This is a genomic window from Microbacterium sp. NPDC055312 (assembly GCF_053645675.1).
Map to the genome: position 1 here is coordinate 1 of NZ_JBSHMU010000002.1, position 56,742 is coordinate 56,742.

Sequence of the window (56,742 nt, forward strand, 5' to 3'; positions counted from 1 at the left end):
GCGGGCGGGGGGGGTGGCCCGGGGGGGGGCGGGGGGGGGGGGGGGGGGGCGAACCCACCCGGCCGCGCCGGTGTTCAGGGCCGGGTCAGATCAGACCCTTGTCCTTCAGCCATGCCTTGGCGATGTCGGCCGACGACTTCTGGTCCACGGTGCTCTGCACGTTCATCGCGACGAGGTCCTCGGCACTCAGCTCGGCGCTGATCGCGTCGACGACCTTGCTGACCTCGTCGGCGATGTCGCTCGAGACGAGCGGCACGACGTTCGACGCGAGGATCATGTTCTCGGGATCCTTCAGCGCCACGATGTCCTCGGTCTGGAACGCGGGATCGGCGGAGTAGATGTCGGCCACCTGCACCGTGCCGGCCAGCAGCGCGTCGAGGGTGCCCTGGCCCGTGGCCGAGAACTTCAGGTCGATGCCGTACGCATCCTTCGCACCCGCGGGGCCGTACGGGCGCTGCTCGAACTCGGGTGCGGCGCCGATGGTCGCCGGTTCGCTGAGCTTCGACAGGTCGGCGATCGAGGTGAGCCCGTTCTCGTCGGCGAAAGACTTCAGCACGGTGTACGTGTCCTGGTCGCTCGCGTCGGCGTACTGCAGCGCGGTGAGCCCGTCGGGGAGCGCCTCCTTCAGGGCTGCGTACACGTCGTCGGGGCTGGTGGCGGTCGCCTTCTTGTCGAGGTACTCGAGCAGGTTGCCGGTGTACTCGGGGAACAGGTCGATGTTGCCCGACTCGACCTCGGGCATGTACGCGTCGCGCTGGCCGATGTTGAACTTGCGCTCGACGGTGAAGCCGGCGTCTTCCAGACCCTGCGCGTAGATCTCGGCGATGATCTCGTTCGAGTAGTACGCCTGCGAGCCGATGACGATCGTGTCGCCGCCGGTGTCGCCGCTGTCGGCGCTGGGCTTGTCGAGCGGATTCGCGTTCGATCCGCAGCCGGCCAGGGAGAGGGCGGCGACGAGGGCGATACCGGCGGTGAGCGCGGTGCGGGTTCTGCGATGGATGGACATGGCGGGCCTTTCGGTGTCGGTCAGGCAGGGGCGGATGCCACGCGGCGAGCGCGCGACGTCGAAGCGGGTGTTCCGGATGCCGCGGCGCGCAGCCCCGCGGGGACGGCGGCGCGCTGGGCGAGCGCCATCAGCAGGTCGACGATGAGGGCGAGAGCGGCGACGAGGATCGCGCCGCCGAGCACCTGGTCGAAGCGGCTGAGCGGGATGCCCTGGATGATGGGCCATCCGAGCCCGCCGAGGTTCACGTAGGCGGCGATCGTGACGGTGGCGATCACCTGCAGCAGCGCGGAGCGCAGACCGCCGACGAGCAGCGGCAGGCCGAGTCGCAGCTCGACCCGGGTGAAGATCTGCCACTCGGTCATGCCCATCGCGCGCGCCGCGTCGATGACCCGGCGGTCGATGGCCTCGAGTCCGGTGTAGGCGCCGGCCAGCAGCGAGGGGATCGCGAGGAGCACAAAGGTGATGACGGCCGCGAGCGGCGTCTGCAGGATGCCGAGCACGAGCACCAGCAGCACGAGCAGCCCGAATGAGGGGATGGCCCGCGCGGCGCCCGAGATGGCGACCGCGATCTCGCGCCCGCGCCCGGTGTGGCCGATCAGCCAGCCCGCCGGCAGCGCGATCGCCGCGGCGACGGCGACCGAGATGATCGTGTAGATCAGGTGCTGCGCGAGCAGGGTGGGCAGGGCGTACGTGCCCACCAGGCGGTCGGGCGAGAACAGCCAGGCGAACGCCTCGGCGAACAGGTTCATGCGCTGACCGCCTTCGCCTGCTCACTGGGCCCCTGCGTTTTGGGTCCCTGAGCCTGCCCTCTGGGCCCCTGCGCCTGCGATCCCTGCGCCTTGGGCCCCTGGGCCTTGGGTCCCTGAGCCTGCCCCCTGGGCCCCTGAGCCTGTCGAAGGGTCGCCGTCCGCGTCCACGGCATGAGCATCCGCCCCGCGAGGATCAGCAGCACGTCGACCACCAGGGCGATGATCACCACCGCCACGACGCCGGCGAGCACCTCCGCGATGAGCCGGCGCTGCTGCCCGTTCGTGAACAGGTAGCCCAGGTTGGTGACCCCGATCAGGATGCCGACCGTCGCGAGCGAGATGGTCGAGACCGCGGTCACCCTCAGGCCCGCCAGGATGACAGGCCCGGCGAGCGGCAGCTCGACCGTGAAGAAGCGCCGCGGTGCCGCGTAGCCCATGGCGGTCGATGCCTGCAGCACACCGGCATCCACCGAGTCGAGCCCGTCGGCGACGGCACGGACGAGGATCGCGACGGCATAGATGGTCAGCGCGGCGATCAGGTTCTCCTCGCTGATCACCGAGTACCCGAAGGCTGCGGGCATGAGGATCAGCAGCGCCAGCGAGGGGATCGTGTAGAGCAGACCGGTGAGCACGATGACGGGACCGCGCACCAGCCGATATCGCCAGGCGACCCAGCCGAGCGGCAGCGACAGCACGAAGCCCAGCGCGATCGGGATGAGACTCTGACGCAGGTGGTCCACCGTGAGCTCGACGATGAGCCCGAGGTTGTCCACCACCCAGTTCATGCGGTCGACTCCCCCGTGCCGACGAGGCGGCCCTGCGTGCGCCCCTCCGAGTCGACGACCACCTGGCCGTTCGGCGTCTGCTTCACGGTCAGCGCGCGGCGGCCCCGCTCGGCGCCGATGAACGCCTCGACGAAGGCATCCGCCGGGTTCTCGATGATCTCGCTGGGGCTGCCGACCTGCACGATCCGCGCTCCGCGATCGAGGATCACGACCTGGTCGCCGAGCAGGAAGGCCTCGTCGATGTCGTGCGTGACGAACACGACGGTCTTGTCGAGCTCGCTCTGCAGGCGGACGAGCTCCTGCTGCAGATCGGCGCGCACGATCGGGTCGACCGCGCCGAACGGCTCATCCATGAGCAGGATGTTCGGATCGGCGGCGAGCCCGCGCGCGACGCCCACGCGCTGCTGCTGACCACCCGAGAGCTGGCTCGGATAGCGCTCGGCGAGCGACTGGTCGAGACCGACGGTGGTGAGCATCTCGCGTGCCCGCACGTGCGCATCGCGACGTGAGACGCCCGTGAGGCGCAGCACCGTCGCCACGTTGTCGAGCACGGTGAAGTGCGGCATGAGACCGGAGTTCTGCATGACGTAGCCGATGCTGCGCCGCAGCGCGACCGGGTCACCGCCCAGCACGCTCTTGCCGTCGATCTCGACCTCGCCCGACGTGGGCTCGACCATGCGGTTGATCATGCGCAGCAGCGTCGTCTTGCCGCAGCCGGACGACCCGACGAACACGGTCGTCTTGCGTGAGGGGATGACCAGGCTGAAGTCATCGACGGCGCGCGTGCCATCGGGGAACGTCTTGGTGACCGACCGGAACTCGATCATCGGCTCACGGCTCCTGCGGGGACCGCTCTCATGCACGTACCTCCTGGCATCCCTTCGAGGGTAGGGGACATCACCGACATCGCGGCGAAATCTCTCCCTGCCCGCAATCCGGGTTCGGAGCCGTCGCCCCGGCGGATTGCCGGCCGGCCGCTCGCACCCCGCCCCGCGGTCATGCGGACTCCCTGCCGTACTCCTCGAGGAGCCGCAGCCAGACCTCGCTCATCGTCGGATAGGCCGCGACCGCGTGCCAGAGCCGGCTGATCGGCACCTCGCCGACCACCGCGATCGTCGCCGCCTGCAGCATCTCGGCGACGTCGGGCCCCACGAACGTCATCCCGAGGATCACCTCGCGCTCGACGTCGATCACCATGCGCGCCCGCCCGCGGTAGCCGTCGGCGTGCAGCCCCGCACCCGCCACCGAGCCCAGGTCGACGTCGACGGTCTCGGTCTCACGGCCGGCCTCGCGCGCGGCATCCGCGGTCATCCCCACCGAGGCGACCTCCGGCTCGCTGAACACGACCTGCGGCACCGCGGCGTGGTCGGCCGTCGCGACATGACGGCCCCACGTGTGGTCGGCGACCACCTCGCCGCGCGAGCGGGCGGCGATCACGTCGCCGGCGGCGCGCGCCTGATACTTGCCCTGATGCGTCAGCAGCGCCCGGCCGTTGACGTCGCCCACGGCGTACAGCCAGTCGCTGCCCGGCACGCGCATCGTGTCGTCGACCTCGATCGAGAGCCCCGGCCGCAGCCCCGCGGTCTCGAGCCCGATGTCGGCGCTGCGCGGCGTGCGGCCCGTCGCCACCAGTACCTCCGCCGCGGTCACCTCGTGACCGTCGTCGAGGGTCAGCGAGACGGTGTGCGCGTCGCGGCGCACGGCGGTGGTCTGCGTGTTCAGCCGCACGTCCACCCCCAGTGCGCGCAGCCCCTCGACGACCTGTTCGCCGGCGAACGGCTCCATCCGCTCGAGCAGGCCGTGCCGGGCGATGAGGGTGACCGACGCGCCGAGCCCGGCGTAGGCGGTCGCCATCTCGACCGCCACGACCCCGCCGCCGATCACAGCGAGCGAGTCGGGCACGTGCTCGGCGCCGGTCGCCTCGCGGCTGGTCCACGGACTCGCTTCGGCAAGGCCCGGGATGCCCGGGATCACCGCATCCGACCCGGTCGCGATCGCGACCGCATGCCGGGCGCGCAGCACCCGCTCGGCGCCGTCGTCTGCCGTCACGGTGACCTCGCGCTCCGCGGTGAGCCGGCCGTGCCCGCGCACCAGGTCGATGCCGGCGCCGTGCAGCCATTCCACCTGACCGTCGTCCGACCAGTGGGCCACGAAGTCGTCGCGCCGGGCCAGCACCTCGGCGGTCGTGATGCCGCCCCCGTCGACCCCGCGCACGTGCTGGGCCGCGCGCAGCGCCTGCAGAGGCCGCAGCAGCGCCTTCGACGGGGTGCACGCCCAGTACGAGCACTCGCCGCCGACGAGTTCGCTCTCGATGATGACGGCGGTGAGCCCGCCCTGCACGACTCGGTCGGCCACGTTCTCGCCGACGGGACCCGCGCCCAGCACGATGACGTCGTATTCGTCGCTCATCCGGCCAGTCTTGCGGACGGCGCGGCTTCGCCGTCGGGGGTTGACACGAATGCGGCCTTCCGTGACGTCGCATGCCCTTCTGCTCGACCCGGCCACGGTGCGACGATGGGACATGACGTCAGAATCCGAGGCCGGCGCTTCGGACCCCGAGCTCGCTCGTCGACTGCAGATCCTCTCGACCGAGCACTGGGGCCTGCTCGCTGCGCGCAGCACGGCGCAGAGCGAGGTGCTCAGCCGGATCTCCATCCACCTCACCCTCGTCTCGGCGGGCCTGGTCACGATCGGCCTGCTCGGGCAGGCATCCGGGTTCGCGTCGTGGTTCCCCGTGGCGGCGCTCAGCATCCTCGGATTCATCGCCGCGGTCGGTCTGCTCACGCTCATGCGGGTGCTCGTGGTCGCGGAGGAGGACCTGATGTACGTGCTGGCGATGAACCGCATCCGCGCCGGCTACCAGCGTCTCGACCCCACCGCGGCCGAGCTCTTCCTCGCCTCGGTGCACGATGATGAGCTCGGCATGACGGTGACCTACTCATTCCTGCGTCGTCGCGGATCGCTCGAGCAGGTGCTCGGCTCGTCGGCGATGCTCAGCACGCTCGTGAACGGCACCGTCACCGGCATGTTCTTCGGCGGGCTGAGCGCGTTCCTCGGCGCACCTCAGCCCGGCTCGGTGGCCATCGGGCTCTCATCCGGACTCGCCGTCGTCGCGGCCGCCCTCGCGTACGGCGGCTACCGGTTCGTGTCGGTGTGGCGGACGTACCGACCGCTCAACCCGAGCGACGGTCCGCCCGCGCAGTGGCGGATGCCGGGCTGAGCCCCGCTCAGCGGGCGGGAAGGATCACCGTCGGCGTCGGCGCCTCGGTGACGTGGCGCACATCGCGCGGGGCGCCGGTGCGCTCGTCGAGGTCGACCACGCTGACCGTTCCGGAGCGCTGCCCCGACACCAGCAGCGTGCTGTCGTAGACGAGGTGGTGGCGCGGCCAGTCGACGCCGGAGTCGGCGAGCGCGAGGGGTTCGAGGATGTCGCCGCCCCCGCGCACCCGCAACGCCGCGAGCGTGTTGCTGCCCCGCAGCGCCGTGTACAGGGTGTCGCCGTCGCGCGAGACGGCGAGCTCGGCGGGGAAGTCGAAGCCCACCCGGGCGATCGGCGATGCCGTGGTCGCGGCGACGAGGCCCCAGCGTCCGTCGCGGGCGGATGCCAGGGTGAACACCTCGCACGAGTACTCGGTGACCACGTGCAGGTGCCCGCTGGGGTGCACCACCATGTGCCGGGGGCCCGTGCCGCGCGGCAGCACGACCTCGTGGTCGAGCACCAGGCCCGCCCCCACCTGGGTCCGTGAGCCTGTCCCCACCTGGGTCCCTGAGCCTGTCCCCACCTGGGTCCCTGAGCCTGCCGAAGGGCGCCAGATGCGCACCAGGTCGAACCCGAGGTCGGTGGTCGCGATGCGCCCGTCGGCCAGGAACACCGCGGCGTGCGCGTGCGACGCCCGCGGCTCCTCCCCCGCCGGCGTCGGATACGGGTCCTGTGCGCGATACGAATCGGGGGCCGACACTCCAGATGTCGGACCGATCTCGGCATCCGGTCCGACATCTGGAGTGTCGGCCCCCGGAATGTACATCCCCGGACTGTGCAGCGCAGACACGGCACCACCCTCGCCGAACAGCGCGGCCCGGAGGGCTGCGGCCTTGTCGACGCCCGCAGGCACGAGGCCGCCGTCGTCGGCGATGCCGAAGCGCACGACCCGCCCGTCGCCGTAGCAGCTGGCGATCAGCATCCGTCCGCCGGGCGAGACCGCGAGATGGCAGACGCCGTCGCCGGCGCGCACCGGTTCGCCGAGCGGACGCAGCGCCGCCTCGCCGGCGCGCGCGAACGCCTGCACCGCGCCGTCGCCCTCGAGCGCCGCGTAGACGACGTCGAGCGTCGGATGCGCGGCCAGCCACGACGGGGATGCCACCGGCGCGGCCGTGTCACGATGCCGCAGCGTCGACGGCCCGCCACCGTCATCGACCGACAGGAGGCCGATGCCCTCGGCATCCCCGTCCATGTCGGCGCCGTATCCGCCCACCCAGAACCGGGTCATGCTGCCTCCGCCCCCTCGCCTTTCTCGCACGGATGTCGGCGGTCTGCACGGATGTCGGCTGAGACCTGGCGGATCGACCGACATCCGTTCAGCCAGCCGACAACTGTGCGCACGGTTCGCCCCGGAGCTCAGTCGATCAGGTCGTGGCGCACGATGACCTGGTCACGGGCGGGCCCCACGCCGATCACCGAGATGCGGGTGTTGCTCATCCGCTCGAGGGTGAGCACATAGTCCTTCGCAGTCTGCGGCAGGTCGTCGAAGGTGCGCGCGGTCGAGATGTCCTCGCTCCAGCCGGGGAAGTTCTCGTAGATCGGCTTCGCGTGGTGGAAGTCGGTCTGATTGACGGGCACCTCGTCGAAGCGCACTCCGTCGACGTCATAAGCCACGCAGACGGGGATCTGCTCGAGCCCGGTGAGCACGTCGAGCTTGGTGAGCACGATATCGGTGATGCCGTTCACGCGCGTCGCGTAACGGGTGATCGGGGCGTCGTACCAGCCGGTGCGGCGGTCGCGACCGGTGGTGGTGCCGTACTCGAACCCGGTCTTGCGCAGCCACTCGCCCATCTCGTCGTCCAGCTCGGTGGGGAACGGTCCCGAGCCGACCCGGGTCGTGTACGCCTTCACGATGCCGACGATGCGGTCGAGTCGGTTGGGTCCGACGCCGGATCCGGATGCCGCTCCCGCGGCCGTCGCAGTCGACGAGGTCACGAACGGGTAGGTGCCGTGGTCGACGTCGAGCATGGTGGCCTGTCCCGCCTCGAACACGACGACCTCGCCGCGGTTCAGGGCCTCGTCGACGAGATGACCGGTGTCGGCGACGAGCGGACGCAGCCGCTCGGTGTACGACAGCAGGTCGTCGACGATCTCATCGACCGTGATCGCGCGCCGGTTGAACATCTTCACGAGCAGGTGGTTCTTCTGATCGAGGGCTCCCTCGACCTTCTGCCGCAGGATGTTCTCGTCGAACAGGTCCTGTGCCCGGATGCCGACGCGGTTGATCTTGTCGGCGTATGCCGGCCCGATGCCCCGGCCGGTGGTGCCGATGCGGCGCTTGCCGAGGAAGCGTTCGGTGACCTTGTCGAGGGTGCGGTGGTAGGCGGTGATGATGTGCGCATTGGCGCTGACCTTCAGGCGCGAGATGTCGACGCCGCGGGCCTGGAGCGCATCGAGCTCCTGGAACAGCACGGCGAGGTCGACGACGACGCCGTTGCCGATCACCGCGTTGACGCCGGGGCTGAGGATGCCGGAGGGCAGCAGGTGCAGGGCGTACTTCTCGTCGCCGATGACGACGGTGTGCCCGGCGTTGTTGCCGCCGTTGAACTTGACCACCCAGTCGGTGCGCTCGCCGAGCAGGTCGGTGGCCTTGCCCTTGCCCTCATCGCCCCACTGGACGCCGACGATCACGATTCCTGGCATGCGTGTACCCCCTGGTGCTGCACGCTTTCGCCGGGTTTGCACCGGCAGATGAGCTGGCCCAGATCGGGCTGTCCCATCCTATCGGAGAGGTCTCAGCCGCTTCCCGGGCGGGCGTCATGCGGCGACGCTCCCTCTCTGTCGCCGGCACCTGCGACGATCGGAGGATGCCCGCGCCACCCGAACCCGCCACCGGTCGTCCGCCCGGTGCCACGCCGCCGTCGAGCGGAACGCTCGTGCTGCTCGCCGCACTCGTGACGGTGGCGCTCTGGGCATCCGCCTTCATCGGCATCCGCGGCGCCGGGCCGCACTACGCCCCGGGCGCTCTCGCGCTGCTGCGCATGGCCGTCGGCACCGTCGCGCTGACCCTGATCGCGCTGCGCGCCGGGATCCGGATGCCCGCCCGCCGCCGCCTGCCGCTCGTCGCCGTCTGGGGCGTCGCGTGGTTCTGCGTCTACAACCTGGCGCTGAACGCAGCCGAGCTCACCCTCGACGCGGGCACCGCGGCGATGGTCGTGAACCTCGCACCGCTCATGGTCGTGGTGTTCAGCGGACTCTTCCTGCGGGAGGGCTTCCCCGCGCCGCTGCTGATCGGCGCGCCGATCGCCTTCTTCGGCGTCGTGCTGATCGGGATGACCTCGCAGACCGACGGTGGCGGCGCCGACGTCACCGGGCTGCTGCTGGCGCTGCTCGCTGCGGTGATGTACGCCGGGTGCACCCTGCTGCAGAAGCATCTGCTCAGCGGGGGCGTCGACTCGACCACGCTCACCTGGCTCGGCGCGACGGCGGGAACGATCGCGCTGCTGCCCTGGACCGGCGATCTCGTCGGCGCACTGCAGACCGCCCCGCTCGATGCGACGCTGTGGGTGATCTACCTCGGCGTCTTCCCCACTGCCATCGCGTTCACGACCTGGGCGTACGTGCTGCAGCGCAGCACGGCCGGTCAGACGTCGGCGACCACCTACGTCGTGCCGGCGATCGCGATCCTGCTGTCGTGGATCATCCTGGGTGAGGTGCCGACGCCGCTCATGCTGCTGGGCGGTGCGCTGTGCCTGATCGGAGTGCTGGTGACCCGCAGCAGGTGGCGTCGACGGGGCGGTTACCCTGTACCGGGGGTTCTCGGTCGTCGACGAGCGCCCGACGCGCACGAGGAGTGAGAGATGTCTGAGTTCCCGATTGCCGGATCGCCCTCGCAGGCTCCCCCCTCGAGCACCGACGATCTGGCGCGCGCGCAGCGCATCCTGCAGGTCATCTCGAACTCCTACGCGACGAAGATGGTCGGGCAGGACAGCCTGCGCGTCAGCCTGCTCGTCGCGCTCATCGCCGGCGGGCACATCCTGCTCGAGTCGGTTCCGGGACTTGCGAAGACGACCGCGGCGAGCACCCTCGCCGATACCGTGAAGGCCAGCTTCAAGCGCATCCAGTGCACCCCCGACCTGCTGCCCAGCGACATCACAGGCAGCCAGATCTACGACGCGGCGACCGGCAGCTTCCGCACCATCCTGGGTCCTGTGCACGCGCACTTCGTGCTGCTCGACGAGATCAACCGCTCGAGCGCGAAGACCCAGTCGGCGATGCTCGAGGCGATGCAGGAGCGGCAGACCACGATCGGCGGCGAGGTGCATCCGCTGCCGCGCCCGTTCCTCGTCATCGCCACGCAGAACCCGATCGAGCAGGAGGGCACCTACGAGCTGCCCGAGGCGCAGATGGACCGCTTCCTGCTCAAGGCGATCGTCGAGTACCCGAGCCCCGCCGAGGAGTTCGAGATCCTCAACCGCATCGACTCGGGTGCGCTCGACCCCGACCGTCACGTCGCGGGCGCGATCAGCCTCGACGACGTGCACGACCTGCAGGACATCGCCTCGCGGGTGTACATCGACCCCGCCATACGCAACTACATCGTGCAGATCGCCTACGTCACCCGCAACCCCGCGCCGTACATCGGCGAAGAGCGCGCCCGGTTCATCAAGTACGGCGCGAGCCCGCGCGCGAGCATCGCCTTCCTGCAGGCGTCGCGCGCCCTGGCGCTGCTGAACGGCCGCACCCACGTGCTGCCGGAGGACGTGCGCAACCTGCGCCACCTCGTGCTGCGGCATCGGGTGCTGCTGACCTTCGAGGCGGATGCCGAGGGCGTGCGCAGCGAAGACATCATCGACCAGATCTTCGCGTCGGTGCCGACGCCGTAGCCCGTCGACGAGCTCAGGGACCCCGTTGTGGCAAGTCTGATCACCCAGGTGAGAGCGAAGCTCTTCATCCGCTCGTCGCAGAAGTCGATGCACGCGCTGGACGGCGCGTACGCCTCGCTGCTGCGCGGGCGCAGCCTGGACTTCGAGGATCTGCGCCCCTACGAGTTCGGCGATCAGGTGCGCGACATCGACTGGCGGGCCACCGCCCGGCACGGCGAACCGCTCATCAAGCGCACGAAGGCCACCCGCAAGCACACGGTGCTGTTCCTGGTCGACACCGGTCGCGGCATGCGCGCCCTCGCCGAGGACGAGGGCGGCAAGCGCGATCTCGCCGTGCTGCTCACCGGCGCGCTGGGCTTTCTCACCGTGCGCCACGGCGACGATTTCTCGGTCATCTACGGCGACAGCGCGCGGGTGCGCCGGCTGGCGACGGGCAGCAGCGAGGGTGCGCTCGAGCACGCGCTGCGCTCGATCAGCGCGGCCATCGACGCGAGCACCGCGGCGTCGGATCGGGATGCCCTGCTGCGCTACACCGCGCGCAACATCGCGCGGCGCATGATCGTCGTGCTCGTGACCGACGAGACGCCGATCACGCCGGACACCGAGGGCCTGCTGCGCCGGCTCACGGTGCAGCACGATCTGCTGTGGCTGACGGTGCGCGACGCCGATCCGGTCATCCGGCCGGACGGCCGGGGCACGCACCGTCGTGATGTCGACAGCGGCTGGGCCATCCCCGACTTCGTGCACGGCGACGCCGAGGTGATGGCCGAGCTCGCCGCCGACGAGGCGGTGCACACCGGTGTGCGCGATGCGACGCTGCGACGGCTGGAGATCACGCACGCAGAGTTCGGCGCGCAGAGCACCGCGGTGCCGACGCTGCTCGCAATGCTCAACAGGAGGTCGCATGCCCGCTCCTGACGAGCTGTACCCGCCCACGCAGTACGGCTGGGGCTGGATCGTCCTGGCGATCGGCATCCTGCTGCTGCTCGCCGGCGCCGCGTGGCTGCTGATCGCCCTGACCCGACCGAAGCAGAGCATCACGCTGCCGGGAGAGTCCGCACTCGCACCGCCGACAGCGGCGGTCCTCGATCAGCTGCGCGGGGAGTACCTGGCCGACGTCCAGCGCATCGAAGACGCATACCGTTCTGGGAATATGCCTCCCCGGCAGGCGAATCTCGAGCTGAGTCGCAGTGTGCGCGCCTTCGTCAACGAGTACTCCGGCCTCGAGGCCCCGGTGCTCTCCCTCGACGACCTCGTGGCCCGCGGCGTCGATCCCGCCCTCATCGATGCGATCCGCCGGCACTACTACCCGAGCATCTTCCAGCGCGGGCCGGCGATCGATCCCGTCTACGGTGCCGAAGCGGCACGTGCCGTCGTCACGAGCTGGCACTGAGGTGACGACGTGACCCTGAACATCTGGTGGATGCCGCTCGTCGCCGTCGGCGTGCTGATCGCCGCCGTCGTGATCGGCGCGGTCATCGGCATCCGGCCGGGCCGACGAGGCGACGCCGGCCCCGCGGCGCTCGTCTCGCGGGCCGAGCGGCTGCGCGCGCTGCCCTCGTTCCGCGCCGCGGTGCGCCGGCGCATGGCGCTGCTGTCGGGCATCGTCGCGCTCGGCGCGATCGCCGTGCTTCTCGGCGGGGTCGTCGCCGCTCGGCCGATGGCGCCGAAGACCGTGCAGCCCGTGAACGCCAGCCGCGACATCATGCTCTGCCTCGACGTGTCGGGCTCGATGTCGGACGTCGACGTCGAGGTGCTCACCGTCTTCGAGAAGCTGCTCGAGGGGTTCGAGGGCGAGCGGATCGGGCTGACGATCTTCAACAGCTCGCCCGTGCAGGTGTTCCCCCTCACCGACGACTACGCGTTCGTGAAAGAGCAGCTGCGCAGCGTGCGCAGCAGCTTCGACTACGCCGACGAGACCCCCGAGCACTGGGTCGGCACGCTCAACGGCCCCGGCGCCTCGCTGATCGGCGACGGCCTCGCCGCCTGCACCATGCGCTTCGATCACCAGGACGACGAGCGCAGCCGCTCGGTGATCCTCGCGACCGACAACGAGCTCGCAGGTGCGTCGATCCTCACGGTCGAAGAGGCGGCGCAGTACGCGAAGTCGCAGCAGGTGCGCGTGTTCGCACTCAACCCGGTGCAGGGCAAGGACGCCGAGGTCAGCGCGCAGCTGGCCGACGCGGCGAAGCTCACCGGCGGGCAGTCGTACGCGCTGCGCGCGACGACGACCGTGGGCGACATCATCGCCGAGATCCAGAAGCAGGAGGCGACGACGCTGAAAGGTCAGGCGCAGGTGATCCTGGTCGACAGCCCGAACCTGTGGATCGCGCTGATGCTCGTGGCCGTGCTCGGTTTCGTCGTGCTCGTGACCCTGGTGCGGGATGCCGGCAGGGGGCGGTCATGATCCTCCAGCCCGTCCTGCATCCGATCCTGCTCGCGCTGCTGTGCGCCGTGCCGGCCTTCCTCGTCGTCCGCGTCATCGTGAGAGGACCGCAGCGCGGTCTGTGGGCCCTGCGCCTGGGCATGATCGCGGTCGTGTTCGTCATGCTGCTGCGTCCCGGCATCCCGGGCGGCACATCGCAGACCCTCGCGACCGACACCGATGTCGTGATCGTCGTCGACACGACGGCGAGCATCGTCGCCGAGGACTGGGCGGGTGACCGGCCGCGCATCGATGGCGTGCGCGCCGACGTGCAGGCGATCGTCGACGAGTATCCCGGCGCGCGGTTCGCGCTGATCAGCTTCGACGCGGCGGCGCAGCTGCGCCTGCCGCTCACGACCGACGCCACAGCGCTCATCTCGTCGCTCGACGTGATGCGCCCCGAGGTGACCGACCAGTCACGCGGGTCGTCGATCGGCATCGCGAACCGGATGCTGGCCGACACGCTCTCTGCGGCGGCGAAGGCGTCGCCCGAGCGCGGCCGCATGGTGTTCTACCTCGGCGACGGCGAGCAGACCGCGTCGAGCGAGCCCGAGTCGTTCGCCTCGAGCGCGAAGTACGTCGACGGCGGCGCGGTGCTCGGGTACGGCACGACCGAGGGCGGGCCGATGCGCAAGACGACCGGCCAGGGAACCGAGGGCGGCGACTACATCGAGTACCAGGGCGGCCCGGCGCTGTCGGTGATCGACGAGGACAACCTGCGACAGGTGTCGGAGCAGCTCGGCGTCGAGTACCAGGCCCGGGCGGCGGATGCCGTGATCGACCTGCCAGAGGCGCCGACGAGCACCACCGACTACGCCGCCTCGGGCGAGGTCGGCAACGTCATCGAGCTGTACTGGGTCCTCGCGGTGATCCTGATGATCATGGTGGGCGTCGAGCTCGCCCGTGCGACGATGCAGGTCACGCGGCTCCGCGGACTGCTCCGCCCTTCGACAAGCTCAGGGGCCCAGAAGGCAAGCTCAGGGGCCCAAAAGGGCTGGGTCCCTGAGCCTGTCGAAGGGCCCAGCCCACCCCGCGACGGAGGTGACCGATGACCACTCCCCAGCCATCCCAGCCGGACGCGGCGGCGACGCTGCTGGCCGTGAACCGCCGGCGCCGCAGCATCCGCCGCTGGGTCGTGATCGCGACCCTGCCTCTCACGCTCGCCGCCCTGCTGTTCGTGGCGAAGCTGCTGAGCATGTACGCGTTCGCGCATACGTCGATCAGCTCGTTCGTCTCGGGCGCGTACGCCGAGTCGGAGTCGGCCGCCCGCGGCCAGGATGTCGTCAACTGGTTCGAGCCGTTCGCGGCGCCGTACAACATCGGCACAGCGCTCGGGGGCGCCGACGCCCTCGCCGCCTCACGGTCCGAGCTCGAGCGCGCGGTTCCGCTCGCCCAGGGCCTGCAGGTGTGCCCGGTGCTGATCAACCTGTCGCTGGTGATCGAACGGCAGGGCGACGCCGCGCAGGCCGACGGCGACGCCGCGAAGGCCGCCGAGTTCTACGGTGAGGCGCTCGAGGTCACCGTCGGGACGCCAGAGGAGTGCCGCAGCGAGGCCGCCCAGCAGCAGTCGCCGCAGCCGAACCGCGACATGAGCGACACACTCGACGAGAACCAGCAGCGTCAGCAGGAGAAGCAGAATCAGAGCCAGCAGCCCCCGCCCGGGCAGCCGCAGCAGCCCGACCAGGGCGAGAACCAGCCGCCGACGCCGCAGGACAAGCTCGACGACATCGAAGACCGCCTGAACCAGGGCGCGCAGGAACGCGAGGATCAGCTCGGCGGCGGGAAGGGCGACGAGGGCTCCGGCGGGGGAACGGACAGGCCGTGGTAGATCGTCAGCGCAGCAGATACGTCGGCGGGTCGGAGGGGGCGCCTCCCCTTCCCCCGGCCGGTGGCTACGCGGGTGCGGCTCGCGCTCGGGGCGGTCTGGATGCCGCAGCCGGGCTGCCCCCGGCATCCGGTGTCACGTACACCGACCCGGCCGCCGTCCGGAAGCAGGGCGTCAACGGGAGCGGGCTCGCCGCCATCTCGGCTACGGGCCTCTTCGCCGTGATCCTGCTGCTGCTCATGCTCGCCGGTGGCACCGACACCCTGTACGGCGTGACGCTGCTCGTGCTGCAGCTCGCCGTCGTGGGCGTGATCGTCGCGGCGCTGCTCACCCGCCGCGGCCGGATGCTCGGAGCGATCGCGCTGGCCGTCTCGCTCGTCTTCAACGTCGCGACGGTCGGCGCCGCGGGCGCCCTGTACTCGTCGACGACGCAGGCGTACGACGGCACGAAGTCCGAGCAGCAGCGGCACGAGCAGGCGTATCCGGGCGTGAAGGACTTCTCACCCGACGAGGCGCTGAACGGCCCCTCCTTGGAGGGCGTGCAGGCCGACGGCGACGCGCTGATGGCCGCCATTCGCGAGCGGGTGAGCGACCGCTACGGATTCACCTGGGTGCAGAGCGGCACGGTCGACGTCAGTCCCGAGCGCAACGGGTACGGCGGCGAGTCGATGCTGCGCCAGTACACGTCGACGGTGTGGACGACCCGGCAGCCCGTGCAGGACGACGCGCGCAAGCGGCAGGTCATGCAGGCGATCAGCGAGGTGCTGCTCGAGCGCGGCCTGAGCGATCTGTATCCGTTGAACGAGATCGATGCGGGCATCTCCGACGACATGGTCGCGAAGCTGTACGGTTCGACCGACCCCTCCCGGCAGCACACCTGGGAGTACTACGGCGACAGCTACCCCGGGCCGATGCGCTTCTACGCGTACGCGTACGACCTCTCCAACGACCCGACCGGCGAGTTCCGCACCCAGCGCGAGGCGATCGCGACGCAGACCGGCGAGCCGCTCGAGGGCATCCAGCTCGTCGTCTTCGCGCGCCGGGTGCTGCCCGAGGCCGACCGGGCCGAGTTCGAGCAGCGACTGCAGGACTACCCGGGCTTCTGACGACGAGTGTCAGTCGACGTCGTCCACCGGCACGTGCTCGTCGCCGGGCAGCTCGGGCTCGTCGACCGGCTTGAGGTCCTCGACCGCAGGACCCTCGAGCAGGGTGCCGTCGGCCGCGAAGCGCGAGCCGTGCAGCGGGCAGTCCCACGAGCGCTCGGCGCTGTTCCAGGTGACGATGCCGCCGAGGTGCGTGCACACCGCCGACAGCCGGCACGTGACGCCGTCGACGGTCGAGACCGCGACCGGCTTCATGTCGGCGCTGCCCACGACGCCCTCGCCCTCCGCAGGCGGCGCCTCGGGCAGTGGATGCCGTTCGGCCGAGATCCACCCCGTCGTGGCGTCCCGCGCCACCTCGGCGCCCGCGACCGCACCCTGCACGAGATCCTTCGGGGTGGTGATGCGGTGGTGCAGCGTCTGCGCCCACGGGATGTTCCCGTCGAGCACCTCGGCCGCGATGCTGAGCGCCGCCGCGACGGCGTTCGTCATGCCCCACTTGTTGTAGCCGGTGGCGATCTTGACGTGCTTGCCGGTGCGCGGCATCCAGCCCACGAACGGCACCATGTTCAGCGACTGGTAGTCCTGCGCCGCCCAGGCGTGGGTGCGCTCGGCGCCAGGGAAGTGCTGATGCGTCCACTGCTCGAGGTCGTCCACCAGCGCCTGCGTGTCCGACGCCCGCCCCACGTCGTGATCGTTGCCACCCACCACCAGCAGCTGCTCGCCGTCGTGCGAGGCGGTGCGCAGCGACCTGGTCGGTGCGTCGATCGAGAGGTACATCCCCTGCGGGATGCGGGCGGCATCGGGCATCCGGTACGCCTGCGCGTACGAGCGGTTGGCCTTGAGCTTGGCGAAGTACAGGCCACGATCGAGGATCGGCACCCCCGTGGCGAGCACGACGGTGCCGGCGTGCACGTCGCCGACCGAGGTGATCACCCGGCTCGGCTCACCGGTGTCGACGTCCTTCACGCGCACGCCCTCGACGATCACCCCGCCGCGCTCGCGCAGATCCGCGGCGAGCGCGCGCAGCACGTCCATCGGGTCGAACTGCGCCTGTTCGCGCAGCCGGATGGCGCCGTGCACGCGGAACGGCAGCTCGAGCTCGCTCACCCGCTCGACGTCGAGCCCGGCCGCACGGCACGCCTCGTACTCCTTCTCGATCGAGCGCACACCGTCTTCCGTCCCCGCGTAGGTGAAGGCATCGCGGCGGTCGACGGCGACGCCGTGCTCGGCGAGATAGCGCAGCATCCACTGCTGGCCCTCGAGGTTGCCCTCGACGTAGGCCTTCAGCACCCGATCCGACCCGCGCGAGCGGATGCCCGAGAGCACCCCGCCCTGCAGCAGGCTGAGCTTGGCGGTGGTGTTGCCGGTCGCCGCAGCCCCGACGAACCGGGCCTCGAGCACCGCGACCGACAGGCCGGCCCGCGCGAGCAGCAGGGCGGTGGTCAGTCCGGTGAGACCTGCTCCGGCGACCACCGCGTCGTAGCGGGCGCCGGGCTCGAAGGTGTCGGTGGGGATGCGCTCACGCTGGTCGTCGAGCCATAGGGACGTCACGGTGTCTCCTTCGCTGGGGGCGAGTGAGTCCTCAGTACACCGCGCGCCCGGCCGCGGTGACCAGGCCTTGACATCGGAGCCGTCGCGACCATCGCAGGTGTCCTACGCTGGCTTCTGGCCGTGCGACGCGGCCTTCGATCGATCAGGGAGTCCACTTGCCCGAGCACACGCTTCTCGCCATCGACGCCGGCCAGACGGGCATCAAGACCCGCCTCGTCGCACCGGGCGGCAGCGCTCAGGAGTGGCTGTTCCCCGGCGTGCTCACCGACCGGCCGCTGCTGACGCAGCTGACGACGGTCGTCGCCGAGGTGACCCGGGTGGCGGGGCAGGCGCCGCACACCGTGACCTTCGGCGTCTCAGGCCTCACCTCGGCCGACGGCGAGGCGGATGCCCTGATGCAGCACCCCGATCTCGCGGACGTGCAGCGCATCGTCGTCACCCACGACTCGGTCACCTCGTTCCTCGGGGTGCTCGGCGACCAGCAGGGCGCCGTGGTCGCGGCGGGCACCGGGGTGGTGACGCTCGGCGTCGGACCCCAGCACTCGACCCGCGTCGACGGCTGGGGCCACATCATGGGCGATGCGGGCAGCGGCTTCTGGATCGGCCGCGTAGCGCTGGATGCGGTGATGCGCGCGCACGACGGCCGCGGCCCCGCGACGGCGCTGACCGCGGTCGTGAAGGAGCGCTGGCCCGACCTGGAGACCGCGTACGTCGCCCTGCAGTCGTCGGAGGATCGCGTGCGCACCGTGGCATCGTTCGCCGCGCCGACAGCCGCGCACGCGGCATCCGGAGACGACGTCGCGATCGGCATCTGCCGCGCCGCCGCAGCCGAGCTCGCGACGGCTGTGCTCGCGGCGCTGCGGGTCACCGACGCGCCGGCCGATGCCGCCGTCGGAGCGATCGGCGGCGTGTTCGGGTCCGACGTGATCCGGTCGGCGTTCGAGGAGATCGTGCGCGCCGAGCGTCCGGATGCCCGGTTCGTGCCGGCCGCCGGGTCCGGCCTCGACGGCGCCGTGGCCCTCGCGGGGCTCGGCTCCGAGCATCCGCTGCACGAGCGCTTCGCCGAGCGCACCCGCTGACACCTCGACCTGACCACCCGATCGGAGCCGCATCATGACGAACCCTCTGTTCCTCGAGATCGACAACACGCCCCGCGACTACGCCTGGGGGCTGGTCGACGGCGTCGCGCACGTGCGCGGCACCGCTCCGACCGGACGCAAGGAGGCCGAGCTGTGGCTCGGCGCGCACCCGTCCGCGCCGAGCAGGATCGTCGGCGGCGCTCCGTGGTCGACGCTCGAGGCGTGGGAGAGCGAGACCGGGGCGACCCTGCCGTTCCTGCTGAAGGTGCTGTGCGCGGCAGAGCCGCTGTCTCTGCAGGCGCACCCGAGCACCGCACAGGCACAGGCGGGCTTCGAGCGTGAGAACGCCCTCGGCGTTCCCGTCGACGCGCCGCACCGCACGTACCGCGACCCGCATGCCAAGCCCGAGCTGATCGTGGCCCTGCACGACGGGTTCGAGGCACTGTGCGGCTTCCGGCCCGCCGCCGAGGTGCAGGCCGACCTGCAGACTCTCGCCGGGCTGATCGACGCTGCGCCCGACGCGTCGGCGGCGCTGCAGACCTGGCAGCAGCACCTGGCCGGCGCCGACGGCATCCGCCGGGCGTTCCTGTGGCTGCTCTCGGGAGATGAGAGCCTGCCGGCGCTGGTCACGGCCGTGACCGCGGTCGCGGAACGGGATGCCCGCTTCGCGCTCCTCGCGCGGATCGCCGAGGCGCACCCGGCCGACCCCGGCATCCTCGGCGCGCTCATGCTGCAGCACCTCACGCTGCGCGCCGGCGAGGCGCTGTGGCTGCCGGCGGGCAACATCCACGCCTACCTGCGCGGCTCGGGCATCGAGCTGATGGGCCCGAGCGACAACGTCATGCGCGGCGGTCTCACCGGCAAGCACATCGACACGGTCGAACTCGACCGAGTTCTCGACGCTCGTGAAGGCGGAGACGCCCGCCTGGTGCCCGAGGTCGTGTCGGACGGCATCCGCGTCTTCCGGCCGGCCGGCCGCGGCGCCTCCGACGATCCAGGGTTCGAGCTCTACACCGTCGAGTCCGACGGCGAGATCACGCTCGACGGTGCCGCCATCGCGCTCGCGACCGACGGCGAGTTCGAGCTGGCATCCGACGACGAGCGCATCGCGATGCCGCGCGGTCGCGCGGTGCTGATCTCGCGCCCCGCCACGGTGCGCATCACCGGCGCCGGACGCCTGTTCGTGGCGGCGGGCTGATCGTCATGCCTCGCTTCGATCTGTCTCCCGCCGAGCTGCGCACGTACCGGCCCACCGTCGCGGAGCCCGCCGACTTCGACGCGTTCTGGCAGCGCACGCTCGACTCGTCGCGCCGGCTGGCCGCACCGGCCGAGCGCACCAGAGTCGAGACGCCCCTGACGCTGGTCGACGTGTACGACCTGACGTTCAGCGGGTTCGGCGGCGACCGCGTGCGCGGGTGGTACGTCGTACCCGCCGGCGCGACCGGACCCCTGCCGACGGTGGTGGAGTACAACGGCTACGGCGGCGGGCGCGGGCTGCCGCACGAGCGCCTCGGCTGGGCGGCATCCGGGTACGCGTGGGTGTTCATGGACACCCGCGGCCAGGGCAGCGGCTGGGGCACCGGCGGGTCGACCCCCGACCCGCACGGCACCGGCGCCTCGGCTCCCGGGTTCATGACCCGCGGCATCGACGACCCCGAGCAGTACTACTACCGTCGCGTGTTCACCGACGCGGTGCTGCTGATCGACGCGGTGCGCGCCCTGCCCGAGGTGGATGCCGACCGCATCGCGGTCACCGGCGGCAGCCAGGGCGGCGGCATCGCGATCGCGGCGGCCGGACTCAGCGACGGCCTGGTGGGCGTGATGCCCGACGTGCCGTTCCTGTGCCACTTCGAGCGGGCCGTCGGGTTGACCGACCGCGATCCGTATCAGGAGATCGTGCGCTACCTCTCGGTGCATCGGGATGCCGTGGCGCAGACCTTCGAGACCCTGTCGTACTTCGACGGCGTGAACTTCGCCGCTCGCGCGGACGCTCCCGCCCTGTACTCGGCGGCGCTGATGGATCCGGTGTGCCCGCCGTCGACCGTGTACGCCGCGGCCAACCGTCACCGGGGCGGTGCCGAGGTGGTGGAGTACGCGTTCAACGAGCACGAGGGCGGGCTGGGCGTGCAGTGGCAGCGCCAGGCGGCGTGGCTGGCTGAGCGGCTGGGCTGAGCGCCGCCGTTCGGGAGGAGGACCCGCACTCGGGAGGAGGCATCGCCCGCCAGCATCCGCCCCGGCGTGCGTTCCCCGCCCGAAAGTGCTGCCCGCAATCGCCCGGACGCGGCTCAGGAGGCGAGCGCGAGCCACGCGGCGAACGCGAACCCGGTCACCGTCGCGAGACCGGTCGACTCCGTCGCCTTCTTCTGCGCCTCGGGGATCATCGAGTCCACGAGCATGACCAGCAGCGCTCCCGCGGCGAAGCCGTTGGCCCCGGCGCGGAAGCTGTCGTCGACGACGGATGTCAGCGCGAATCCGCCCACGGTGGCGAGCGCGCAGAGCACGGCGACGCCCGCCCACAGCAGCACCACGCGGCTGCGCCGCATTCCGCCGGCCAGCAGGTCGGAGGCCGAGCCGATCGACTCGGGCAGGTTCGACACGATGATGGCGACGATCAGGGCGACGCCGATGCCTTCGCCCGAGGCGAGTCCGATGCCGAGCACGAGCTGCTCCGGGATGCCGTCGAGCAGCGCTCCGATCGCGAGCGACCCGCCACCGGCATCCGCCTTCCGCTTCGCCTGTCGCGCATCGAGGATGCGCGCGGCGACGTAGTAGCAGAGGGCGCCGGCGGCGACTCCGGCGATGAGCGGCAGGTGGCCGGCGAGCTCGACGCCCTGCTCCCACAGCTCGAAGGCGATGGATGCCATCAGCGCACCGGCCCCGAAGCCGAGGATGATGCCGAGCAGCCGGTCGGGCCACCTGCGCATCAGCGCGAGCAGCGCGCCGACCAGCAGCGGCGATGCCGCCACCGCGCCCCACAGCACTGCCTGACCCATGCGGCCCACGCTACCTCTGCGACCGGCACCCGCCCACCTCGTGAAACACAGGAGCTCCCGCGGAACACAGGAGGATCTCGGCCGAATCCTCCTGTGTTTCGTGCGTTCTCCTGCACCGCGTGCGGCCCTACCATCGGAAAAGGCGACACGCCGCACGCCGATAGACTTGAATCCATGTCCAAGGTGCTCCAGTCCCTCCCCGTCGGCGAAAAGGTCGGCATCGCTTTCTCCGGTGGTCTCGACACCTCCGTCGCCGTCGCGTGGATGCGCGAGAAGGGCGCCGTGCCCTTCACCTACACCGGCGACCTGGGCCAGTACGACGAGAGCGATATCGCCTCGATCCCCGGCCGCGCGCTCGAGTACGGCGCCGAGGAGTCGCGTCTGGTGGATGCCAAGACCGCACTCGTCGAAGAGGGCTTCGTGGCCCTGCAGTGCGGCGCCTTCCACATCCGCTCGGGCGGCAAGACGTACTTCAACACCACCCCACTCGGCCGCGCCGTCACCGGCACGCTGCTCGTGCGCGCCATGCGCGACGACGGTGTCGACATCTGGGGTGACGGCTCGACCTACAAAGGCAACGACATCGAGCGGTTCTACCGCTACGGCCTGCTGGCCAACCCCCGCCTGCGCATCTACAAGCCGTGGCTCGACGCCGACTTCGTCACCGAGCTCGGCGGCCGGCAGGAGATGAGCGAGTGGCTGGTCGAGCGCGGATTCCCGTACCGCGATTCGGCAGAGAAGGCGTATTCGACGGATGCCAACATCTGGGGCGCCACGCACGAGGCGAAGACCCTCGAGCACCTCGACGTGTCGCTCGAGACCGTCGACCCGATCATGGGCGTGAAGTTCTGGGACCCCGCGGTCGACATCGCCACCGAAGACGTCACCGTCACCTTCGAGGGCGGGCGTCCCGTCGCGATCAACGGCGTCGAGTACACCGACCCGGTCGCGCTCGTCATGGAGGCGAACACGATCGGCGGTCGCCACGGCCTGGGCATGAGCGACCAGATCGAGAACCGCATCATCGAGGCCAAGTCGCGCGGCATCTACGAGGCCCCCGGCATGGCGCTGCTGTTCATCGCCTACGAGCGCCTGGTCAACGGCATCCTGAACGAAGACACCCTCGCCACCTACCATGAGCAGGGTCGGCGCCTGGGCCGGCTGATGTACGAGGGCCGCTGGCTCGAGCCGCAGTCGCTCATGCTGCGCGAGTCGATCCAGCGCTGGGTGGGGCTCACCATCTCGGGCACGGTCACCCTGCGTCTGCGCCGCGGCGACGACTGGACGATCCTCGACACCGTCTCGCCGAACCTGTCGTACGGCCCCGAGAAGCTCTCGATGGAGCGAGTCGGCGACGCGGCCTTCGGCCCGGTCGACCGCATCGGCCAGCTCACCATGCGCAACCTCGACATCGCCGACTCGCGCTCGCGCCTCGAGCAGTACGCCGGCCTCGGCCTGGTCGGCGGCGCGACGGGCGAGCTGGTCGGCAAGGTGACCGCAGGTCAGGCGGCCGAGATCTCGGCATCCGAGACCGACGACGAGCAGCTCGCCGAGGCGGTCGACCTGGCATCCGAGGGCGCTGCCTTCGACTCCGGCACCGACTGAGCCTCCGGCAGCCCGCCTCCCGGACGCACACTTCGGGGGCCGACACTCCAGATGTCGGACACATCCTGCAGGAACGTCCGACATCTGGAGTGTCGGCCCCCGTTCTGTATCGCGTCGCTGGGAATCCGCCGAGCTATGTTGCACAGACCTGTGCAACATATTTATCCTTGAGGGATGTCCCGCTCCCCTCGCTCCGATGCGCGCGCCAACCGTGCCGGCATCCTCGACGCCGCGCGCAGCACCCTCGCACTCGACCCGTACGCGAGCGTCGACGTCATCGCGCGCAGCGCGGGGCTGAGCCGGCGCACCCTGTACGGGCACTTCGACGACCGCGACGCGCTGATCCGCGAGCTGATCAGCACCGGGGCGCAGCGGTTCAACGCGATCGCCGAGTCGGTCGCCGACGCCGACGCCCGCATCGCCCTCGCCCGGCTCGCCGCTCGGCTGTGGCAGGAGGCCGCGCACGTGCAGTTCGCCGCGGCGCTCGCACTCGACGAGGATCACGTCGAGCACACCGCCGCCGCCCTCGCGCCGTTGCGCAGAGCCGTCGCGCAGCTCGTCCAGCGCGGCCAGGACGACGGCAGCTTCCGCACCGACCTGATGGCGCCCACGCTCGCGCGCCTCATCGAGGAGATCGCGCGCACCGTCGTCGCCCGCACGGATGCCTCCAGCACGGGCGCGGCGAATCTCGCGGTCCGCACCGTGCTGAGCATCGCCGGACTATCGTGGCGCGAGACCGACCAGCTACTCACCGCCCACCCCGACATCACCTCCCACCCCGACATCACCGCCCACCCCGACATCACGGAGACCCCCGCGTGAGCGACACCGACACCGGCGCGAAGCCGAATGCGTGGAGCGTCTACCGCCGCGATCTCGGCAGGCTGGCACGGGTCAGCAAGGCGTGGATCATCATCATCGGGGTCATCGTCACCCCCTCGCTGTACGCCTGGTTCAACATCGTCGCGTTCTGGGATCCCTACTCGAACACGCAGCAGGTGAGCGTCGCCATCGTCAACCAGGACGCGGGAGCGTCATCCGAGCTCACCGGCCGCATCGACATCGGCGGCGAGCTGGTCAGCGAGCTGAAGCAGAACGATCAGCTGGGCTGGGAGTTCGTCGGTGAGGACGAGGCGATGGATGCCGTGGGCAGCGGGCGCAGCTACGCGGCGATCATCATCCCGCCCGACTTCAGCCACGACTTCCTCAGCATCACGACCGGCGAGTTCACCCGGCCCGAGCTGCAGTACTACGTCAACGAGAAGGCCAGCGCGATCGCGCCGAAGATCACCGACGTCGGCGCATCCACCCTCGACAACCAGATCAACAGCACCTTCGTCTCGACGGTCGCCGAGGCGGTCAGCACGCAGCTGAAGGACGCCGGGCTGGATGCCGAAGACCGCCTCACCGATGCCCGCGACTCCACGGCGGGTGCACTCGACGAGGCGGTCGGCAAGGTCGCGTCGGCGCGCGGACGGCTCGCCGATCTGCAGACCGGCCTGACGGATGCCGCAGACGGCATAGACCGGGCATCCGGCACTCTCGACAAGGTCGACCGCACCCTCGGCGAGGTGCAGACGTCCGTCGGCCAGGCGCAGCAGATCGCCGGCGAAGCACAGCAGGAGCTGCTCACCGTCACCGACCGGGTCACATCCGCATATGTCTCGGGTGCCACGCTCATCGCCGATGCCGCGGCGAAGATGAACGGGTCGATCGCGATCCTGGCATCCGGCCTGCAGCAGGCGAACGCCGCCGTCGCCACCACTGCAGACGACCTGAAGGCGGTGATCGAGTCGAACGCCGCCGCGCTCGACGAGCTGCAGGCGGCGCTCGACCGCACCGAATCCGGCTCGCCCGCGGCGCAGCGCCTGAGTGCCGCCATCGACGCCCTGCAGCAGCGCAACGCCGCCGACCAGCAGGTGCTCACCGACCTCACGCAGCTGACCGCCGACGTGTCGAGCACGATCACGGCGGTCACCGGCGCGGCCGACAGCGTCAACGGCGCCGTCGGCCAGGCGGCGACCTCGGCCACGGCGATCCGCGACGCGCTCACGCAGAGCGTCCCGCAGCTGAACCGGGCGATGTCGCAGCTCGCGGCGAGCGCCGACGCGTTCTCGGCGGCCCTCGGCTCGCAGCGCGCCCAGGTGGCTCAGGCGCAGAGCCTGCTCACGGGGCTGAAAACCCAGCTCGCCGGCGCCTCCGACGCCTTGGCCGCGTTCGACGGCAACCTGGCCACCGCCGAGACCTCCCTCGCCACCGTGCGCACCGACGTGCTCGCGCTCGGATCGGCCGAGATCTGGAGCAGGCTCAGCGAGGTCAGCGGCCTGCAGCCCGACGAGATCGCACGGTTCATGGCGTCACCCGTCGAGGTCAGCACGAAGACGATGTTCCCGACGCCCGCGTACGGGTCGGCGATGGCGGCGCTGTTCACCAACCTCTCGCTCTGGATCGGCGCGTTCGTCTTGATGGTGATCTTCCGGGTCGAGGTCGACACCGAAGGCGTCGAGGGCATCACCGTGCGCCAGGCGTACGTCGGCCGGTGGCTGCTGTTCGCCACGATCGTCGTGTTCCAGGCCGTGCTCGTGACGGTCGGCAACCTCGTGATCGGCGTGCAGTCGGCGAACCCGTTCGCCTACGTCGGCACCGGCGTGCTGATCGGACTCGCCTATCTCAGCATCATCTACGCACTATCGGTGTGCTTCGGCATCGTCGGCAAGGGCCTGTGCATCCTGCTGGTGATCGTGCAGATCCCGGGCGCCTCGGGCCTGTACCCGATCGAGATGATGCCCGACTTCTTCCGCGGGCTGTATCCCTTCCTGCCGTTCACCTACGGCATCGACGCGATGCGCGAGACCATCAGCGGCTTCTACGACGGCCACTGGTGGGGCTTCATGGGCATGCTGGCGATCTTCGTCGTGCTGGCGTGGGTGCTCGGGCTGCTCCTGCGCGGACGGCTCGGCAACTTCACCCGCCTGTTCAACCGGCGCCTGGCCGAGACCGAGCTGATGGTCAGCGAAGACGTGCACATCACCGGACGCCGTCGCACGCCCGAGATCATCCGGGCACTGACCGACGGCGACGGCTTCCGCGCCGACGTCGCGCGGCGCGCCCAGCGCTTCGCCGAGCGCCACGCGACGCGCCTGCGTCTCACGCTGATCGTCGGCGTCGCGGGCCTGGTCGTGCTGGCGCTGTGCGGATGGCTAATCCCGAGCGCCAAGGCCGTCGTGCTCGGCCTCGGCGCGCTGTGGTGCCTGCTGCTGATCGGCTTCGTCGTCGCGCTGGAGTACATCCGGCAGAGCATCGAGCAGGCCGCCGAGGTGGGCGAGATGCCGGATGCCGAGCTGCGCCGCGCCCTCGCGATCGAGAACTCCTCGCAGCGCGAGCTCCTCGCGGATGCCGGGTGGGAGCCCACCGTGGCCACCGCGGCCGCGACGTCTGCGAGCGGTGACGTCACCTCATCGACGGGCACGGCGGTGCTCGAGCATCCGGATGCCCGACACGAGACGCCGCCCGAGCAGGAGGCCGTCGCCGAGAGCGGACCCGACGACGACACGATCGCCCTCGACGACCTGTTCGCCGACGACGCCCCGCAGGCGCCGGATGCCGATGACCCGGCCGATCCCGAGGCGCCGGATGCCGATGACCCGGCCGATCCCGATCAGCCTGCCGCCGAGCATCCGGAATCGGCGTCCGATGAACCCGACCAGCCGACCGAGAAGGAGGCCGACCAGTGAGCAACGTCCTCGCCGTCATGCGGCACGACCTCCGACGCGCGATGAGCAGCGTGATGGCCGTCATCGTGCTGTTCGGGCTCGTCGTCATCCCGTCGCTGTTCACCTGGTTCAACGTGATCGCCAGCTGGAACCCGTTCGAGAACACTCGCAACCTCACCGTCGCGGTCGCGAACACCGACGACGGGTATCAGAGCGACCTCATGCCGCTGCGCATCAACGTCGGCGAGCAGGTCGTCTCAGCGCTGCGCGCCAACGACGACCTGAACTGGGTCATCACCTCGGAGCATGACGCGATCGACGGCACCCGGTCGGGCGAGTACTACGCGGCGATCGTGCTGCCGACCACCTTCAGCGCCGACATGATGACGTTCTACGCGAACGGCGGCGACCGCACACGCATCGACTACTACCTCAACGAGAAGAAGAACGCCCTGGCCCCGAAGATCACCGGGCAGGGCGCCAGTGAGGTCACCAAGAGCGTCAACGAGGTGTTCACCGAGACGCTCAGCGAAGCGGGGATGAACATCATCACGTCGCTGTCGAGCTATCTCGACGACGCCGACACGCAGGCGGCGCTGTCGAGGCTGCAGGCACGGGTCGAATCGGTGGCCGCGCAGCTGCGCGCGGGGGCAGCGACCGCCGACATGTTCACCTCGCTCATCGCGTCCAGCAGGCCCCTGGTCGAGAGCGCGTCCGGTCTGGTCAGCGGCTCGGGCGACGCGCTGCGCGACGCCCGCGGGGCGCTCGGCGGCGGGAAGGACGCCGCCGCATCGCTGAAGGACGTGCTGTCGTCGACCACGGCGTCGCTCGACGCGGCACTGCAGGGCACGTCCGACAGCTACCAGTCGGTGTCGGACAGCATCGACCGGGTGTTCGCCACGATGGATTCGCAGTCGGCGAGCGCCGCGCGCACGATCGCCGCCCTGGCGGACCGCGTGCAGGTCCAGGTCGATCAGCTGCAGACGCTGCGCGACGGACTCGTCCACGACGTGCGACCCGTGCTGCCCGAGACCGCGCTCGACGCGTTCGACGCGTCGGTGTCGGCCATCGACGCCGCCATCGCCCGGCAGACAGCCCTGCAGCAGCGTCTCGACGACGCCGCCACGCAGATCACCTCCTCCAACACGGCCAGCCAGAGCACCCGCGCCGAGATCGCCCAGCTGACCGCGCAGGCGAAGGCCGCGGTCGACGACGCCCGTCGCTCGTATACCGACAGCCTGCGCCCGAAGCTGGACGCCCTCGCCTCGACGCTCGCAGGCATCAGCTCGGGTGTCGCCTCGATCGGCGACGATCTGTCGTCCGCGGCGCGCTCGCTCACCGGATCGTCGTCGACCGGGTCGACGCTGACGGATGCCGAGGCACTCACCTCCGGCATCTCGGACTCGCTCACCGAGACCGCCGGACGGTTCGACGCGGTCGCGGCGGCTCTCACGACGGCGATCGACACCGGCGACCTGACCGCGCTGACCGAGCTGATCGGCGCCGACCCCCATGCCCTCGCGGCTCACCTCGCCGAACCCGTGAAGCTCACCCGCGTGCCGGTGTACTCGGTCGTCAGCTTCGGCGCCGCGATGACGCCGCTGTACACCGTGCTCGCCCTGTGGGTGGGTGCGCTGCTGACCTCGGTCGCGATCCGCGTCGACCCGCCGCGCGGCGGCGCCACCGGCCTCCCCGACCTCTCCCCCACCGAGACCTACCTCGGGCGGTTCGGCATCTTCGCGGTCGTCGGTTTCCTGCAGAGTTCGCTGCTCGGTCTCGGCAGCGTGCTGTTCACGCAGGTGCACCCACAGCATCCGTTCCTGCTCATCCTCGCGGGGTGGGTCGCGTCGCTCGTGTTCACGCTGATCATCTACACGCTCGTCGTCACCTTCGGCAACGCCGGCAAGGCGCTGGCGGTGCTGCTGCTGGTCATGCAGATCTCCGGCTCCGGCGGCGCGTATCCGCTGCAGGTGCTGCCGCAGTGGTTCCAGAGCATCAGCCCGTTCCTGCCGGCCACCCACGCGGTGAACGCGATGCGCTCGGCGATCGCGGGCATCTACCAGGGCGACTACTGGGTGTCGCTCGGCTGGCTGCTGGCGTTCGCGCTGCCGACGCTGCTGCTCGGGCTGGTTCTGCGGCGTCCGTTCATCCACAGCAATCAGAAGATGCTGGCGGCGCTGGAGTCGACGAAGCTCATGTAATCTCGTCGGGCTAGTCGGTAGGATGCCAGGGCGCGCGCTTGCCCGAGACGCGCACCCGGACTACGTGAGACGCAGTCCCACCTACCCTTGAGGACTTCCGCCGATGACGACTGATACCCGCGCTGCGGCACCACCGCGTAGCCTCGCCACCCGCATCGGAAGAATCGCGTTCCTCGTCGTCGCCGCCCTCGTCGTGATCGCCGTCGCCGCCGCGTTCTTCCTCACCTGGACGATCCAGCGATCGTTCCCGCAGACGTCGGGCGAGCTGTCACTGAAGGGGCTGGACAAGTCGGTGACCGTGCAGCGCGACGACCGCGGCATCCCGACCATCACGGCGTCGACCTCAGAGGATCTGCTGTTCGCGCAGGGCTTCGTGCATGCGCAGGACCGCTTCTTCGAGATGGACTTCCGGCGGCACGTGACCTCGGGCCGGGTCGCGGAGATGTTCGGCGCGTCGCAGGTCGGCACCGACAAGTTCCTGCGCACCCTGGGCTGGCGGGCGATCGCCGAGCAGGAGGTCGAGGCGCTCGACGAGACCACTCGCGGCTACTACCAGGCGTACGCCGACGGCGTGAACGCGTACCTGGCGTCGCGGTCGGGTGCCGAGCTCTCGCTCGAGTATGCCGTTCTGGGCATGCAGAACCCCGACTACGAGCCCGAACCCTGGGAGCCTGCCGATTCCGTCGCCTGGCTGAAGGCGATGGCCTGGGACCTGCGCACCAACATCGAGGACGAGACCGACCGGGCCCTCCTCGCGGCGCAGCTCGCCGAGGCCGGCGAGACGACCGAGCAGACCGGCGATCTGGTGCAGAGGCTCTACCCCGCCTACCCGTTCGCGAAGAATCCCGTCATCGTGCCCGAGATATCCCCGGTCGACCCGGTCGCGACCGACGCCGCCCCGGCGTCGTACTCCGGTGGCGGCGAGGCCGAGATCACCGATGCCCTGCGCACCGTCGAATGGCGCGAGGCAGACAGCGTCATCGAGGCCGCGAGCATGCTGCTCGGCGGTGCGGGCGAGGGTATCGGGTCGAACTCGTGGGTCGTGTCGGGTGATCTGACCGAGAGTGGGATGCCGCTGCTGGCCAACGACCCGCACCTCGGCGCCGCGCTGCCGTCGGTCTGGTACCAGGTGCAGCTGAAGTGCCGGAAGGTGAGCGAGGCGTGCCCGTTCGACGTCGGGGGGTTCTCGTTCTCGGGAATGCCGGGTGTCGTCATCGGTCACAACGCGAAGATCGCGTGGGGGTTCACGAACCTCACCACCGATGTCGCCGACCTGTACGTCGAGAAGCTCGACGGTGATTCGTACTGGCGCGACGGCGCGCTGGCCCCGCTCGAGGTCGAGGAGGACGTCATCAAGGTGGCCGGCGGCGACGACGTGCCGCTGACCATCCGTCGCACCGCGCACGGCCCGATCATCTCGGGCCTCACCGACGACTTCACCGCCATCGCCGACGACCCCGTGGTCAGCGTCGGCGACCAGCCTCTCGCTCTCGAGGGTGCGCCGGAGATCCCCGCCGGCGACACCGCGGTGAGCCTGCGCTGGACGGCTCTGGACCCGGGCACCACCTCCAGCGCTCTGTTCGCGATGAACATGGCAGAGGACTTCGAGGGCTTCCGCCGCGCGGCATCCCTCTTCGACGTGCCCGCGCAGAACCTGATCTACGCCGATCTCGAGGGCAACATCGGCTATCAGGCGCCGGGGCGCCTGCCGATCCGCGGCACGGGCGACGGCACGCTGCCGCAGCCGGGCTGGGACAGCAGCTACGACTGGCAGGGCTTCATCCCCTTCGACGAGCTGCCCGTGTCGTACAACCCGCCCGAGGGCTACATCGTCACGGCGAACAACGCGATCGTCAGCGACGACTACGCCTACTTCCTGTCGAAGGACTGGGACTACGGCTACCGCGCCGCGCGCATCGCGCATCTGATCGAGCGCCGCGCGGCGGCTGCGCCGCTCACCGCGCAGGACATGCGCGAGATCCAGATGGACGAGGAGATGTGGATCGGCAAGCAGCTCGTCGCGGCGATGGACGGGGTGACGGTCACGCGGAAGGGACCGAAGGCCGCCCTCGAGCTGCTTCGCACGTGGGACGCGCAGAACGCACCGGCCTCCCCGGCCGCGGCCTACGCGAACGCGCTGTGGTCGAACCTGGTGCGCAACGTCTTCATCGACCGCGAGGTCTCGATGCCGGTGAACGACCAGGGGCGGCTGTTCACGGTCGTCGGGCAGATGCTCGAAGACGAGAACGATCCGCTGTGGCAGAACGAGCGCGTCGGGGTCGACGACAGGGAGTCGATGCTCGCGCTGTCGGCCGACCAGGCCTACGACGAGCTGGCCGGGCTGCAGGGCGAGGACGTGACCGCCTGGCGTTGGGGTGACCTGCACGCGCTGTCGCTTACCCACGCGACCCTCGGCACGTCGGGCATCGCGCCGATCGAGATGCTGTTCAACCGCGGACCGTACCCGGTCGGCGGAGGATCGTCGGTCGTGAACGCCACCGGGTGGCGCCTGGGCGAGTCGTACGCGACGGTCACCGTGCCGTCGATGCGCATGGTCATCGACCTCGACGACTTCGACGCGTCGACGTGGAACCATCTGACCGGGGCGAGCGGACACGCGTTCAACCCGCACTACACCGATCAGACCGGCGACTGGGCCAAGGGCGAGCAGAAGCCGTGGGCGTTCACGACGAAGGCGGTGGCGAAGGCCGCCGTCGATCGGCTGGAGCTCACCCCCGCCGGGTAGCGGTGTCGGTCGGATGGTCGTCGGCGCGGCCCGGTAGCGTAGAGGGATGCCCGAACGTCTGCTCGCACCCGAGGGCTCCCCGGCCGACATCGGCGAGTTCACGTACGCCGGAGCGACTCTCGTGCACGAGGACTTCGGCAGGGGCCCGCGACCCATCGTGCTCGTGCACGGCATCGGCATGGGCCGCAGCGTGTACCTCGACCTCACCACCCACCTCGACGGGCGCATCATCGGGCTCGACCTGCCCGGCTTCGGCGAGGCGCCCGAGCCTGCGCGCACCCTCACCATGGAGCGTCACGCCGACCTGATCGCCGCCTATCTGCGCAGTCGCCGTATCGACGACGCGGTGATCCTGGGGCATTCGATGGGCAGTCAGATCGCCGCCGAGATCGCAGTGCGGCACCCCGATGTCGTCTCGGCGCTCGTGCTCGCCGGCCCGACCGTGAACAGCGCGTCGCGCAGCATCCGGGCTCAGGCCGGGTACCTGCTCTGGGACCTGCTGCACGAGCGGCCCGAGGTGCTCTGGCGAGGTGCCCGCGAGTACCTGCGCGGCGGGCCGCATCTGCTGCGCAAGATGAAGGCGACGATCGTGCACACCCCCGAGAACGCGTATCCGCGCGTGGAGGTTCCGGTGCTCGTCGTGCGCGGGCAGCGCGATCCGCTCGCCCCGATGACCTGGTGCCTGGAGATCGTCGACATGGTTCCGGATGCCCGTTTCGCCGAGATCCCCGACCACGGCCACGGCACGCTGATCAGCGAATCCTCGGGAGCGGCGGCAACGATCCGGGACTTCATCCGCGACCTCTGACCCGGCGCCCCGCCCACGGGCGGCTGTCACGGGGGTCACACTTCGGTGGCCGACACTCCAGATGTCGGCCGGATGCCCGGGATCGGTCCGACATGTGGAGTGTCGGCCCCCGGATCGTACGCCTCCCGGGCGCCAGGAGCCCGGGCTCCCGGGTTCCCGGGCCGCGGCGGGCGGGAGGCGCCCGCGGGGACGGTCAGCCGGCGGCGGGCGGGGTCTGCTTCGACTCGGCGTATTCGTCGACGACGAGGGTGTGCGCCTGGATCGTGCCGTTGCGGTACGCCTGACGGCCCACCATGTGCGCCGACAGCGGCGCGGTCGCGAACTGCAGCAGGATCACCGGGATGACGATCACCAGGCCCAGCAGCATGCCGCCGATCGTGCGCTGCGCCACGGCGATGGCCAGGCAGATGAGCACGAGACCGAGCACCTGCGGCTTGGTTCCCGCGTGCAGGCGACTGGGCACGTCGCGGAAGTGCAGCAGACCGACCGAGGCCGACAGGCAGAGGATCGCGCCCAGCAGCACGAGGGTCAGCGCGATGGTCTCGGCCACCGACGCCGGCAGCGCGATCTCGAGGAACGATGTCACGGTCATGGTGTCGTGTTGTCCCTTCGTGCGACGTAGCGGGCGACGGAGATGGATGCGAAGACGCCGACGGCGGCGATGATGAGCATGACGGGGATGTTGCGCGTGTGCCCGTTGATCGCCATGTCGGCGCCGAGCACGCACATCACCTCGGTGAGCAGCACGTCCGATGCCACCGTGCGGTCGAGGATCGACGGGCCTCGCACGATCCGGATCACGGCGAGGATGGCCGCGACGCCGAAGACGACGAGGATGGCGATGAGCAGCGGGTTCATCGTGCGCCTCCCTTCTCGTCGGCCTTGAGCGCCCGGTGCTGCTCCGGCGTGCCGACGGCGCGCACGATGCGGCGCTCCCAGCGCAGCACACCCTCACGGAACCGGTCCACGTCGGCGCGGGTGCGCACGCCGATCACATGCAGGTACAGGATGCGTCGGTCGCGGTCGCTCTCGACGACCAGCGACCCGGGGATGAGCGAGGCGGTCACGGCGACATGCGTGGTGAGGATGTCGTCGGCATACCGCAGCGGGATGGCGATGATCGCCGCCCCCGGCTGGCGCCGGAAGTCGAACACCTGGATCGTCACGCTGATGGCGCCCGCCACCACAGCGCCGAGGAAGTGGGTGATGAACACCAGCGAGTGCCAGACGTTCACCCGACCCACCAACTCGACCGTCGGCAGGCGGAAGACCCGGGTCACGAAGATCGCGACCAGGATGCCCGTGACGACCGCCAGCGGCGTGAACTGGTGCCACAGCAGCATCCAGAGCAGCACCAGCCAGATCATGAAAGGCAGCTGCAGCAGGATGTCGCGCACGATGCGGCGCCGGGACTCGGGGTGCATCAGCTCGCCCCCTCGTCGATCAGCTCGAGCGTGACGGGCTGCAGCAGCCCCGCTCCGATGCGGTCGCAGATCGCGTACAGCGGACCGGCGAAGAGGGTCAGCGCAACCGTGACCGCCACCATGCCTGCGGTGGCATACGTCATGATCGGGGGGATCTCGCGGGTCTCGCCCTGTTCGTCGGCCGCCGGCGCGTTGCCGAGGTACTCGATGCGGCCGTCGCTCTCGGCGCCGCCGTCGTCCTCGCGCCAGAAGGCGAGGTTCCACGCGCGCATGAGCGCGTACAGGGTGAGCAACGAGGTCAGGATGCCACCGAAGATCAGCACGATCATGAGCGGTGTGCCCACCGCGGCGGCAGCCTCGAAGAGCGCGACCTTGCCGATGAAACCCGAGAACGGCGGCAGACCGCCGAGGTTGATGGCGGGCACGAAGTACAGCACCGCCAGCACCGGCGCGGCCTTCATCAGACCGCTCACTCGCAGGATCGACGTGCTGCCCGCCTTGCGCTCGATCAGTCCGACGGCCAGGAACAGGGTGGTCTGCACGACGATGTGGTGCACGATGTAGTACACCGTCGCCCCGATCGCAGCCTCTGTCGCGATCGCCAGACCGAAGATCATGTAGCCGACGTGGCTGACCAGGGTGAACGACAGGATCCGCTTCAGCTCGGCCTGCGCCACCGCGCCGAGCACCCCGATCACCATGGTGGCCAGCGCGACGATCAGCAGCAGGGTGTTGATGTCGCTGCTCGCGAACAGCTGGGTCTCGGTGCGGATGAGGGCGTACACGCCGACCTTGGTGAGCAGGCCCGCGAACACCGCCGTGACCGGCGCGGGCGCGGTCGGGTACGAGTCGGGCAGCCAGAACGACACGGGGAAGATGGCGGCCTTGATGCCGAACGCGACCAGCAGGATCAGGTGCAGCACGAGCTGGGTCTCCTGCGGCAGCTGGGCCACGCGCTCGGCGACCTGCGCCATGTTCACCGTGCCGACGGCACCGTAGATCAGCGCGATCGCGGCGAGGAAGAGGATCGACGACACGAGCGAGACGACGATGTACACCGCGCCCGTGCGGATGCGCGACTCGGTGCTGCCCAGCGTGATCAGCACGTACGACGCCACGAGCAGGATCTCGAATCCGACGTAGAGGTTGAACAGATCGCCCGCGATGAACGCGTCGAAGATGCCGGCCGCGAGGATGAGGTAGGTCGGGTTGAAGATCGAGATCGGCGTCTCCTCGGCGCCGTCGGCGGCACCCTGACCGATCGAGAAGAGCAGCACCGCGAGCAGCACGATGCTCGAGATCAGCACGAGCAGCGCCGCCAGGCGGTCGACGTAGAGAATGATGCCGAACGGCACGGGCCACCCGCCGACGGAGACGGCGAACGGCTGATCCGAGGCATCCACCGCCAGCAGCAGCACCGCCGCGATGATCGAGACCGTCACGAGGGTGACCGTGGTGACGACGACCTGCAGCCGGGGACTGCGGCCGAAGATCAGCGTGAGAGCCGCGCCGAGCAGCGGCAGCATCACGATGAGGGGGACGAGTGCGCTCACGGGCGACCTCCGCTCTCGTCCCGGCTTCCCTGGGTCCCCGAGCCTGCCGAAGGGCCGGCATTCCGGGCATCCGGAACATCCACCGGCGCGTCGTCGACGATGGCAGGGTGATCGCGCATGTTCAGCACGGTGATCGGAGCGGTGGTGACGCCCACGAAGTCGGTGGTCGCCTCCTCGTCCTCGGGGGTGGACTCGTCGTCGAAGAGGTCCTCCTCGGCATCCGTGCGCTCACGCACGGCGATGTCGCCCAGGTCGTCCTCGACGGTGTCCGCCTGACCCAGCTGCCACGAGCGGTAGATGAGGGCGAGCAGGAATGCTGAGACGGCGAAGGTGATGACGATCGCGGTCAGCGTCAGCGCCTGCGGCAGCGGGTCGCTGACTGCGCCCTCCTCGCCGTAGAACGGCGCCGATCCGGGTACGCCCATCACGATCAGCAGCAGCAGGTTCGTCGCGTTGCCGAGCAGCAGGAAGCCGATGAGCACGCGGGTCAGGCTGCGCTCCATCATCGCGTACACGCCGGCGGCGAACAGCACGGCCATGATCACGATGAGGGTGAGCGAGACGTCCATCAGATGACCGCCCCCTTGCTGCGCGTCTCGAGGGCCTGCCGGTCGACCTCGGCGCCGAGGCTGCGCAGCACGTCGAGCACGAGCCCGATGACGACGAGGTACACGCCGATGTCGAAGACCGTCGAGCTGACGAACTCGATGTGGCCGAGCAGCGGCACCTCGGCCTCCCACACCGCGCTCTGCAGCGGCGCCATGCCGAAGAACAGCGGCAGCAGTGCGGCTCCCACGGCGAGGATCAGTCCTCCGCCGAGCAGTCGCCCGGCGTCGGTTGGGGCGGCAGCCCCGAGCTCCCACCGCCCGCCGGCGATGTAGCGCATCACCAGCGCCATCCCCGCGACCAGTCCCCCGGCGAAGCCGCCGCCCGGCAGGTTGTGTCCGGCGAACAGCAGGTAGATCGACACGAGGATGATCGTGTGGAACAGCACCCGCACGATCACCTCGAGCAGGATAGAGCGGTTCTCCGCCTTCATCTGCTGACCGCTGACCAGCCATGCGCGCGGCGCGCCGCGGTTCTCGGCGGTCTGGAATCGCGGGCCCTCGTCGGTCTCGACCATCGGCCGGCGCGCCGTCGACCGACGCGCCGTCTCGGGCAGGTCGCGCGTGGCCGAGAGCAGGTCGGCGCGGTGGGTGACGAAGACGAGGGATGCCACACCGGTCGCGGCCAGCACGAGCACGCTCAGCTCGCCCATCGTGTCCCATCCGCGCAGGTCGACGAGGGCGACGTTGACGACGTTCTTGCCGTGGCCGAGGTCGTAGGCGAGCTGCGGGAAGTCGATCGAGATCGGGTCGAACATGCGCGCCTGGGTCGCCACGATCGCGAGGAAGGCCATCACGACGCCGACACCGACGGCCAGCACGGCACGCGGGATCCGCCCCACCGACGCGTTGTGCTCGCCCATGCGCGAGGGCAGCCGGCGCAGCACCAGGGCGAAGGTGACCATGGTCACGGTCTCGACGAGGATCTGGGTGAGCGCGAGGTCGGGAGCGCCGCTGGTTGCGAACAGCACGACCATGCCGAGCCCTGTCACCGAGACGAGCACCACTCCCGTGTAGCGCTTGCGGGCGCGCACGGCGATGATGCCCGCGATGGCCATCACCGGCGCGACGACGATCTGCACCGGCGTGTGCCACGCCGAGAGCGCGAGTCGATCCGGCATCGCGGCGACGAGCGCGGTGGCCTCTGCGGCGAGAAGCACGACGAAGATCGTGCCGACGTACAGCGGCAGCGAACCGCGCTGCGTGACGCTCGTGGTCAGCACCGAGAGTCGGTCGACGCCGCGCATGACGAGGTAGTACGCGTCGGCGGCGGTGAAGCGCAGCAGGCGGCGACGACGATCCCATCGGGTCCGGATGCTGAGCACGAACACCCCGATGCCCACGCCGATCGCGCCCAGAGACAGCAGTAGCGCGGGTTCGAGTCCGTGCCAGAGGGCAAGATGGCCGGGCTCCTCGGATCCCAGCGTCGTCGCATAGCCCTGCAGGGCCACGTCGACGGCGGGCGCCCCGATGCCGGCGGCGATCGTGATGCCGGCCAGCACGATCGGAGCCGACAGGAAGCCCACCGGCGGATCCGGCCATGCCGTTTCGGGCATGAAGGCGCCGTCGGCATCCTTCTTGCGCCAGAACGCGCCCCAGAGGAACCGGCAGCCGTAGGCGACCGTGAGGATCGCGCCGACGGTCACGCCGACCAGCGCCACCCACCCCCACGCCGAGCCGTGCAGGGCGTCATCGAGCAGGGCGGCCAGGGTCGACTCTTTGGCGACGTACCCGATCGTCGGGGCGACGCCCATCATCGAGGCCACCGAGATGAACGCGGCGGTCGCCATGACCGGCGCCTGCCGGCCGACGCCCGACAGCTCGTCGATGTCGCGCGTGGAGAGCTGGCGGTCGATCACACCGACGATGAGGAACAGCGCAGACTTGAACAGCGCGTGCCCGATCACCAGGGCCAGGCCCGCCAGTGCCGCGGCCGGCGTGCCGTAGCCGACGACGACGGCGAAGAACCCGAGCTGGCTGACGGTGCCGAACGCCAGGATGCGCTTGAGGTCTGTCTCGCGCAGCGCCTGGATGCCGCCGAGCAGCAGCGTGAGCACGCCCAGTGTGATGACGATCGGCCGCCACGGGGCCGAGAGCGCGAAGATCGGCGCGAACCGCGCGATGAGGTAGATTCCGGCTTTCACCATCGCCGCTGCGTGCAGATACGCGCTGACCGGCGTGGGCGCGGCCATCGCGCCGGGCAGCCAGAAGTGGAACGGGAACAGCGCCGACTTCGAGATCGCGCCTATGAGCAGCATGACGATCGCGGCATCGACCAGAGGTCCGGTCGGGGCGAGGGCGAGCAGCTCCCGGATGCTGGCCGTGCCGGTCTCGACGACGAGCAGGATCGCCCCGACGAACAGCACGAGTCCGCCGAGCGTGGTCACAAGCAGGGCCTGCAGGGCGGCTCGTCGGCTGGCCGCGCGGCGCCGGTAGTGGCCGATGAGCAGGTACGACAGGATGCTCGTGAGCTCCCAGAACATCACGAGCATGACCAGGTCGTCGGTGAGCACCAGCCCGTACATCGCCCCGGCGAAGCCGAGCAGCACGCCGGCGAACTGGCCGACCTCGCGGCCCTCGTCGTGGAAGTACCAGCGGCAGTACAGCAGCACGAGGGCACCGACCCCGGTCACGATCAGCGTCAGCACCCAGCCGAGCACGTCCATGTGCATCGACACGTTCAGGCCGAGCTGCGGTATCCACCGGTACAGCTCGAAGGGTGCATCCCGCCCGTCGAGCACCCGCGGCGCCTGCACGAGAGCGTGCACGAACGCCGCGGCGGGAACGACCGCGCCGAGCACGAATGCCTGTGCTCCGAGCCAGCGCACCAGGAGGGGAAGAACGATCGACCCCGCCAGGAACACGGCGAGGAGCAACAGCATAAGCGGCTCCTCAAGCTCGTCGAGGCCTTCCGGCACAGGCGGGCGATGTAACTCTATTCTACGGGTCTGTCGCGCACTGTCGGCGCGGCAGCCGTCTCGCCGGCGCGGAACTCGCACGAGAAGTGCACCGACTCGCCCGCCTCGCCCTCGAGCATCCGAGCCACCTGCTCCCCCGCTGCGCGGCCCTTCTCGAGCGCCGGCTGCGCCATCGTCGTGAGCTCGAGCGACCCGAGCCCGTCGGCGGCGATGCCGTCGAAGCCGACGACGCTGAGGTCGTCGGGCACGCGCAGCCCGAGCTCCTCGGCGGCGCGGATGGCGCCCACGGCCAGCAGGTCGCTCTGCGCGACGATCGCGGTCGGCCGGTCGTCGCGCAGCGTTCCCTCGTCCGTGGCGAGCAGCATGCGGGCGACGAGGTAGCCCTCGTCGACCAGGCTGCCCCCCGCGGTGATGGCCAGCGCGTCGGGGAACACCTCGCGGAAGCCCGCCAGCCGGTCGAGCGTGACCGAGACGGTGGCCGCCGCCTCCCTCGCCGGAGTCAGCGGCACGCGCTCCCGCGCCGAGTCGACCGGCAGCGTGATGGTCGCCACTCGTCTATGCCCGAGTTGGAATACATGCCGGGAGATGGTCGCGCTCGCCTCTCGATTGTCGAGCGTCACTTGCGGCACCTCGATGCCCGCATCGCCTTCGATCACCACGACGGGCAGGCCGCGCTGCCGCACGACCTCGAGCAGCTCGCCGGCCCGCGCCGAGCATCCGATCAGCACGACGGCGTCGACGGGCGCCTCGGCGATGGCCGGCGGCTCGTCGTCACGCGGGTCGTCGCGCAGCAGCAGGATCCCCGTGCTGATCGAGGCCAGCGCGTCGGTCAGGCCGTCCATCATCACCGTGGTGACGGGGTCGAGGAACGCGTGCCGCAGCTCACCGGCGAGCACCACGCCCACGATTCCGCTGCGACCGGTGCGCAGCGATGCGGCGCGAGGGTCGGGTCCGGTGTAGCCGAGAGCCGCAGCCGCCTCGAGCACCTTCTCGCGGGTGGCGTCGGCGACGTTCACTTTGCCGCTGAACACGACCGATGCCGTCGATGTCGACACCCCGGCCTCGCGCGCGACGTCGGCGATCGTCGCTCGTCGTATCCCGGTGCCCATGCTCTGAGGATAGCTCCCGACACCCACCGGCGGGCTCGTGTATCGAATCGTTTCGATACACTGTCCGGATGGACACCGCCCTCACCCGCTCGCAGTTCGTCCGCTGGCGCGTCGCGATCTTCGCGATCTTCCTCGCCAGTGGCCTGTCGATCGCGACCTGGGCGTCGCGGGTGCCGAGCATCGCCGCCGCGCTGCAGATCGACAAGGCGCAGATCGGCCTGCTGCTGCTGGGCATGGGCATCTCGTCGATCATCGGCATCTCGACCGGTCCGGTGGTGATGGCCCGCACCGGCGCGCGCCTGGGGATGCTGATCGGCATGGTGCTCTTCGGCTCGGGCGTCATCCTCATCGGCGTCGGCACCGACGTGTTCGGGTCCATTCCCGTCGTCGTGCTGGGCATGGTGCTCTTCGGCTTCGGCAACGGATCGGTCGACGTGATGATGAACGTCGAGGCCACCGCCATCGAGCAGCAGATGGGCAAGACGATCCTGCCGGTGTTCCACGCCTTCTTCAGCTTCGGCACGGTCATCGGAGCCGGCGCCGGTGCAGGAGCCGCCGTGCTCTCCATGAACGTCGCCGCGCATGCGGGCATCATCGGCGCGATCATCCTCACCGCTGCCGTCGTCTGCTTCTTCCAGGTGCCCGTGCGCGAGGCGGCCCTCGACCCTGCGCCCGACGAGAAGCCGTCGGTGCGCCGACGTCTGCACACCGCGCTCGAGGCGTGGCGCGAACCGCGCACCTACGCTCTGGGCATCGTCATGCTCGGCATGTCGTTCGCCGAGGGCGGCGCCAACGACTGGATCGCGCTCGGCGTCGTCGAAGGCCACGGCGAAGACGTGGGCATGGGCGCGCTCGCACTCACCGTGTTCTCGGTGGGCATGACCGCCGTGCGCCTGTGCGGCGGTCCGCTCGTCGACCGCTTCGGTCGGGTCGCCGTGTTGCGCGTGCTCGCCGCGACCGCGGCATCCGGCATCCTGCTCTTCATCCTCGCGCAGAGCCTCCCGCTCGTGCTGCTCGGGGCCGCGCTCTGGGGTATCGGCGCCTCGCTCGGCTTCCCGCTCGGCATGTCCGCCGCGGCCGACGACCCGGCCAAGGCCGCAGCCCGGGTGAGCGCCGCGGCGACCATCGGCTATGTCGCCTTCCTCGGCGGCCCGCCCGTGCTCGGCCTGATCAGCGAGCACATCGGACTGCTGAACACCCTGTTCATCCTCGTGGCGCTCGTGGTGATGTCGGGACTGTTCTCGTCGGCCGCGAAGCCGCTGCACGCCGACGACCCGGCCCTGACGAAGTAGGCTCGACGGGTGCGTCTCGTCATCGCCCGCTGCGCAGTCGACTACACCGGTCGACTCAACGCCCACCTGCCCCTCGCCACGCGCCTGCTGGTGCACAAGGGCGACGGCAGCCTGCTCGTGCACTCCGACGGCGGCAGCTACAAGCCGCTGAACTGGATGAGCCCGCCGTGCTCGCTCTCCCCCGAGATCCCCGGTGAGGAGGAGGCCGGCGCCGGCGTCATCGAGGTGTGGCGCGTCACCCACAAGAAGACCGGCGATGCGCTGCGCGTGCAGATCTACGAGATCGTCCACGATTCGCAGCACGACCTCGGCATCGATCCCGGCCTGCAGAAGGACGGCGTCGAGGCCGACCTGCAGCGGCTGCTCGCCGAGCAGGTCGACCTCATCAGCGAGGGTGCGACGCTGGTGCGTCGCGAGTATCCGACGGCGATCGGTCCCGTCGACCTGATGGTTCGGGATGCCCGTGGCGCCTCCATCGCAGTCGAGGTGAAGCGTCGCGGTGACATCGACGGCGTCGAGCAGCTCACCCGGTACCTGGAGCTGCTCGGGCGCGACCCGCATCTCGCCCCGGTCACCGGCGTCTTCGCGGCGCAGGAGATCAAGCCCCAGGCACGCGTGCTCGCCGAGGATCGCGGCATCCGGTGCGTGGTACTCGACTACGAGGGCATGAAGGGCATCGAGTCGGGCATCCCCCGGCTTTTCTGAGCATCCTCTGCGCCACGTAGGCTGGGTGCATGCCCGTTTCGCCATACACCTGCATCCTCTGGGACGTCGACGGCACCATCGCCGACGCGTCCGCCGGCATCCTCCCCCGCCTGCAGCAGGTGTTCGCGTCGTACGGTCTGCCCGAGCCGGATGCCCAGGCGCTGTCGTCGTGGATCGGCCCGCCGATGCTCGAGTCGTTCGAGCTGCGCGCCGGAATGGACGCCGCGCAGGCCGAAGAGGCGGTGCGACGGTACCGCGCTCTCGCCGCGGCAGACGGATACGCGGCCTCAGTGGACCTCTACCCCGGCGTCGCCGACGTGCTGCGCGCAGTTCACGCCGCGGGCATCCCGCAGGCGACGGCCAGCACCAAGCCCGAGAACCAGGTGCAGGCGATCCTCGACCACTATGAGCTGACGCCGCTGTTCACCGCCGTCTCCGGTGCCAGGGTTGGAAGCGTCGGCAACCACGACGGTAAGGCGTTCGTGGTCGGCCAGGCGCTCGACCGACTGCGCTCCGCCGGTGTCGACGTGTCGCGCCCCGTGCTGATCGGCGACCGTCACCACGATGTCGACGGCGCGGCCGAGCACGGCATCCCGGTCATCTTCTCGCAGTGGGGCTTCGGGCATCCGGACGAGGCCGACGGCGCGACGGCGCGGGTGGCCGATGCCGACGAGCTGCACGCCCTGCTGCTCGGCTGAACGCCCCGAAGTCGAGCCGATCCTGGGGCCGACACTCCAGATGTCGGACGTTCTCGCAGGATCTGTCCGACATCTGGAGTGTCGGCCCCCGAACTGCACACCCCGCAGACGCAGAACTCCCCGGCGCCGATCGGCACCGGGGAGTTCATGAACTCGCCTCAGAGAGGGCGGATGTTCTCGGCCTGAAGGCCCTTGGGGCCCTGTGCCACATCGAACTCGACGCGCTGGTTCTCGTCGAGTGAGCGGTAGCCGTTGGACTGGATCGCGGAGTAGTGCGCGAACACGTCGGCGCCTCCGTCATCGGGGGAGATGAAGCCGAAGCCCTTCTCCGAGTTGAACCACTTGACCGTGCCCTGGGTGCTCATCTACTGCCGTTCTGCTGATTGCCATGTCGACGCAGGACGCCCCGACTGCGCTAACGCTATCCCAGGGGACCCATCCGTCAACAGGTCGAATCGGAAGGTGATCCAAATGTTGCACGAAACGTGGATGGCCCCCACCGCGGGGGGAGCGGTGAGGGCCGAAGACGACCGGAGGGTGCGTCAGCATTCAGCATACACCGTTCTCGAGAAATTTGTCCCCCATATGGGGGACAAATCCGAGAATCAGTGCCATGATGAGAGCGGGCCCCTCGCCTCAGCTACTGGGGAGATGCAGGCGAAGGAACCGACCGCATGTGGAGATCGTCGGAAACTGGGGAGTAGCCGTCACCGAAGGGGAATCGGGGAACAAACGATCAGATCCCACCACATGCACCCCCAGGATACGACCTGGGGGACAACAGGGGGATTGCAGGCTCGGAGAGGAATCGTCAGCACAGCGAGGCCGACGACCTCTCCGAGCCGCTTCATGCGGGATGACTCCTTGAGCATCCGCGGGTGATGTCGACCACTAACCCCCGCCGCCGCGACTGTCAATCCCTTGGCCTGATCCCGCACCCCGGTGACACGCTGGCATCTCCACGTCAGACCGGGCGGTGATCCCGCCCCGAACGGAGGGAGACGCCATGGGAGCCATGGACGACGCCAAGCACAACACCGAGAAGCTCGTGGGCAAGGCCAAGGAGGGCATCGGCGATGCCACCGACAACGAGCGTCTTCAGGCCGAGGGCAAGACCGACCAGGTCAAGGCCGACGCCAAGAAGATCGGCGACGACGTGAAGGATGCGTTCGACAAGTAGTCTTCGCGGCCGTTGCGCCTGACATCGCGCCGTCGACCCCCGGGTCGGCGGCGCTTGTCGTATCCCCGGGTGACAGGAGAAGCAGATGGATGCCGCGCGCTTCGGCGTCGAAGAGGAGTTCGTGCTGCTCGACGGGTCGGCGCTCGTTCCCCTCTCGGCCGGCGGGATCGTCGAGCGGGCGAAGGGTCCGGTGTCGGGCGGAGGCGCGATCACGTCGGAGTACCTCACCTGCCAGGTCGAGTGCGCGACGGATCCCGTCCGCACGCTGAGCGCAGCCGGATCGCAGCTCAGCCGGATGCGCCGGATGCTCGCCGAACTGGCTCCCGACGACGCGGTCGTCGCGGCCACCGGAGCTCCGTTCGCGCAGTGGATCGCACCGCTGATCTCGGCGTCGACCCACTACGACGACGTCTCGACCCTGCTCGGCCAGCTCACCAGGCAGCACGCCGTGAACGGCCTGCACGTGCACATCGAGGTTCTCGGCGACGAAGAGCGGGTGCGCGCGCTGCGCCGGGTGCGGGCCTGGCTGCCGGTGCTGCTCGCGCTCAGCGCCAACTCGCCGTTCAGCTACGGTGTGGCATCCGGATTGGCGAGCTGGCGCAGCGTGCTGATCCGCAGGCTTCCGGTCTCGTGGGCGCCCCCGGCCTTTCACGACGCCGACGACTATCACCGCTCGGTCGAGCAGATGGTGACCGTCGGGCTGCTCCCCTCGCGCGGATCCACGTCGTGGGCGGTGCGCCTGTCGGAGAGGTTCGACACCGTGGAGACGCGGGTCGCCGACGCACAGCTGCGGGTCGACGACGCGCTGCTGCAGGCGTCATTCACGCGCGCCATAGCCGTGACCGAGGATCTCCCCGACGCTGCTCCGCCGTCCCCCGAACTCGATGCGGCGCTGTGGCTGGCCGCCCGTCACGGCATGGATGCGCGGCTGTTCACGCCCGAGGGTGAGATCGAAGACGCGTGGGCGGCGACCGAGCGGATGCTCGACGGCATCCGTCCGGCACTCGCCGACCTCGGCGACGAGGCCTTCGTCGACGAGCATCTGGCCCGCCTGCGGTCGGAGGGCACCGGATCGAACCGGCAGCTGCGCGCGTATCGGTCAGGCGGGGTGCAGGCGTTGGCGGCTCTGTACCGCGAGTGGTGACGGGAGACGCGGACCGTGGGGCTGCGGTGCGATCGAAATGACCGCGCCCGGAACGCGGGGCGGCTTATCATCCAGTATGGGAAGACTGAAGTACGACAGCAGCGAGCCGGCGATCACGATCGACGATGAGACACTCGTGCATCTCAAGATCGTCATCGGCACCAAGCTGCGTCGCAATGAGAGCTTCCTGCTGACCTGGCTGCGCGGCGACGACGCCGAAGACGCGCGAACCACGATCTGGGTGCATCCGGCGATCCCGATTCAGTTCGGCTTCGACGCGGCCGTCCTGCCACCGGTCGGGCCGGAGCGGATCACGGCGATCATGATGGCGTTGAACGCCTCCGGCGAGCTCGTGCTCGACGAGTACCTGTCCGCCGATGCGCCCGAACCGGCGTGATGTTCTTCGCCCACCCCGCACGAAAATGGTGAAGGCCCCGGATGATCCGGGGCCTTCACCACTGTGTGCGCGAGGGGGGACTTGAACCCCCACGCCCTTGCGAGCACTGGCACCTGAAGCCAGCGCGTCTACCTATTCCGCCACTCGCGCGTCGTCTCATTCCGAAGAACTCAACCTCGAAAGGCTATCACGATGGACGGCCTGCTTCGAACCGGGCCGACGTCCTGAAGCGGTCATCCAGCCCGCCTGACTACGATGGCCCTACCGGTCGGCATGCCAAAGGAACCTCGTGGGACTACTTGACAGCTTTGAGAAGGGTCTGGAACGCGCTGTGAACAGCGCGTTCGCCAAGACCTTCCGCAGCGGCATCCAGCCCGTCGAGATCGCCTCGGCGCTGCGCCGCGAGGCCGACACGAACGCGGCTGTGGTGAGCCGCGACCGCATCATCACGCCCAGCGACTACCTCGTGCGACTCAGCCCCGACGATCACCAGCGGATGTCCGCCCTCGGACGCGCGCTGCACGAAGAGCTCTTCGCGCTGCTGACGACGCACGCCCGGGCACAGGGGTACAGCTTCGCCGGACCGCTGCACATCTCGATGGAGGCCGACGAGCGCGTCGCCACCGGCGTCGTGCGGGTGAACTCCTCCTCCGTCGAGAGCACCGTCGACTGGCAGGGCGTCGTCGAGATCGACGGGCGCAGGTATCCGCTCACCAGCGCCCGCACGGTGATCGGCCGCGGCGGCGACGCCGACATCACCATCTCGGATGCGGGTTCCAGCCGCCGGCACGCCGAGATCCTGTGGGACGGCGAGCGCGGGATGCTGCGCGACCTGGGCTCGACGAACGGCACCAAGGTCGACGGGCAGAAGATCCGCGAGACCGCACTCACCCCGGGCACATCGTTCACGATCGGGCGCACCGAGCTCACCTTCCACGTCGTGCCGGTGAGCCCTTCGACAGGCTCAGGGACCCAGGGGAGCGCAGGCTCAGGGACCCAGGGGAGCGCAGGCTCAGGGACCCAGGGGAACTCAGGGTCCGAGAGGGGAACACGTCGATGAGCGAACTCGTTCTTCTGCTGCTGCGCATCGGCTTCCTGGTGCTGCTGTGGTTCTTCGTCTTCGGCGTCGTCTATTCGCTTCGCGCCGATCTGTTCGGTGTCCGCGTGCGCAAGATGCCCGCCGGTGAGGCGGCCGCCGTTCCCGCTCCCGCTCCCGCTTCCGCTCCCCGGGCACCGAGGGAGCCCGCGAACGGCCGCGTCCCCACGCACCTGATCATCACCTCCGGCCCCAAGGCCGGGCTCGAGGTGCCGCTGGGCTCGGCGGATTCGCTGTCGATCGGCCGCTCCAGCGAGTCGGGCCTGGTGATCCGCGACGACTACACCTCCAGCCACCACGCGCGGCTGTCGAAGCGCGGCGACATCTGGACGATCCAGGATCTCGACTCCACCAACGGCACCTACCTGGATGGGCGTCGCCTCGGCGACAAGCCCCTGCAGGTCGCGATCGGAACCCCCATCAAGGTGGGCGCCACGACCTTCGAGCTGCGATCCTAAGGCCCCGCATCCAGATGGTCTTCGAGGGCTCGAGTGCAGCGATCTCCCACACAGGGAAGGTCCGCTCCAACAACCAGGACTCCGGGTACTCCGGCGCCAACCTGTTCGTCGTCGCCGACGGCATGGGCGGCCACGCCGGCGGAGACGTCGCCTCGACACTCGCCGTCGCGCGCATGGAGCCGCTCGATCGCGCCTTCGACTCCACCGACGACGCACAGGCCGAGCTGCAGGCCGCGGCCACCACTGCGGCCGGCGACCTCGTGCGGGCGTCGAAGGAGCGCCCCGAGCTCGCCGGACTCGGCACCACACTCTGCGCCGTCGTGATGGTCGACGACCACGCGGTCATCGGCCACATCGGCGACTCGCGCATCTATCTGTACCGCGACGACGCGCTCACCCAGATCACCACCGACCACACGTTCGTGCAGCGCCTGGTCGACTCGGGCCGCATCACCGTCGAAGAGGCCCGCTACCACCCGCGCCGCTCCGTGCTCATGCGCGTGCTCAGCGACATGGACATCGCCCCCGATCTCGACATGTTCGTCATGCCGACTCGGCCCGGCGACCGCTGGCTGCTGTGCTCCGACGGCCTGTCGGGCGTGGTCGACGACGACAACATCGCGAAGGCGATGCGTCTCGGGCTCGCCCCGGGCCGCACCGCCGACAATCTGCTCAAGCAGGCCCTCGACGGCGGCGCGCCCGACAACGTGACGATGGTGCTCGTCGACGTGGGCGGCGCGCACCCGCTCTCGTCCGGCACGCCGACCATCGTGGGCGCCGCGTCGAACCCGTCCGATCTGCCGGTGCCGGCGCCGCGGCCCTCCCTCACCGGGTGGCTGCACCCCGTGCTGCAGGCCGCGAACGAGCCGAGCCACTTCGAGCCCGACTCCGACGACTTCTTCGAGGAGATCATCGAGGAGGATCGACGTCGTGCTCGCCGGCGCCGCATCGCCTGGCTGGTCGCGATGTTCCTCGCCGTGCTCGCCCTGCTCGGGGCCGGTCTGCTCGCCTACAACTGGACGCAGACCCGCTACTTCGTGGGCGCCGACGACGACAGCGTCGTCATCTACCGCGGCGTGCAGCAGAGCATCGGTCCGTTCTCGCTGTCGACGGAGGTCAAGGACACGGGCATCCTGCTCGCCGATCTGCAGTCGTACCAGCGCTCGTCGGTCGAGCGGACGATCAACGCGCGCTCGCTCGCCGACGCCGAGGCGATCACCGACCGCCTCGCGAAGACGGTGCTGCCTGCCCAGCCGGTGCAGCCGCAGCCGACCCCCACCGCGACCACGGAGGTGCCGACGCCATGACCGCCGTCTCGGCCGACACCAGCGTGCTGAAAGCGCTGAAGAGGATCCGGATGCCGCAGAAGCAGCGCAACCGGGAGTTCTGGCTGCTGCTGTTCGCCCTGCTCATCTCCGGTGCATCCCTGACCCTCGTGCAGCTGGGCGCGCTCGGCACGATCGATCCGATGATCCTCGCGATCGGCGGAGGACTGGCCGTGCTCGTGTTCGCGCTGCACGTGGTGCTGCGCGTCGTGGCATCCGATGCCGACCCGTTCGTCCTGCCCATCGCGACGGTGCTCTCCGGACTCGGCATCGCGATGATCTACCGCATCGACATCGCCAAGAAGTACACCGGCTGGGAGATGTTCTCGACCAAGCAACTCGCCTGGACGGCGATCTCGCTGGCCGGCGCGATCGCGCTCGTGATCGCGCTGCGCAACTACCGCATTCTCTACCGGTTCACCTACGTCTCCGGCCTCGCCGGAATCGTCCTGCTGATCCTGCCGTTCGTCCCCGGCCTGCGCGCCCGCGGCGCGAACGCCGACGTGTGGGTCTCGATCGGCGGCATCTTCTCGTTCCAGCCGGGTGAGCTGGCGAAGATCTGCCTGGCTATCTTCTTCGCCGGCTATCTGGTGCGCACGCGCGAGAGCCTCAGCTCGGTCGGCAAGAAGTTCCTCGGCATGACCTGGCCCCGGATGCGCGAGCTCGGACCGGTGCTGGTGGTGTGGCTGATCTCGCTGCTGATCATCGTCACGCAGCGCGACCTCGGCACCGGAATGCTCATCTTCGGCATGTTCATCGCCATGCTGTACGTCGCGACCGGCAAGACCAGCTGGGTGCTCATCGGACTCGCCGGCGTCGGCGTCGGCGTGTTCCTCGCCACGCGCGTGCTCTCCTACGTGCAGGGCCGGTTCACGAACTGGCTGCACGCGTTCGACCCCGACGTCATCGCCGCGAACGGCGGCAGCTTCCAGCTCGTCGAGGGCATCTTCGGGCTCGCCCACGGCGGTCTCATCGGCACGGGCTGGGGGCAGGGCCGACCCCAGATCACCCCGCTCGCGCACAGCGACTACATCATCCCGAGCCTCGGCGAGGAGCTGGGCATCGTCGGGCTGTTCGCCATCCTCTGTCTGTACATGGTGTTCATCAGTCGCGGTCTGCGCATCGGAATGGCAGGTCAGGACGACTTCGGCAAGCTGCTCGCCGCGGGCCTGTCGTTCACGATCGCGCTGCAGGTGTTCATCATGGTCGGCGGCGTCACCCGGGTCATCCCGCTGACCGGCCTGACCACGCCGTTTCTCGCCGCCGGTGGCTCGTCGCTGGTGGCCAACTGGCTCATCGTCGCCCTGCTGCTGCGCATCAGCGACGCCGTGCGCCGTCAGCCCAGGGTGGTGATCGGCTGATGACCAAAGAGTTACGACGGCTGAGCTTCGTCATCCTCGCCATGTTCCTGTCGCTGTTCGTCGCGACGAGCTGGATCCAGGTGGTCGACGCCGACAGCCTGGCGCAGAATCCCGCGAACACGCGCACGCGACTCGACAGCTACCAGATCCAGCGCGGATCGATCATCGTCGACGGCACGGCCGTCGCGACCTCGGAGGCCGCCGACGATCGCTACCAGTACCAGCGGGTGTACAGCGATCCGGCGCTGTGGGCGCCGATCACCGGCTACTACAACCCCGTGCTCGACTCGCGCACGGGCATCGAGCAGGCGCTCAACTCGGATCTGTCGGGCACCGGCTCGAACGCGTTCTTCGGTGAGATCGAGCGCATCCTCTCCGGCCAGCCGCAGCAGGGTCTCAGCGTCGAGCTGACGATGGACCCGCGCGCGCAGCAGGCCGCGTACGACGCGATGCAGGGTCTGAAGGGATCCGTCGTCGCCATCGAACCGGCCACGGGCCGCGTGCTCGCGATGTTGTCTACCCCTGGTTTCGACACGAACGCCCTCGCCGCGCACGACCCCGCGGCCGTCGAGGCGGAGTACGACCGCCTGTCGACCGACCCCGACAAGCCGCTCTACAACCGCGCGATCGGCGGCAACCTGAATCCGCCCGGCTCGACCTTCAAGGTGATCGTGGCCGCCGCCGCCCTGGCATCCGGCCAGTGGACGCTCGACTCGACCTTCCCGAACCCCGCGCGCTACACGCTGCCCGGTACGACCACGACCGTGTCGAACGCGTGGGGCGGCGCCTGCGGCGACGGCGAGACCACGACGCTGGCACAGGCGCTGAAGCTCAGCTGCAACATCCCGATGGCCGAGCTCGCCGTCGAACTCGGCGACAAGCGCATCCGCGAGATGGCCGAGAAGTTCGGGTTCAACACCGATCTCGAGATCCCCCTGGCCGTCACCCCGTCGATCTACCCGTCGGGGCTCAGCGACGATGCGACCGCCCTCACCGGCTTCGGCCAGGGCAAGGTCACCGCGACTCCGCTGACGATCGCGATGATGTCGGCGGGTCTCGCCAACGAGGGCACCGTGATGAAGCCGCGGATGGTGGATGCCGTGATCGGCGACGACTTCGCCGTGCACAAGCAGTTCGACGACGAGGCGTTCGCGCAGGCGCTCGATCGCGAGACGGCCGACGCGCTGACCGCAGTGCTCGTCGAGGGCGTCGCATCGGGCGCGGCGACGGGTGCAAGAATAGACGGCGTCGACGTCGCCGGGAAGACAGGCACGGCGGAGAACGGCGGCAAGCCGTACACGCTGTGGTTCACAGGTTTCGCGCCTGCGGAGAATCCGCAGGTCGCGGTGGCAGTCGTCGTCGAAGACGGCGGTGGAAGAGGCACATCGGGCAGCGGCAACGCGATCGCCGCTCCGATTGCCAAGAAGGTCATAGAGGCGGTGCTGGGCAGATGAGGCCGACGCAGGGTGTGTCGTTCGGAGGACGCTACGAGCTGTTGTCGCGGATTGCGATCGGCGGCATGGGCGAGGTGTGGGAGGCGACCGATCATGTGATCGGTCGCACCGTCGCCATCAAGATCCTCAAGGACGAGTACATGGGCGATCCGGGGTTCCTCGAGCGCTTCCGCGCCGAGGCCCGTCATGCCGCGCTCGTCAACCACGAGGGCATCGCCAGCGTCTTCGACTACGGCGAGGAGAACGGTTCGGCCTTCCTCGTCATGGAGCTCGTGCCCGGTGAGGCGCTGTCGACCATCCTCGAGCGCGACGGTGCGCTCAGCGCCGACAAGACGCTCGACATCGTGGCCCAGACGGCATCCGCGCTGCAGGCCGCCCACGCGGCCGGTCTCGTGCACCGTGACATCAAGCCGGGCAACCTGCTGATCACGCCCGACGGACGCGTGAAGATCACCGACTTCGGCATCGCCCGCATCGCCGACCAGGTGCCGCTGACCGCCACCGGACAGGTCATGGGCACGGTGCAGTATCTGTCGCCCGAGCAGGCCTCGGGGCACGCCGCGTCGCCCGCGACCGACGTCTACTCGCTCGGCATCGTCGCCTACGAGTGCCTCGCCGGCAAGCGGCCGTTCACCGGCGAATCGCAGGTGGCCATCGCGATGGCGCAGATCAACGAGCAGCCGCCTCCGCTGCCCGACTCGGTGCCGGTGCCCGTGCGCAACCTCGTGATGGCGATGATCGCCAAGAAGCCGGCCGATCGGCCGTCGTCGGCGGCGACCGTCTCGCGTGCCGCGCAGGCGCTGCGCCGCGGCGACCTGAACTCGGCCGCGATCGCGGTGCCCGCCATCGCGGGTGCCGGTGTGGCGGATGCCGATGACGCGACGCGCATCCTGACCGGGATGGGCGGCGAGGAGGCCACGCGCATCCTGCCGACCACCGCTCAGCTGCCCTCGGGAGCAGCCGTCGCCTCGACGACGGCGACCGAGCCGGAAGAGGAGAAGAAGCGCAAGCGCAGCCCGTGGACGTGGCCGCTGATCGCCCTGATCGCGCTGCTCGTGCTCGTGCTGGGCGGCACGTTGATCGCCATGCTCAGCAATCAGGATGAGGCGGCGCCCCCGGCGTCGTCCTCGACCCCGGCGAAGCCCAAACCGAAGCCGACCTCGGCCACGCCGAGTGCGCCCGAGAAGGTGCTCGTCAACGTCGGCGACCTCGATCTGACCGAGCGGCCGTGCGACGAGGCCAAGCAGACCCTCGTTGACGCCGGCCTGGAGGGCGAGTGCGTCGCGGGCAACACCGCCGCCCCCACCCCCGACCGCGAGGGCTGGGTGCAGAGCGTCAGCGAATCGGGCAACGTCGAGAAGGGCACCCTGATCACGCTCACGACGTACAAGGCCGCGGTCACGATTCCGCCGCCGTCCTCGGCCCCGAGCCTCAGCGGCACCCCCACCACCGGTGCCACAGTGACCCTGAACTGGACGAACTTCGAGTGCCCCAGCGGCGTGCCGCCGCTGTCGGCGTACGAGGTCAAGCTCACCAACGCGACCTTCGACGACGGCAAGGCTGACCGCACGTTCGAGCGCGGTCAGCTCAGCGCACCGATCACCATCACGGGCACTCCGGGTGCCACGGTGACCGCCAGCTACGTCGCATTCTGCGGAAACGACCTGCCCTCCCCGCGTTCCCCGCAGATGGAGAAGCAGATCGAGGCCGCAGCCACCCCGACCCCGCCCGTCGTCGGTGGCGGCGACAGCCAGGGCACAGCCCCCGCCCAGTAATCTGGAGGGGGTCCACGAGGTCTGAGGGGAGTCGTCTGTGTCGCCAGAGCCGCGCATCATCGCGGGTCGCTACCGCGTCGATGAGGTCATCGGTCAAGGTGGCATGGCCAGCGTGCACCGTGGCTACGACCTGACGCTGGGTCGCGAGGTCGCGATCAAGATCCTCGACCCCGAGCTCGCGCGCGACACGGCGTTCCGCACCCGGTTCCGTCTCGAGGCGCAGGCGGCCTCGCGCATGTCGCATCCGTCGATCGTGCGCGTCTACGACGCCGGCGACCCTTCGACAGGCTCAGGGACCCACTCGACAGCATCCGGGGCACAGAAGTCCGACTCGACCGAGCAGACCGAGCCGTACATCGTGATGGAGCTGGTGCACGGCACCCTGCTGAAAGACATCATCGCGCAGGGGCCGCTTCCCGTCGCCGACGCGATCCGCTACGAGGACGGCATCCTCGAGGCACTCGAGTACTCGCACCGCGCCGGCGTCGTGCACCGCGACATCAAGCCGGGCAACGTGATGATCACCGACAAGGGCACCGTGAAGGTGATGGACTTCGGCATCGCGCGTGCCGTGTCCGACTCGTCGTCGACCGTCGCCGAGACGACGCAGATCCTCGGCACCGCGGCGTACTTCTCACCCGAGCAGGCGAAGGGCGAGTCGGTCGATGCGCGCACCGACCTCTATTCGGCCGGGGTCGTGCTGTACGAGATGCTCACGGGCCGTCAGCCGTTCCGCGGCGACTCCCCCGTGGCCGTCGCCTACCAGCACGTCAGCGAGACGCCGCTGCCGCCGACCGAGGTCAACGAGCAGCTGCCCCGGTCGATGGATGCCATCGTGCTGCGCGCTCTCGCGAAGGACCCCTATCAGCGGTTCCCCGACGCGGGATCGTTCCGTCTGGCCCTCAAGGCGGTCGCCGACGGCGAGACGCCGACCAAGAAGGACATCGGCGCGCTCACCAGCGAGCTCTACGGTTCCAACCCGCGCCAGGCGCAGGAGACCGCTCGGTCGCTGCGTCAGCTGAGCTCGGACACCACGATGACCCGCACCCAGTCCGGTCCGCCGGTGGCGTGGATCTGGGCGGGGGTCGCCCTGCTCGCGGTGCTTCTGGTCTCGGTGCTCATCTGGGTGGTCACCCTGGCCGTGCAGCCGAAAGACGTTCCGACGTCGTCGGTCACCGTGCCGAACCTCGTGAATCTCACCGCCACCGACGCCGAGAACGCCCTCGAGGAACGGGGGCTGATCCCCGACATGCGCGAAGAGGCGAGCGTCGACTTCGACGAAGGACGCGTCATCCGCTCGTCACCCACCACCGGGGCGAAGCTGACGGCAGGCACCTCGGTGATCGTGTACGTCTCGACCGGCGCCGACACGGTGGAGATGCCGGTGGTCGAGGGGCTGTCCCAGGATGCCGCGAAGCAGGTGCTCGACGACGCTCGGCTCGAGCTCGGCACGGTGCGACCCCAGAACGACAAGGACGCGCAGGCGGGAACCGTTCTCAGCGCGAGCGAGCGGGCCGGTGCGCAGGTCGCCCCGGGCACGGTCATCGACCTCGTCGTCGCCAACGGCTACGTGACCCTCGAGGACATGACGGGCTTCTCGATGGATGCGGCGAAGGGCCAGCTCGAGAAGCTGGGCCTTGAGGCGGAGCCCGTCGAGCTCGGCCCGTGCGCTGAGGGACAGACGCCGAACGTGGTCGCCTCGATGTCGAAGTCGCCGGGCGAGGTGCCCATCCACTCCACCGTCGAGCTGCGCTACTGCGTGCCGGCGGCCGGCTGACCGGCGGACGCGGCCGCCGACACCGTCGCCAGCCAGTTGCCGAGCAGGCGGTGCCCGTGCTCGGTGAGCACGCTCTCGGGATGGAACTGCACGCCGACGACGGGCAGCGTGTCGTGGGCCACCGCCATGATCGTGCCGTGCTCGGCGCGAGCGGTGACCCGCAGGGTCGGCGGCAGGGACGCGTCGTCGAGCGCGAGCGAGTGGTAGCGTCCGACGGCGAACGGCGAGGGGATGCCCTCGAACAGCGCTGAGCCGTCATGGCTCACCTGCGACACCATGCCGTGCATCAGCTCGGGGGCGGCTTTCACCGCGCCGCCGAAGGCCTCGCCGATCGCCTGGTGTCCCAGGCAGACGCCGAGCAGCGGCATCCTCGTCTGCGCGGCCAGGCGCACGACGTCGACCGAGGCTCCGGCGTCTGCGGGTGAGCCGGGTCCGGGCGAGATCATCACGGCGTCGAACCCGCGCAGACGCTCTCGCCAGTGACGGCGCAGCTCGGCATCCGGAGCGGCGCCCGCGCCGTCCGCCTCCACCATCACCACCTCGGCACCGAGCTCGCGGAGGTAGCCGATCAGGGTGTGCACGAAGCTGTCGTGGTTGTCGACCACCAGCACCCGCGGCGTCACTGCAGGTCCACCTCGCCGGGGGTGATCAGCGGGCTGATCCAGGGGAACACGTGAAAGAACAGCCCGTAGAGCACTGCTGCCACGAGCACGAGAACGATGAGCAGGCGCAGCCACCACGGTCCGGGCAGCAGGCGCCAGAGAGCGGCGTACATCAGCGGACTCCTTCGGCAGACGGCCCGGCCGCGTCGGCGGATGCCAGAGAGGCGGGTGCCCCCTCGGCGCGCGGCTGGAAGCTCTCGAACACCCCGTACGCGACGATGCGCTCGGCGAGCGAGTACAGCGGCGAACACGCGGTGAGGGTGATGAACCGATCCGACGGAGTCACCTGCGGCATCTGCGGCACGTCGAGCAGCACGTCGCCCGCCGTCGGCTTCACGTACTGCAGATTGCGGAACCGGTAGGTGTACCAGCCGGCCTCCGTCTCGACGACGATCGCGTCGTCGAGACGGAGCGTGTCGATGAGGTTGAACGGCTTGCCCCACGTGGTGCGGTGTCCGGCGAGCGAGAAGTTGCCCACCTGTCCCGGCATCTTCGACTGCTCGTACAGGCCGATGCCGATCCTGTCGAGAGTGCGCTCGCGTGAGGTGCCTCCGGCGATGTGCACGTTGTAGTCGTCGCCGAAGCGCGGGATGCGCATGTTCGCGAACACCTCCGCATCCCCCGGATGCGCCAGCAGCGGTGGCTCGTAGACCGTCTCGTCGCCCTGCTGCACGGACGGTGGCGGCTCGGGCGGCGGGGAGTCGGCCCACTGGGCGGACAGCTCGGCGCCCTTCGCGTTGTTCTCCGCGCCGATGATGAGATCGCCGATCCACATCTGCCAGGCCACGAACAGCAGCACGACCGCGCCGGCGGTGAGCAGCAGCTCGCCTATGACGCTGGCGAACGTCGCGTGAGAGCGTCGACGCGCCGGCTCAGCGCCCGGGCGTGAAGCCCGGGACGTCGCGACCGCATGCATAGGGGGAAGTCTATTCGCCCGGCTAGAATGATGCGCATGGCACGTGACCGCAATCCCGAAGAACCCGCCGTCGAGCGTCCCGAGGGCGATGCCGCTCCGAACGCCGTGTGGTTCAAGCCCGTCATGGTCGGCTTTATGCTGCTGGGCCTGGCGTGGATCCTCGTCTACTACGTCTCGGGCTCGCGCTTCCCCATCCCGGGCCTCGACTCGTGGAACCTC

The 56,742-nt window shown here is 69.8% G+C and carries 51 protein-coding genes, 1 tRNA gene and 1 pseudogene (1 of these 53 only partly in view); 32 read left to right on the top strand and 21 right to left on the bottom strand.

Going from position 1 to position 56,742, the window contains the following annotated elements:
• Window positions 1-85: 85 nt before the first annotated feature.
• From ACWIDW_RS04340 to ACWIDW_RS04360, 5 genes and pseudogenes are all read right to left on the bottom strand, one after another.
• Window positions 86-1,006, bottom strand: coding sequence for an ABC transporter substrate-binding protein (locus ACWIDW_RS04340; protein WP_454123267.1), 921 nt, complete (start codon window positions 1,004-1,006; stop codon window positions 86-88).
• A gap of 20 nt (window positions 1,007-1,026) precedes the next feature.
• A complete protein-coding gene (locus tag ACWIDW_RS04345; protein WP_454123269.1) occupies window positions 1,027-1,755 on the bottom strand; it encodes an ABC transporter permease in 729 nt (242 codons plus the stop codon).
• A 143-nt stretch (window positions 1,756-1,898) separates the two neighbouring features.
• Window positions 1,899-2,540: pseudogene (locus ACWIDW_RS04350) on the bottom strand (ABC transporter permease); the annotation flags it as partial.
• On the bottom strand, window positions 2,537-3,367 hold the full coding sequence (locus tag ACWIDW_RS04355) for an ABC transporter ATP-binding protein (protein ID WP_454123271.1): 831 nt from the start codon (window positions 3,365-3,367) through the stop codon (window positions 2,537-2,539). The gene ACWIDW_RS04355 and the pseudogene ACWIDW_RS04350, both read right to left, overlap by 4 nt.
• A gap of 169 nt (window positions 3,368-3,536) precedes the next feature.
• Complete coding sequence (locus ACWIDW_RS04360; protein WP_454123273.1) at window positions 3,537-4,949, bottom strand: dihydrolipoyl dehydrogenase family protein; 1,413 nt, start codon at window positions 4,947-4,949, stop codon at window positions 3,537-3,539.
• Window positions 4,950-5,061: 112 nt separating this feature from the next.
• Between ACWIDW_RS04360 and ACWIDW_RS04365 the strand changes: the two genes are divergently transcribed.
• Window positions 5,062-5,760 (top strand): hypothetical protein, encoded by a 699-nt coding sequence (locus tag ACWIDW_RS04365; RefSeq protein WP_454123275.1) that lies wholly within the window; start codon window positions 5,062-5,064, stop codon window positions 5,758-5,760.
• A 7-nt stretch (window positions 5,761-5,767) separates the two neighbouring features.
• Here the strand turns inward: ACWIDW_RS04365 and ACWIDW_RS04370 are convergent, their stop codons facing one another.
• Complete coding sequence (locus tag ACWIDW_RS04370; protein ID WP_454123277.1) at window positions 5,768-7,027, bottom strand: lactonase family protein; 1,260 nt, start codon at window positions 7,025-7,027, stop codon at window positions 5,768-5,770.
• Between the two features lie 128 nt (window positions 7,028-7,155).
• Window positions 7,156-8,442, bottom strand: coding sequence for an adenylosuccinate synthase (locus ACWIDW_RS04375; RefSeq protein ID WP_454123278.1), 1,287 nt, complete (start codon window positions 8,440-8,442; stop codon window positions 7,156-7,158).
• 164 nt (window positions 8,443-8,606) lie between these two features.
• Here ACWIDW_RS04375 and ACWIDW_RS04380 point away from each other — a divergent pair, with 164 nt between their 5' ends.
• The 8 genes from ACWIDW_RS04380 to ACWIDW_RS04415 are packed head-to-tail and all read left to right on the top strand — an operon-like array spanning window position 8,607 to window position 15,981.
• On the top strand, window positions 8,607-9,596 hold the full coding sequence (locus ACWIDW_RS04380; RefSeq protein WP_454123279.1) for a DMT family transporter: 990 nt from the start codon (window positions 8,607-8,609) through the stop codon (window positions 9,594-9,596).
• A gap of 3 nt (window positions 9,597-9,599) precedes the next feature.
• Window positions 9,600-10,625, top strand: a complete 1,026-nt coding sequence (locus tag ACWIDW_RS04385) for an AAA family ATPase (protein ID WP_454123280.1) — start codon at window positions 9,600-9,602, stop codon at window positions 10,623-10,625.
• 27 nt (window positions 10,626-10,652) lie between these two features.
• Window positions 10,653-11,543 carry a DUF58 domain-containing protein gene (locus ACWIDW_RS04390; protein WP_454123282.1) on the top strand — a complete coding sequence of 297 codons (891 nt, stop codon included), beginning with the start codon at window positions 10,653-10,655 and terminating at the stop codon, window positions 11,541-11,543.
• Complete coding sequence (locus ACWIDW_RS04395) at window positions 11,530-12,018, top strand: hypothetical protein (RefSeq protein WP_454123284.1); 489 nt, start codon at window positions 11,530-11,532, stop codon at window positions 12,016-12,018. The genes ACWIDW_RS04390 and ACWIDW_RS04395 overlap by 14 nt, the downstream gene beginning before the upstream one ends.
• A 9-nt stretch (window positions 12,019-12,027) precedes the next feature.
• Window positions 12,028-13,032 (top strand): VWA domain-containing protein, encoded by a 1,005-nt coding sequence (locus tag ACWIDW_RS04400; protein WP_454123286.1) that lies wholly within the window; start codon window positions 12,028-12,030, stop codon window positions 13,030-13,032.
• Entirely contained in the window at window positions 13,029-14,102 is a 1,074-nt protein-coding gene (locus tag ACWIDW_RS04405; RefSeq protein WP_454123288.1) for a VWA domain-containing protein, read from the top strand. The genes ACWIDW_RS04400 and ACWIDW_RS04405 overlap by 4 nt, the downstream gene beginning before the upstream one ends.
• On the top strand, window positions 14,099-14,878 hold the full coding sequence (locus ACWIDW_RS04410; RefSeq protein WP_454123289.1) for a hypothetical protein: 780 nt from the start codon (window positions 14,099-14,101) through the stop codon (window positions 14,876-14,878). The genes ACWIDW_RS04405 and ACWIDW_RS04410 overlap by 4 nt, the downstream gene beginning before the upstream one ends.
• Window positions 14,872-15,981, top strand: a complete 1,110-nt coding sequence (locus tag ACWIDW_RS04415; RefSeq protein WP_454123291.1) for a hypothetical protein — start codon at window positions 14,872-14,874, stop codon at window positions 15,979-15,981. The genes ACWIDW_RS04410 and ACWIDW_RS04415 overlap by 7 nt, the downstream gene beginning before the upstream one ends.
• Window positions 15,982-15,990: 9 nt before the next feature.
• On the opposite strand, the gene ACWIDW_RS04420 is transcribed toward ACWIDW_RS04415, so the two are convergent.
• Window positions 15,991-17,529 carry an FAD-dependent oxidoreductase gene (locus tag ACWIDW_RS04420; protein WP_454123292.1) on the bottom strand — a complete coding sequence of 513 codons (1,539 nt, stop codon included), beginning with the start codon at window positions 17,527-17,529 and terminating at the stop codon, window positions 15,991-15,993.
• A gap of 155 nt (window positions 17,530-17,684) precedes the next feature.
• On the opposite strand from ACWIDW_RS04420, the gene ACWIDW_RS04425 reads away from it, so the two are divergent.
• From ACWIDW_RS04425 to ACWIDW_RS04435, 3 genes are read left to right on the top strand one after another with little or no spacing between them, the layout of a single operon-like run.
• Window positions 17,685-18,608, top strand: a complete 924-nt coding sequence (locus ACWIDW_RS04425) for an N-acetylglucosamine kinase (RefSeq protein ID WP_454123294.1) — start codon at window positions 17,685-17,687, stop codon at window positions 18,606-18,608.
• Window positions 18,609-18,642: 34 nt separating this feature from the next.
• Window positions 18,643-19,806, top strand: coding sequence for a mannose-6-phosphate isomerase, class I (gene manA, locus ACWIDW_RS04430; protein WP_454123296.1), 1,164 nt, complete (start codon window positions 18,643-18,645; stop codon window positions 19,804-19,806).
• 5 nt (window positions 19,807-19,811) lie between these two features.
• Window positions 19,812-20,780: an acetylxylan esterase gene (locus tag ACWIDW_RS04435; protein ID WP_454123298.1), complete on the top strand. Its 969-nt coding sequence runs from the start codon at window positions 19,812-19,814 to the stop codon at window positions 20,778-20,780.
• 113 nt (window positions 20,781-20,893) lie between these two features.
• On the opposite strand, the gene ACWIDW_RS04440 is transcribed toward ACWIDW_RS04435, so the two are convergent.
• Window positions 20,894-21,601 carry a ZIP family metal transporter gene (locus ACWIDW_RS04440; protein WP_454123300.1) on the bottom strand — a complete coding sequence of 236 codons (708 nt, stop codon included), beginning with the start codon at window positions 21,599-21,601 and terminating at the stop codon, window positions 20,894-20,896.
• Window positions 21,602-21,775: 174 nt separating this feature from the next.
• Here ACWIDW_RS04440 and argG point away from each other — a divergent pair, with 174 nt between their 5' ends.
• From argG to ACWIDW_RS04470, 6 genes are all read left to right on the top strand, one after another.
• A complete protein-coding gene (gene argG, locus ACWIDW_RS04445) occupies window positions 21,776-23,206 on the top strand; it encodes an argininosuccinate synthase (protein WP_454123302.1) in 1,431 nt (476 codons plus the stop codon).
• A 174-nt stretch (window positions 23,207-23,380) separates the two neighbouring features.
• Complete coding sequence (locus tag ACWIDW_RS04450; protein WP_454123303.1) at window positions 23,381-24,028, top strand: TetR/AcrR family transcriptional regulator; 648 nt, start codon at window positions 23,381-23,383, stop codon at window positions 24,026-24,028.
• Window positions 24,025-26,940 carry a YhgE/Pip family protein gene (locus tag ACWIDW_RS04455; protein WP_454123305.1) on the top strand — a complete coding sequence of 972 codons (2,916 nt, stop codon included), beginning with the start codon at window positions 24,025-24,027 and terminating at the stop codon, window positions 26,938-26,940. The genes ACWIDW_RS04450 and ACWIDW_RS04455 overlap by 4 nt, the downstream gene beginning before the upstream one ends.
• Entirely contained in the window at window positions 26,937-29,120 is a 2,184-nt protein-coding gene (locus ACWIDW_RS04460; protein WP_454123307.1) for a YhgE/Pip family protein, read from the top strand. The genes ACWIDW_RS04455 and ACWIDW_RS04460 overlap by 4 nt, the downstream gene beginning before the upstream one ends.
• Before the next feature lie 103 nt (window positions 29,121-29,223).
• Window positions 29,224-31,866, top strand: a complete 2,643-nt coding sequence (locus tag ACWIDW_RS04465) for a penicillin acylase family protein (protein WP_454123309.1) — start codon at window positions 29,224-29,226, stop codon at window positions 31,864-31,866.
• 46 nt (window positions 31,867-31,912) lie between these two features.
• Window positions 31,913-32,674: an alpha/beta fold hydrolase gene (locus tag ACWIDW_RS04470; RefSeq protein WP_454123311.1), complete on the top strand. Its 762-nt coding sequence runs from the start codon at window positions 31,913-31,915 to the stop codon at window positions 32,672-32,674.
• Between the two features lie 193 nt (window positions 32,675-32,867).
• Here ACWIDW_RS04470 and mnhG read toward each other — a convergent pair whose 3' ends face one another.
• Genes mnhG through ACWIDW_RS04505 form a run of 7 tightly spaced genes read right to left on the bottom strand, consistent with a single transcriptional unit; the run spans window position 32,868 to window position 40,283 of the window.
• Window positions 32,868-33,266, bottom strand: coding sequence for a monovalent cation/H(+) antiporter subunit G (mnhG, locus tag ACWIDW_RS04475; protein ID WP_454123312.1), 399 nt, complete (start codon window positions 33,264-33,266; stop codon window positions 32,868-32,870).
• Window positions 33,263-33,532 (bottom strand): monovalent cation/H+ antiporter complex subunit F, encoded by a 270-nt coding sequence (locus tag ACWIDW_RS04480; RefSeq protein WP_454123314.1) that lies wholly within the window; start codon window positions 33,530-33,532, stop codon window positions 33,263-33,265. The genes mnhG and ACWIDW_RS04480 overlap by 4 nt, the downstream gene beginning before the upstream one ends.
• Window positions 33,529-34,098 carry a Na+/H+ antiporter subunit E gene (locus ACWIDW_RS04485; RefSeq protein WP_454123316.1) on the bottom strand — a complete coding sequence of 190 codons (570 nt, stop codon included), beginning with the start codon at window positions 34,096-34,098 and terminating at the stop codon, window positions 33,529-33,531. The genes ACWIDW_RS04480 and ACWIDW_RS04485 overlap by 4 nt, the downstream gene beginning before the upstream one ends.
• Entirely contained in the window at window positions 34,098-35,651 is a 1,554-nt protein-coding gene (locus tag ACWIDW_RS04490; protein WP_454123318.1) for a Na+/H+ antiporter subunit D, read from the bottom strand. Before ACWIDW_RS04490 ends, ACWIDW_RS04485 begins: the two co-directional genes overlap by 1 nt.
• On the bottom strand, window positions 35,648-36,220 hold the full coding sequence (locus ACWIDW_RS04495; RefSeq protein WP_454123319.1) for a Na(+)/H(+) antiporter subunit C: 573 nt from the start codon (window positions 36,218-36,220) through the stop codon (window positions 35,648-35,650). Before ACWIDW_RS04495 ends, ACWIDW_RS04490 begins: the two co-directional genes overlap by 4 nt.
• Window positions 36,220-39,138, bottom strand: a complete 2,919-nt coding sequence (locus ACWIDW_RS04500; protein ID WP_454123321.1) for a Na+/H+ antiporter subunit A — start codon at window positions 39,136-39,138, stop codon at window positions 36,220-36,222. The genes ACWIDW_RS04495 and ACWIDW_RS04500 overlap by 1 nt, the downstream gene beginning before the upstream one ends.
• A gap of 53 nt (window positions 39,139-39,191) precedes the next feature.
• Window positions 39,192-40,283 carry a LacI family DNA-binding transcriptional regulator gene (locus ACWIDW_RS04505; protein WP_454123323.1) on the bottom strand — a complete coding sequence of 364 codons (1,092 nt, stop codon included), beginning with the start codon at window positions 40,281-40,283 and terminating at the stop codon, window positions 39,192-39,194.
• A gap of 68 nt (window positions 40,284-40,351) precedes the next feature.
• Here ACWIDW_RS04505 and ACWIDW_RS04510 point away from each other — a divergent pair, with 68 nt between their 5' ends.
• From ACWIDW_RS04510 to ACWIDW_RS04520, 3 genes are read left to right on the top strand one after another with little or no spacing between them, the layout of a single operon-like run.
• The gene (locus tag ACWIDW_RS04510; RefSeq protein WP_454123325.1) at window positions 40,352-41,575 is read left to right on the top strand and encodes an MFS transporter; all 1,224 of its coding nucleotides are present in this window, start codon (window positions 40,352-40,354) and stop codon (window positions 41,573-41,575) included.
• A gap of 9 nt (window positions 41,576-41,584) precedes the next feature.
• Window positions 41,585-42,280 carry an endonuclease NucS gene (gene nucS, locus ACWIDW_RS04515; RefSeq protein ID WP_454123327.1) on the top strand — a complete coding sequence of 232 codons (696 nt, stop codon included), beginning with the start codon at window positions 41,585-41,587 and terminating at the stop codon, window positions 42,278-42,280.
• Between the two features lie 29 nt (window positions 42,281-42,309).
• On the top strand, window positions 42,310-42,978 hold the full coding sequence (locus ACWIDW_RS04520) for an HAD hydrolase-like protein (RefSeq protein WP_454123328.1): 669 nt from the start codon (window positions 42,310-42,312) through the stop codon (window positions 42,976-42,978).
• A 158-nt stretch (window positions 42,979-43,136) separates the two neighbouring features.
• Here the strand turns inward: ACWIDW_RS04520 and ACWIDW_RS04525 are convergent, their stop codons facing one another.
• Window positions 43,137-43,343: a cold-shock protein gene (locus ACWIDW_RS04525; RefSeq protein WP_110555044.1), complete on the bottom strand. Its 207-nt coding sequence runs from the start codon at window positions 43,341-43,343 to the stop codon at window positions 43,137-43,139.
• A 641-nt stretch (window positions 43,344-43,984) separates the two neighbouring features.
• Here ACWIDW_RS04525 and ACWIDW_RS04530 point away from each other — a divergent pair.
• From ACWIDW_RS04530 to ACWIDW_RS04540, 3 genes are all read left to right on the top strand, one after another.
• Window positions 43,985-44,158, top strand: a complete 174-nt coding sequence (locus tag ACWIDW_RS04530) for a CsbD family protein (RefSeq protein WP_099196818.1) — start codon at window positions 43,985-43,987, stop codon at window positions 44,156-44,158.
• A gap of 85 nt (window positions 44,159-44,243) precedes the next feature.
• Window positions 44,244-45,302 carry a carboxylate-amine ligase gene (locus ACWIDW_RS04535; protein WP_454123331.1) on the top strand — a complete coding sequence of 353 codons (1,059 nt, stop codon included), beginning with the start codon at window positions 44,244-44,246 and terminating at the stop codon, window positions 45,300-45,302.
• A gap of 76 nt (window positions 45,303-45,378) precedes the next feature.
• Window positions 45,379-45,699 (top strand): DUF7882 family protein, encoded by a 321-nt coding sequence (locus ACWIDW_RS04540; protein ID WP_454123332.1) that lies wholly within the window; start codon window positions 45,379-45,381, stop codon window positions 45,697-45,699.
• A 66-nt stretch (window positions 45,700-45,765) separates the two neighbouring features.
• Here ACWIDW_RS04540 and ACWIDW_RS04545 read toward each other — a convergent pair.
• A tRNA-Leu gene (locus ACWIDW_RS04545) sits at window positions 45,766-45,849 on the bottom strand.
• A 139-nt stretch (window positions 45,850-45,988) separates the two neighbouring features.
• Between ACWIDW_RS04545 and ACWIDW_RS04550 the strand changes: the two genes are divergently transcribed.
• Genes ACWIDW_RS04550 through pknB form a run of 7 tightly spaced genes read left to right on the top strand, consistent with a single transcriptional unit; the run spans window position 45,989 to window position 54,945 of the window.
• Entirely contained in the window at window positions 45,989-46,759 is a 771-nt protein-coding gene (locus ACWIDW_RS04550; protein ID WP_454123333.1) for an FhaA domain-containing protein, read from the top strand.
• On the top strand, window positions 46,756-47,253 hold the full coding sequence (locus ACWIDW_RS04555) for an FHA domain-containing protein FhaB/FipA (protein ID WP_454123335.1): 498 nt from the start codon (window positions 46,756-46,758) through the stop codon (window positions 47,251-47,253). The genes ACWIDW_RS04550 and ACWIDW_RS04555 overlap by 4 nt, the downstream gene beginning before the upstream one ends.
• A gap of 14 nt (window positions 47,254-47,267) precedes the next feature.
• Window positions 47,268-48,560 (top strand): PP2C family protein-serine/threonine phosphatase, encoded by a 1,293-nt coding sequence (locus ACWIDW_RS04560; protein ID WP_454123337.1) that lies wholly within the window; start codon window positions 47,268-47,270, stop codon window positions 48,558-48,560.
• The gene (locus tag ACWIDW_RS04565) at window positions 48,557-49,939 is read left to right on the top strand and encodes an FtsW/RodA/SpoVE family cell cycle protein (protein ID WP_454123339.1); all 1,383 of its coding nucleotides are present in this window, start codon (window positions 48,557-48,559) and stop codon (window positions 49,937-49,939) included. Before ACWIDW_RS04560 ends, ACWIDW_RS04565 begins: the two co-directional genes overlap by 4 nt.
• On the top strand, window positions 49,939-51,393 hold the full coding sequence (locus tag ACWIDW_RS04570) for a peptidoglycan D,D-transpeptidase FtsI family protein (protein WP_454123341.1): 1,455 nt from the start codon (window positions 49,939-49,941) through the stop codon (window positions 51,391-51,393). Before ACWIDW_RS04565 ends, ACWIDW_RS04570 begins: the two co-directional genes overlap by 1 nt.
• Window positions 51,390-53,168: a protein kinase domain-containing protein gene (locus tag ACWIDW_RS04575; RefSeq protein WP_454123343.1), complete on the top strand. Its 1,779-nt coding sequence runs from the start codon at window positions 51,390-51,392 to the stop codon at window positions 53,166-53,168. Before ACWIDW_RS04570 ends, ACWIDW_RS04575 begins: the two co-directional genes overlap by 4 nt.
• Window positions 53,169-53,205: 37 nt before the next feature.
• Entirely contained in the window at window positions 53,206-54,945 is a 1,740-nt protein-coding gene (gene pknB / locus ACWIDW_RS04580) for a Stk1 family PASTA domain-containing Ser/Thr kinase (protein ID WP_454123345.1), read from the top strand.
• Here pknB and ACWIDW_RS04585 read toward each other — a convergent pair.
• The 3 genes from ACWIDW_RS04585 to ACWIDW_RS04595 are packed head-to-tail and all read right to left on the bottom strand — an operon-like array spanning window position 54,921 to window position 56,523.
• Window positions 54,921-55,568, bottom strand: a complete 648-nt coding sequence (locus tag ACWIDW_RS04585; RefSeq protein ID WP_454123346.1) for an anthranilate synthase component II — start codon at window positions 55,566-55,568, stop codon at window positions 54,921-54,923. The two genes, pknB and ACWIDW_RS04585, sit on opposite strands and share 25 nt — an antisense overlap.
• Complete coding sequence (locus ACWIDW_RS04590; protein WP_454123347.1) at window positions 55,565-55,720, bottom strand: hypothetical protein; 156 nt, start codon at window positions 55,718-55,720, stop codon at window positions 55,565-55,567. The genes ACWIDW_RS04585 and ACWIDW_RS04590 overlap by 4 nt, the downstream gene beginning before the upstream one ends.
• Window positions 55,720-56,523 carry a class E sortase gene (locus tag ACWIDW_RS04595; RefSeq protein WP_454123349.1) on the bottom strand — a complete coding sequence of 268 codons (804 nt, stop codon included), beginning with the start codon at window positions 56,521-56,523 and terminating at the stop codon, window positions 55,720-55,722. The genes ACWIDW_RS04590 and ACWIDW_RS04595 overlap by 1 nt, the downstream gene beginning before the upstream one ends.
• 36 nt (window positions 56,524-56,559) lie before the next feature.
• On the opposite strand from ACWIDW_RS04595, the gene ACWIDW_RS04600 reads away from it, so the two are divergent.
• On the top strand, window positions 56,560-56,742 hold the 5' portion of the coding sequence (locus ACWIDW_RS04600; RefSeq protein ID WP_454123351.1) for a cell division protein CrgA. It continues 57 nt past the right edge of the window; only the first 183 of its 240 coding nucleotides appear in the window; its start codon is at window positions 56,560-56,562; the stop codon falls past the right edge of the window.

Bases quoted from the DNA above. Each gene is read 5' to 3' on its own strand.
- ACWIDW_RS04395 (WP_454123284.1), top strand. From the start codon at position 11,530: ATGCCCGCTCCTGACGAGCTGTACCCGCCCACGCAGTACGGCTGGGGC.
- mnhG (WP_454123312.1), bottom strand. From the start codon at position 33,266: ATGACCGTGACATCGTTCCTCGAGATCGCGCTGCCGGCGTCGGTGGCC.
- ACWIDW_RS04595 (WP_454123349.1), bottom strand. From the start codon at position 56,523: ATGCATGCGGTCGCGACGTCCCGGGCTTCACGCCCGGGCGCTGAGCCG.
- ACWIDW_RS04435 (WP_454123298.1), top strand. From the start codon at position 19,812: ATGCCTCGCTTCGATCTGTCTCCCGCCGAGCTGCGCACGTACCGGCCC.
- ACWIDW_RS04380 (WP_454123279.1), top strand. From the start codon at position 8,607: ATGCCCGCGCCACCCGAACCCGCCACCGGTCGTCCGCCCGGTGCCACG.
- ACWIDW_RS04495 (WP_454123319.1), bottom strand. From the start codon at position 36,220: ATGGACGTCTCGCTCACCCTCATCGTGATCATGGCCGTGCTGTTCGCC.
- ACWIDW_RS04500 (WP_454123321.1), bottom strand. From the start codon at position 39,138: ATGCTGTTGCTCCTCGCCGTGTTCCTGGCGGGGTCGATCGTTCTTCCC.
- ACWIDW_RS04365 (WP_454123275.1), top strand. From the start codon at position 5,062: ATGACGTCAGAATCCGAGGCCGGCGCTTCGGACCCCGAGCTCGCTCGT.
- manA (WP_454123296.1), top strand. From the start codon at position 18,643: ATGACGAACCCTCTGTTCCTCGAGATCGACAACACGCCCCGCGACTAC.
- ACWIDW_RS04355 (WP_454123271.1), bottom strand. From the start codon at position 3,367: ATGATCGAGTTCCGGTCGGTCACCAAGACGTTCCCCGATGGCACGCGC.
- ACWIDW_RS04385 (WP_454123280.1), top strand. From the start codon at position 9,600: ATGTCTGAGTTCCCGATTGCCGGATCGCCCTCGCAGGCTCCCCCCTCG.
- ACWIDW_RS04590 (WP_454123347.1), bottom strand. From the start codon at position 55,720: ATGTACGCCGCTCTCTGGCGCCTGCTGCCCGGACCGTGGTGGCTGCGC.
- ACWIDW_RS04480 (WP_454123314.1), bottom strand. From the start codon at position 33,532: ATGAACCCGCTGCTCATCGCCATCCTCGTCGTCTTCGGCGTCGCGGCC.
- ACWIDW_RS04405 (WP_454123288.1), top strand. From the start codon at position 13,029: ATGATCCTCCAGCCCGTCCTGCATCCGATCCTGCTCGCGCTGCTGTGC.
- ACWIDW_RS04530 (WP_099196818.1), top strand. From the start codon at position 43,985: ATGGGAGCCATGGACGACGCCAAGCACAACACCGAGAAGCTCGTGGGC.
- argG (WP_454123302.1), top strand. From the start codon at position 21,776: ATGTCCAAGGTGCTCCAGTCCCTCCCCGTCGGCGAAAAGGTCGGCATC.
- ACWIDW_RS04570 (WP_454123341.1), top strand. From the start codon at position 49,939: ATGACCAAAGAGTTACGACGGCTGAGCTTCGTCATCCTCGCCATGTTC.
- ACWIDW_RS04360 (WP_454123273.1), bottom strand. From the start codon at position 4,949: ATGAGCGACGAATACGACGTCATCGTGCTGGGCGCGGGTCCCGTCGGC.
- ACWIDW_RS04565 (WP_454123339.1), top strand. From the start codon at position 48,557: ATGACCGCCGTCTCGGCCGACACCAGCGTGCTGAAAGCGCTGAAGAGG.
- ACWIDW_RS04510 (WP_454123325.1), top strand. From the start codon at position 40,352: ATGGACACCGCCCTCACCCGCTCGCAGTTCGTCCGCTGGCGCGTCGCG.
- ACWIDW_RS04555 (WP_454123335.1), top strand. From the start codon at position 46,756: ATGAGCGAACTCGTTCTTCTGCTGCTGCGCATCGGCTTCCTGGTGCTG.
- ACWIDW_RS04450 (WP_454123303.1), top strand. From the start codon at position 23,381: ATGTCCCGCTCCCCTCGCTCCGATGCGCGCGCCAACCGTGCCGGCATC.
- ACWIDW_RS04345 (WP_454123269.1), bottom strand. From the start codon at position 1,755: ATGAACCTGTTCGCCGAGGCGTTCGCCTGGCTGTTCTCGCCCGACCGC.
- ACWIDW_RS04525 (WP_110555044.1), bottom strand. From the start codon at position 43,343: ATGAGCACCCAGGGCACGGTCAAGTGGTTCAACTCGGAGAAGGGCTTC.
- ACWIDW_RS04410 (WP_454123289.1), top strand. From the start codon at position 14,099: ATGACCACTCCCCAGCCATCCCAGCCGGACGCGGCGGCGACGCTGCTG.
- ACWIDW_RS04440 (WP_454123300.1), bottom strand. From the start codon at position 21,601: ATGGGTCAGGCAGTGCTGTGGGGCGCGGTGGCGGCATCGCCGCTGCTG.
- ACWIDW_RS04560 (WP_454123337.1), top strand. From the start codon at position 47,268: ATGGTCTTCGAGGGCTCGAGTGCAGCGATCTCCCACACAGGGAAGGTC.
- ACWIDW_RS04370 (WP_454123277.1), bottom strand. From the start codon at position 7,027: ATGACCCGGTTCTGGGTGGGCGGATACGGCGCCGACATGGACGGGGAT.
- ACWIDW_RS04465 (WP_454123309.1), top strand. From the start codon at position 29,224: ATGACGACTGATACCCGCGCTGCGGCACCACCGCGTAGCCTCGCCACC.
- ACWIDW_RS04375 (WP_454123278.1), bottom strand. From the start codon at position 8,442: ATGCCAGGAATCGTGATCGTCGGCGTCCAGTGGGGCGATGAGGGCAAG.
- ACWIDW_RS04575 (WP_454123343.1), top strand. From the start codon at position 51,390: ATGAGGCCGACGCAGGGTGTGTCGTTCGGAGGACGCTACGAGCTGTTG.
- ACWIDW_RS04535 (WP_454123331.1), top strand. From the start codon at position 44,244: ATGGATGCCGCGCGCTTCGGCGTCGAAGAGGAGTTCGTGCTGCTCGAC.
- ACWIDW_RS04340 (WP_454123267.1), bottom strand. From the start codon at position 1,006: ATGTCCATCCATCGCAGAACCCGCACCGCGCTCACCGCCGGTATCGCC.
- ACWIDW_RS04505 (WP_454123323.1), bottom strand. From the start codon at position 40,283: ATGGGCACCGGGATACGACGAGCGACGATCGCCGACGTCGCGCGCGAG.
- ACWIDW_RS04540 (WP_454123332.1), top strand. From the start codon at position 45,379: ATGGGAAGACTGAAGTACGACAGCAGCGAGCCGGCGATCACGATCGAC.
- ACWIDW_RS04520 (WP_454123328.1), top strand. From the start codon at position 42,310: ATGCCCGTTTCGCCATACACCTGCATCCTCTGGGACGTCGACGGCACC.
- ACWIDW_RS04470 (WP_454123311.1), top strand. From the start codon at position 31,913: ATGCCCGAACGTCTGCTCGCACCCGAGGGCTCCCCGGCCGACATCGGC.
- ACWIDW_RS04485 (WP_454123316.1), bottom strand. From the start codon at position 34,098: ATGCACCCCGAGTCCCGGCGCCGCATCGTGCGCGACATCCTGCTGCAG.